Consider the following 57,671-nt stretch of genomic DNA (forward strand, 5'->3'; position numbering starts at 1 on the left):
GTGAATGGTCCGGTTCCGCTCGCTGTTGTGGTAAACGTTGCACTTGCACCTGGACAAAGATTCAACGGTGTTAAATCTGTTGTACTGGTTGCGGTCTTCACTTCAAGTGTTGCACTTTCGGTAGAAGTGTTACATGCTCCTGTTACTTCAACGCTGTACGTTCCTGCATCACCTGCAGCCACACTTGGAATATTGTAAGAGTTTGTTGTTGCTCCTACGATCACTACTCCATTCTTCTTCCATACATAGGTGAATGGTCCGGTTCCGCTGGCTGTTGTGGTAAACGTTGCACTTGCACCCGGACACAGATTTAACGGTGTTAGATCTGTTGTACTGGTATTAGGATTCACAGTTACAGTAGCAGGATCGGAATTACTACATCCCGTCTGCGGATCTGTATAACTATAAGTTACTACATATTGACCAGGTGCCAGACCGGTTGCATTGAAAAGTCCGCTTGCATTTACATGAGCTCCACTCCATGTACCACCAGCAGGTGTTGCAGTGAGTTGAACTGTTGAACCCACACAAACAGAATTATCATTTGCAGTTACGGTTGGCAAGGGTATTGACGTTACATTTACTTCATTACTGGTAGAAGTACAAGCAGGAATGGAACCTACTCCAATAACATAATACCCGGTTCCAACTGGAAGATTTGTCCATGTTAAACCTGAACCCGTACCATTCTTGGGAGAGCCAACCGGCTGGTCAGCGCTGTTATAAAGTTGATAAGAAGCCCCTGATTGTGAAGTGGTAGAAGTAATAGTACCTGTGCCCGGCGCAGATACACAAATTGAACTACCAGTTAATATCAAAGCAGGCGGCGTTACATTGAATGCGCCACCGGCAAAGTCATCAAGAGAGGCAGTAATTGATTGAGAAGATCTTGTTTCAAGAATAAAACTTGTGTTACACAAATTCAAAACGCCCAGTCCTGTGAGGTTAACTGTTCCCTCAAAGAACATGTTATAATCATAAGTCGGTTGAATAAACGACCATCCTGTTGGAATCGGATACTGGTTGTCATTGTTTTCCGCAACAGTTCCAACCAGGTTTGTTGTTCTTAAATTGTTGTTCGTATTTGGAACAATTGTTTGCCCGGCAGGAGCAACACCATCATCATCCCACTGATAAATGGTTACAGTTGCGGTACGACCACCGCCGGTAAAATCGGCAAGTACTAATACATCTCCGTCAACATGTGGTGGACTAAAGATATTATTACCACCAACAGTAACGGGACCAGTTCCATTTAAGTAAAGCCAGAAACCAATCTGGGCATCTCCATTATTGGAAGTACGATCGCCCGCAAAATACAAAATACCATCTTTAATGATGGCGGCAGCATTTGCAATGTCGTTCTTTGCCTTTGTTTGACTGATTGACCAGACCAACTGATTGGCAAAAAAGAAATCTTTTGAGCCTTCCGTAAACTGGTTATCCACAACACCATTACCAAAAGCATCGCTTTCGTACTGTTTTATTGTGAATAGGTTAAAATTTGCAGAATTCCAGTCGATAGGATTACCATCGATCACGGGATTCACTTGCGTTAGTCCCGTTGGACTAAACGCAGAGAGAAACACAAGGAGAAAAAGCATCTGTCGCCAAAGCCAATTCCTACTGTGCTCGTTTTTCTCACCTTTTGAGGTGCGTAGCAGTTTGTTCATCATTGTCGAATTTTTTAAGTGAAAAATTTCTAACATTCCACAGGAGGCTATTGAGAGGATCTTAAAGACAGGACAACAGTTTACACCGAACACAAAAAGTTACCTATACCTCTTTCTATGAAGTATAATCATGCGTTCAGATAAAACAATAAAACGAGTGGACAGTACTAAGGATTACTGAAAGTTAAAGCAAGGATTCATTGGCATTAAAGCAATTCAAAGGGGAGCAGAAAGCAACTTAATAAAAATAACATAGAAACGGTGTTTGCTTTCGTTGGGGCTGGAATGTGTTTTTTGCGTTGGTAAACGTAGATACATTTTTTTTAAAATGCAATACCCTAATTAGGGTATTGATATATATATTTTTTTATTATCCAATTTTGATCACTTTTCCGCTTTAGGAAAATAATCGTTTTGCCAATACCAGCTCCATTTCATTCACATGATTTTCACAAAGGTATAAATGGCTTTTACTTATTTTTGGCGCATGTTGAAACAAATAAATTACAACCTATTCTTTGGTTTGTTCCTTTTAATTTCATGCGGGAATGATCCCGAAACTGATGAAACAACCACTAACTTACCAAGCATACCAGCGCCAACAGGTATAAATTATAAACTTGTAAAAGATTACCCACATGACAGTTCGTCTTTCACACAGGGTTTGATCTTTTATAAAGGAACTATGTATGAAAGCACGGGCAATCCAGGTAATGCGCTCAACAATGGATCATGGGTTGGCCCTGTTGATCTTACTACTGGTAAGCAAACAAAAAAAGTAACACTACCAGCCGATATTTTTGGCGAAGGCATTACTATCTTAAATGATAAAGTGTACCAGATCACATGGGAAAACAGGAAAGGCTATGTGTATGATCTTGCAACATTTAAAAAACTAAAAGAGTTCAATTATAATCATGATGGCTGGGGTATTACCAACAATGGCAAAGAATTAATTGTTAGCGATGGCAGCAGCAATCTTTATTTCTGGGATCCGGAAACGTTGAAAGAAATAAGACGCATCAGCATACAGGATAATAACGGGCTGCGCAACAACATTAATGAACTGGAGTTTATTAATGGCGCTGTTTATGCCAATGTTTGGCAATCGAATGAAATACTTAAGATAGATCCTGTAACAGGAAATGTAACCGGAAAACTTGATATGAGCAGTTTGAAACAATCCTATCCCGAATTAGTTGGTGCAAACGATAGTGAAAAGGTACTCAATGGCATTGCATGGGACAGTAGCGCAAGCAAATTATTTGTTACAGGAAAAAATTGGAGTAAATTATTTGAATTGAAACTGCTCAATTAAGTCAGGTACGCTCCAGTAATTTCATCGCCTTTCAGTTCTACGTATATATGTTCTTCCAATGTGGTGGCAATAGATAAGCCCACATAATCGGGTTGTACCGGGAAGGTTTTATGTGTGCGTTCAACCAATACAAGGGTTTGAATTTTCTTTGGCTGAAAACTGAGAAAAGGCTTTAAGGCGTACAGCATAGTTTTACCACTGTTGGCCACATCATCTATTAATAAAACAGATTGATTATTGAACCCGATCTCACGGTCAAGAAATACTTCCACAGGATATTTTTTATCAAGCGTTACTTCCACCAGTTCCACGTGAATATTACTGATGCTCATCACCTCTTCTGCCAATGTTTTTGCGACGATCGATCCATTTTGCCTGATGCCGGCAAAAAACATTTGCTGCTCATCGTGATTGCGCTCCACAATTTCAAAAGCCAGTCGTTTTAATTTACGATTGGTGCTATCCTTATCTAATATGTATTTCTTTTCCATAGTTGAGAAATTAAAGATGCGAAGAAATAGGGAAAGAAAAAAAAGCAGAAAGGAGAATGTTGTAAGCAAAAGATTTAAAGAATTTAAATAACTCACACCTTACGGCAATACCTTTCACCATGCGTCTTATACCTTTAACTCTTATCTTAGCAATACAAATAACGTTTGTATGCAGATCGTTCAACAGGTTTTGTTTGCCCTTTGTTTTGTAGGAGCTGTTTGGTTCTTCAGCAAAAAAGTAAAGGAGATCCGGAGGAATATTTTTCTTGGTTTTGATGAAGACCTGACGGATAACCCCGGTGTACGATGGAAGAATATGCTGCTGTTGGCCTTTGGTCAAAAGAAGATGTTTAAAAACCCGCTGGTTGCAGTGTTACACCTCTTTGTTTATCTAGGTTTTGTTATCATTAATATAGAAGTGCTCGAAATTGTGCTGGATGGACTACTTGGCACACATCGCCTGTTCTATCCACTACTAGGTTCTTTCTATTCATTCCTCATCAATTCATTTGAAGTATTAGCATTATTGGTATTGGTTTCCTGTGTCATCTTTCTTGTGCGCAGAAATGTTTTGAAATTAAAACGTTTCCTAAGTAATGATCTCAACGGCTGGCCACGCAGCGATGCAAACTATATCCTCATTACTGAAATTGTATTGATGTCGTTGTTCCTGCTGATGAATGCAACCGACCGTGCTTTACAATTGAATGGCGCAGATCACTACCATGATACCGGCAATTTTGTGATCTCCGGTTTATTTGCTTCTTCATTAGCTGGTTTATCTGAAACATCATTGATAGCAATTGAACGAAGCGCATGGTGGCTGCATATACTTGGCATTCTTGCATTCCTCAATTATTTACCCTGGAGCAAACATCTTCATATTTTACTTGCATTCCCCAATGCATGGTATGCACGCCTGACCAACACCGGTGAAATGACAAATATGACTTCTGTTCAAAATGAAGTGAAGTATATGATGCAGCCCGAACTTGCACCAACAGATGCAACTCCTCCATCAAAATTCGGAGCGAAAGATGTATTTGATCTCAGCTGGAAAAGTTTATTGGATGCATATAGCTGTACAGAGTGTGGTCGTTGCAGTGCAGCCTGTCCTGCTAACACAACAGGAAAATTATTGAGTCCACGAAAAATTATGATGAGTACACGTGACCGTTTGGAAGAAGTGGGTCGCAACATCAATGCAAACAAAGAATTTGTTGCCGACAATAAAACATTGTTAAACGATTATATCACGGTTGAAGAGTTACGTGCCTGCACTACCTGTAATGCATGTGTGGAGGAATGTCCTGTAAGCATCAACCCGCTTAGTATCATTCTTGAATTACGCCGCTCCTTAATTATGGAAGACAGTAATGCACCTGGCGAATGGAATGCAATGTTCAGCAACGTTGAGAATAATTTTGCGCCCTGGAAATTCAGTCCTGATGAGAGAGATAAATGGGCTGAGGAAATGGAGCAGAGTTGAGTGCATTTAAATCCGAAATCATAATTCACTCTTCCTGAATATCAATGAATATTTTTCTCCAACCCACCTGTTACTTCTTCGGGATGTTCTAATTGATGGATCGCATCTTTTTTACGGAAGATCCGGTAGAGTTGAAATAAGGCAGTAAATAAGAATACGCCCCCTATGATCCAGTTGAGCAAATGTTGACTTGCATTTAAACGGTCAACCAATAGTCTTCCCCCAAAAATAAAAATACAGTTACCCGCAAAGGTGCCGATGCCAATGCCGATGATGTAAAAATTATAATTTCCAGTCTCGGGTTTCAATATTTTTTTAGTGAACAGCACTGTACTCCATCCAAACCAGAAAGGAATCTGCACCGGGTTAATAAGACTCATGGTAAATCCGAGCAAACCACGATGCATGCCGCTTGACAAGATCACATTCTCGCCTACCGATGGATGTGCAGCAGCCCAAAAACTAGACATAGCAAGTGCCAAAACAATGATGAACGTAACCCATTCGAGTGCCTTCAATAATTTTTCCTGCTTGCGTACCCAGTCCATGGCTACAAGTGAAAGACGTACATAAATAATTTCAGCAGTTAATGAACCGGCAGAAAACCAAAGCGCAGGAGAAATGCCATCGGTAATACCGATCTGCATTGCTGCAATATTAAGTGTTCCAAGAGGCAATGAACCTAAAAAGCTGATGATAAAGCCCCACATTAGAATTTTTGCAAACTGTGGCATAAAACAAATATAAAGGCTTGAAGCAAATGAGCGATCATAATTTTGGAGCAATTGCATCTAATGAGGCTACGTGCAGGTTATTACTACGGAACATTTCCCTGGCTTCCTTTAATGACATGTATGAATGGCCTTTCGCATGATTCTGTTTACTGATGCGGTACAAAATAAACCAATGCCTGATAATTTCTTTCCAGGCAAAGAACAACGAATGCTTGGGATCGTACATGTGTGTTGGATCACTTCCTGCGCCGTTAAGTTCAATGATGTGAAAGTTTTTTCCTTGCCGCAGATCATCCCAGTCGTTATACATCACATCTAAACGGCCGTAATGAAATCCATTGATCTGCGTGCAAACTGCATCAATATTTTTAATGAATTCAGCATCGGCTTTATGCGTCCAGTCAACAAACTTCGAACCTCGTGCATGGTTTCCATATGGCGCAAGAATCAATTCTTTTCCTTTGGGTAACACCTGCAGAATATCCTTTCCAAATATCTGTTTTAATGCATCTATCTGCAGAATATAGCGAGGCTCCTCTAAAATAAGTTGATACAACGTTGAAACGCCATCACCAAAAACCGTCATTGGTTCTTTTGCTACAATACCTGTAACAGTTCCTGTACTTTCATTGGGCATGCGATGATAAAAAACTCCCACCTCATGTTTATATGGTGAAAGTTCCTGCACCATGTAATCAACAGTACAAACCTCTGCATAATGTTTCAGTTCTTCAACCGAGTTCACTTTCTTCACTGCTTTTCCCTGCATGCCAATTACCGGTTTTGCAATAAGCGGAAATTTGAACTGATGTGTTTCTATTTGTTGCTGAATATTATCGATAGATGTTCCTGCAGGTACAAAAAAGAAAGCCGGATAATATTGCTTAGGTATGAGCGGATAAATATCCTGTTTGGGTTCCATTAAAAAACCACCGTGCTTGATGGTTGGGTTAGCAGCAGTAAAAAAAAACTTGCCTCCTGCTCTTATACAAAGCATGGCAAAGATGGGATAGATCCATCCATACACTGTGTTGAAGCTCCAGTATTCCCAATGAAACAGGCGAATAAAAAACGGGTGATGCGTAAACAGTTTAGACAGACGCATGCAACGATGAAATAGAATGATTGAATTGCTGAGTGGAGATTTGTTCACTAACTAAATCATGATAATGCATGTGCGATAGATCTTTTTGGCGATGCAGTTGGGTAATACTTACAGTAAACAATTCATTACCTCTGTTCATTAATACATCATTTTGCTCATCGCCATCGCCGGCGAAGCGATGAAAATGCAAAATTTCTTTACTTCCAATTGATGAATATTCTTTCAGGAAAATTTCGAACCAACTTTTTCTTTTTGCAATGACGTCATCAGTATATAAAGTAGCAGATGACCAGATATAAGCAGACTCTGCATTTAATTCCCTGATTGTTTTTTCCTGCCCATCCCACCTCGTTTCAAATAATTGATTTGCCTGGCGAATAACGAGTGTGAACGGTTCAATCTTGTGCAGGTGAATTTGTTCAAATGCAGAAACAGGTTGTGGATGATCGAACACATCCAAAAAAATTAATCCCCTGCTTTTGCGGTAAGGTGGATTGTAATGGTGATTAACAATCCCTCCGTTCAATAACACCATTGCATTTCCATTTTCATGCAATGCCATCCAAGTGCCGCCGGCATTACCATCTTTTGGGAATAACAAATTACCACTGGCAAATTTGTACCACTCCGGTTGCTCTGCTTTTAAACGTACTTTTTTTTCATCCCTGTTTGATGTCAGGAAAAAAGAATCGTTGTTGGGTATATAAGTTACTGTGCACATTGTTCACGGTGACGGATAGTGGAAGAAGCAATGCCGAAATGCTCTCCCACCGGTTCTGTTTTTAATTCTTTTAATCCCACACGGATCAAGGCCATGTGGTGTACTGTATGTTCAAGATTATAAAGTAATTCACGGTTATAGTTGGTTGTAAGATGAAGTTGTTCTGTTGATGTTTCATCATATACGCCAGCAAGCTGCAACTCTATATTTTCATGTTCAATAGACGATGCAATATCTGCCAACAGTTGCTTTGCAAACAAAGGATCGGTTTCAATACGCACATCCCGTTTACGATCATCATAACAAACAGTTCCGTTTGCATAACCTGCCAGCAAACATTGAAATAATTCAATGATATGACGTGTATGCTGGCCAACAGAAGAACCTGATAAATTCTCTGAAGGAGTTTGATATTGCTCAACGGTTAAATGATCAATCACTTCATTCAACTGTTGAAAAGATGTTCTGATAGCGCTGTATAGCTGCATAGATAGTTTGTTGCTTTTTAAAAATAGTTATTTTTTAGTGAGTACGTTCAATTTCACTTTTAAATCGTTGGAAATTGTATTTTTTCCCCCTACCCCAAAATCACGACGCTTAATATTGAATTCCCCTTTAAAGCGGTAAGCGCCTCCTTCCTGTGTAACTGTAAAAGGGAAACTGATGTCTTTCGTTGTTTCTTTAATGGTGAGCCTTGCAAAAACTACGTAGTATCCGTTTGTAGCAGATTTAGCCAGCTTTACTGATTGTATCCTGATCTGTGGATAAGTTTTCACATTAAAGTAATCATCACCACGCAAATGTTTATCTCGTGTGCTATTATCGGTATCAATAGTGGCTGCATTTACTGTAACGGCAAAGGAGGAAGCCGACAGATTTTTTTCATCAAACAACACTGTTCCTTTTAAACCATTGAGTTTGCCGGTAACATCAAACCCAAGATTGCTGATCACAAATTCAACTGTTGAACCTTGGTCAACAGGCATTAATTGTTGGGCTTTTGCAACAAACGTTAATAACAACGCCATAGCTGCAAACAGGTATTTTCCTTTTTCCATATTTATACTTACGATTTTTTTGGCAACACGGAGCTGAGCAATACTCTTATCTGCGATTGATAAACAAATAACAATATTGCAGAGCTTATAAAAACAAGCAACGAATAAATGAACAACAGTCCGCCATCGCCTTTTACTTCAATTCCGAGTGTGGCAAGATGAAAGAATATGGCTCCGCTCATTAAACCGATGGCGAGTAAAGCACCAAATGCAGTTGTACGTGGAATCAAAATAAGTATTGCTGCGACCAGTTCCATTACACCTGTACCAATACGCCCCCATGGTTCCATACCGATTGTTGAAAAAATATAAACTGATTCTTCGCTGGCGGAGAATTTAAAGAAGAGTGTTTGCAACATAATAACAGCAGCAAGCAAACGTAATACCCAAAGAACAATAGTTAATGGCTTCATGATTGACATATAAATGATGTGGTTGAAAAGATCAATGAAAAAGTTTGCCCCAATTTGCATCAGCTTTTGCTTTCAAAGACTGCTCGTCTTTATTCCAGGTTTTGAGCGTGTTGTTAAACCTTTTGTTATAGAAGAGATAGAGTTTGCCATTTAAAATCTTAAACGTTTCCGGATCGATCTCTACTTTCTCTCCGTTAGCGCCCATTGCATAGGCGCACCATCCGCCGTATTGCGGTTCATATTTGCCCGGGTTCTTTTTAAACTCTTCCTTGTTGACAGTAGATGAAAAATGATACCGGATTCCCTGATGAATAACTGCAAGTGACGATTCTCCTTTTATTGCCTGTCCACTGAAATAAGCAACAACATCATAACCCTGCACAGCCAATCCTTTTTCGAGATTAAATGCTTGAGTGCGTTTTTGATCCTGTGCTGAAGTAACAAAAACTGCTGAAAAGAAAACCATGAATAAAAAAACCTGCTTCATTGTGTTGATTTAATGAAACAAAAGTAAACTATGGTTGAAGCTGCCTATGTCGCTCAACTGACAGCTAAACTCTTTTGCAGATTTTTAACGGAAGGGATACTGATCATCTGTCGGGTAACAGTAAGGAAGCCTGCTGTTTCCAATTCGTTAAGCATGGTGGTTACTGTTTGCCGGCTGCTGCCAATAAGCTGTGCAATGTCCTCATGGGTAAGAAAATTCTGGATAGTGTATTCTTCCTCATTTGTGGTTTCACCTTCTTCACGTGCAAGCATCACTAAAAAATTAACCAGCCTCGTCTTTACATCCTTGTTCAAAAGATTCAATAACCTGCTTTCAAACTTGCGGAGTTTCTGACCAACCTGTTTTGTATAATGAAAACCGATGTTTGGTTTTGTTTTGAGTAAGCGTTCGAAATCTTCAATATTAAATGCGCAAAGTGATACATCAGCTTTGTAAGCCTGTGCAAATTCTCCGTTAAGATTATTACGTTCCAATGTAAACTGCCCGAACACTTCTCCTTCACGAATGATCTCTTTAATTACTTCTTTCCCTTCTTCATCAATGTACCCGATCTTGATAGTGCCGCCTTTCAGGAAATAAAGTTTGTTGTGATATTGCGAATCGAAATAAATATACTCGCCTTTATTAGCTTCAATAAAATGATGATCAAGGTGCAGTTCTTCATATTCCTCATCACTGATATGAGCAAACAAATCGTAGTTGCGTATCAGCAGAAACTTTTGATCGGTACTCATAAATTGAATTGAACTTGAAATTAATCATATTTCTGCAAGAGCTTAAAGTGCTGTTGCGATTGTTTCAAAAACCTGTAGCCTTTTTGAAAACTCCAGTAAGGGAACCCATTCCTGTTATTATGCTTGCTGATCTCGTACAACGCTTTCCAGTGTTTCAAAATTTCCCGGTAAGCTTCTCCCAAACTCATGTTACAATCATAAATGTGGTTGGGCTCAGCACCACAGCCATTATATTCAAGTATCATGAAATTTTTGCCTTGCTTCAGATCTTCAATACTCGTTGTTTTAATATCGTACCTGCCATAATAAAAATGTTTTGAATAATGACTCAACTCATCAAACACTTTATGCAGGTTTTCATCGATCTCATTCCGCAGGTTGGTGAAATGAGCCCCCCTGTTATGATTACCTGCATACGACAGATAAAAAATATGACCCTTTTCAATCACCCTGTCAAAACGATGAGCATGACGATGCTGCATTTCCAACATACGATGTTTTGCACGTGGATGGTTTGCAATTAATTGTTGTAACATGTCGGTACCGTTTCCAATTACATGCAACAGCTCTTTATGAATAAAACCACTTACTGTTCCTTTTTGTGCTGATGGGTGACGGAAATAAAACACGCTCACTTCAACAGGCAACTCCACCAAGTCCTGCACAATATATTCAACCGGGATACGCTCATGATATTTTTTCAATTGATCTTCGGTATCAATCTTGCGGAAGAGAATACCTTTCATACCCACATCAGGTTTTACAATAAAAGGATACGTGAACCCAGCCAATGCAAGTTTTTTCTTCACTTCATCAAAGGAAAGATCATGCATAATATAGATCGTACGTGGAACTGTATGGGCTGGTAACTGATCGTACATTTCTTTTTTTCCTTCGCCTTCAAAACCTCCGAATGCAATTGTTGGATTGGATGGAGTAAAAAACCAAAACGCCCTGCTCCGGATCATATACCATACCCACACAAAGCTGATGGGAAAATAGATCACCGCAAAAGGCCACAGTTCCCAATTCGTCAGTCGTTCAAAAAATTTCTTCAACATGAAATTCAAAGATAACCGCCGCAAAGAATATATGAACAAACAGCTGCCTGTAATTTCATCGCTTTCACTTAGTTTTGAAACAAATTGAATATGTATGCATGTACCATCAATGGCTGAAATGATGGCAAATAACGAAACACCCGAAGTACTTTTTTGGGTGGGTTGTGCCGGTAGTTTTGATCAACGTGCACAAAAGATCACAAAAGCATTTGCCACTATTTTAGAAAAAGCAGGAATAAAATTTGCCATTCTTGGGAAAGAAGAAATGTGTACGGGTGATCCTGCCCGCCGCTCCGGAAATGAATTCCTGTTTCAGATGATGGCCTATAATAATATACAGGTGTTGAATGGATATGGCATTAAAAAAATTGTAACAACCTGTCCGCATTGTTTCAATACACTCAAAAATGAATACCCTGCGTTAGGAGGTTCGTATGAAGTCATTCACCACACAACGTTATTACAACAGTTGATTGATGATGGAAAAATAAAACTGAAAGAAGGCGGATCATTCAAGGGCAAAAAAATTACTTACCACGACAGTTGTTACCTGGGCCGTGCAAATAATATTTACGAAGCACCACGCAAAGTCTTAGAAGCTTTAGATGCTGAATTAGTTGAAATGAAACGTTGCCGCAGCAATGGCTTGTGTTGTGGTGCCGGCGGTGCACAAATGTTTAAAGAAGAAGAAAAGGGTACAACACGAGTAAATTGGGAACGCTCAGGTGAAGCTGTTGCAACCGGCGCTTCGGTTATTGCCGCAGCTTGCCCGTTTTGCAATACGATGATGACGGATGGCGTTAAGGTTGCTGAAAAAGAAGACTCGATGCAGGTATTAGATGTGGCTGAATTGGTTGCTGCAAGTTTACAATAAGGCATTGTTGCAAATTAAATCGAATGAAAAACTTTCTGACCGGATTTAACTGGAAAAACTTCTTTCAACGAACAGCGTTGTTTTTCCTGATATTTCTTTTAATACGTGTGTTGGTTGATTGGTTTGAAGGAAAATTCTCTTTTAACAATATTTCACAACAGGATTTTATCCGCTATCTTATTCTTGGTCTGATTCTTGGCTTGCTCGACTCCGACACATGGTCAAAAACAAAGAGTATGGGTACAAAAGAGGAGCCATTGCAATTCCGCAGCTTTCGATCTGCTTTATTCCATTATATAGGCCTTGCATTTTTTATAGCGTTGCTGTGCGGAGTTATTTTCGCCGCATTACTTTCACTGGTTTGGGGCATTAGCCGAATTACCGGCGCAGAGGTAAAGGGGAGTTTTACAGAAGCCTGGAAAACCTACTTACTTATTATTGCCACTATTGGTATTTGTTTTTCAGTGTACGATGCCATCAGAAACTACATGCGTGTAAAACGACTGAAAAAAACGGGAAACGATTAGCCGGCTATAATCACTCGACTCCCATTAACTTTGCTGTATGAACCTTGAATACAAACATTTACTCCCGGCCGATTTTGCTCCCGACTCCCGTGTATGGATCTACCAAAGCAGCCGCATGTTCAGTTTAGGCGAGGCTATACAGATCGAAGACCTGCTCAATCACTTTGTTGAGAACTGGAAAAGCCATGGCACACCGGTAAAAGGTTTCGGGACTATGTTTTTCGGGCAGTTCATTGTTCTGATGGCCGATGAACAGGCGACCGGAGTAAGTGGCTGCAGTACTGATAGCAGCGTTCGGCTTATTAAAGAAATTGAGCAATTATATAAGGTTTCTATGTTCGACAGACAGAACCTGGCCTTTGTTCGTAAAGATAAAATTGAGCTTCTTCCCCTTGGTCAGTTACAATACGCAGTTGACAATGGTTTTCTTTATGGTGACACCATATATATTAACAACCTCGTTCAAACAAAAGAAGAACTGGAGCAAAACTGGCTAATTCCTGTTAAAGAAAGTTGGCTGGCAAAGCGCATTAAGCTGGAGAACAGCCAAAAAGCCTGAGGCTAAAACCGTTCATCCTACATCACATATTTGGGTTATACCACTTTAATCAGTGTTTTGCACCTTTCGTCATCCAATTTCCGCAGTTCATAAGTAGGCGTTTTGCGTTAACATTTCCTTCATGCCATCCATCCTCAATTCACTCCCTTTCCCCAAAAAAAGAAAAGAATTTTGTGCTGTTGATGTAACAAAACAGAACGTTTACCGTCACATCTATACAAGTTCTTTGAAGCAAAATTAAAAAGCGTGCGTTTGCAAAAACTCAAGGCACCATTGGTGAAATCTTGAAAAATTTGCAAAAAATACGCTTAAACCGAATGAAAAATACTAATGGAAAACACTAAACTGTCAGTAAGTATGTAATTTTCAAAAATTTTTGAAAATTTAGTTGGAAGATAGTTTAGCCTGTTGTAAATTTGCATCGTCAAACAAAAGGTACCCAAAGCTCCGGTTAATATAGAAACACCGCCTTTGACAGTTTACTTCGAAAAACATCCCTGTTAAACTGCACTATAAACAGGTACCAAACAAAAAACGAAAGCGAACAAACCAGAACAAATTGCCTTGATGACCGGTCATCCAAAAAAATTGACCATTCATCAGCTTAATAAGCCAAACAAGGTATTATGTATTGCAAAGTACCAGTTTAAAATAGTATCTTTGTTATACAATCGAAAGAAAGAAACCCCGAAAGGGATAAAATAAAAAGAACCTTAAACATCAAAAAACGAGATGACAACAAAATTAACAGTGAACTCCGAAACTAACGGAACACTTAAACAGAACAACAACAGTTTAGGCAGAAGAATGATGCGTTTTACCGCTACAGCTCTCTTCGCAGTTATTGCCTTTGCTTCAATGTCTTTTACCCAAGACGACACCACAAAACGTGTAAATGAAAATACAGCTGCCGTTACAGATAGCTGCTGCACAGTAACTTTTGTAAACGGTAACCATCAAATTGTGATCACAAATACAAACGCATTTACTGCTGAAGTGAGGATCAACAATATGGATATCAATACATGGGTAAACAGCTTGAAAGCTTATACTTATAAGAGGATCAACTTCAATTCAATTGGTTTAGCCGACAATAAAATGGATGCGTCCTTTACTGTTGCTGAACAAATGAACAGAAAGATGGCAGTTGCCTACAGCAAAAATCTGGAAACTGAAAGTGCCGTTGCTGATAACCAGATAAACAACAGTTTTACAGAAGCTGTAGCTGCTCCCCTCTTCAGCAAAATGCTCCAGGTGCAGGCTGCTGACACTGATGCCTCAGTTGATAATATGATCGCTGATGATGCTGAGAATAAAGCAAAAGCTTCAGCTTTCAGAAAAGCGGTAACTGCTGGTAACATTGAAGCTGATGAGCAAGTTGACCTTATGGTTTACGCTTCATCAATTGAAAACACCAAACAATTGAACACAACAGATGCAGACAGTAAAATGGATGCACTCATGAATAAATCATCTTTCAGCCCTGTTCGTCCATCAGCAGGTGGCGCAGCTGATCAGGCAATTGATGCCTTGCTGAAAAAGATGAACTAATTATGATTTTCTACATGCAGTTGGTTTAGGTTTCGGGGTTGATTTCCATCAACCCTTCTTTTTTTTGTTAACCTTTGCGTAATTACATGGTCGGTTGCACAATTTTACGAACTGCCTCGTAATTTAGCACCCTAAAATTCAGACGATGAAATTGATTGTTTTTGCCATTGCCACATTCTTCATGTTCGGCACAAGTACAGCCCAGCAAGTAGTTAACGAAGCGGTTATTCAAATGAAAACCGAGACCACTAATCCTAATGCAGATGGTGGACCTCCCGTAGCAAATGATGGCGAAGGCCGGGTAATGGTTCGAATAGGTGAGGGTGAGATTAGATCAAAAATGTTTTTCAAGAATGGCATGACCAAGATCGAAAGTGATATGGGAATGGGCACCAACCAGGTAATTATTGATAGTAAAGAAAAGAAAACCACTACCCTGTTTGAAGCAATGGGTCGTAAGATGGGTTTCTATACAACTGAAGCTGACATGCAACGGATGATGGCTAGTGCTGATTCTGGTCGTCCTCAACAGCAAAGAGTTCAACAATTTAATCCAGAAGTATTTATTGAATATTTAAGTGAAACAAAGAAGATCGCCGGTATGGAATGCAAAAAAGCACTCATCCGTTACAAGGACCGTCGTGGACAAGAAGTACAACAGGAAGTTTGGTATTCCCCAGAGTTTGTTTTTGGTGAAGGCTTCCGTATTCGTGATGTAATGCGTATGGCAAATGTTCCGGGATTAGAAAAACTAAAAGGTTTCCCTATGGAGTTTGAACTTACAAGACAAAACGGAGCAAAAGTTCATTACCAGGTAACCAAAGTTGATCTTACTGCAAAAGTGGATGATAAAACATTTATTATCCCAAAAGACTACGATATTAAACCCATGAGCGAAATGAACCAAGGCGGCGGCCGCAATGGTTTCCAATTCAGGGTAAATGGTGGCGGACAATAACTCTTTCAACTTATACTTTTAAAAACCTCCTCTTTCGGGAGGTTTTTTGTTTTCAATCTTCTTCACATCTCTTTCGCTTACAGCATTTCAGTTATTTTTGCGGCACAATTACAAAGAATGGCAATACAGCAACAGATACAACAGGCAGCAATCAACAGTCTGGAACAATTATATGGCAAAGCTTTTACTGCAAAAGACTTCCAGATCAACAAAACAAAACCTGAGTTTGAAGGTGATTATACCATTGTGCTGTTTTCATTGTTGAAACCATTAGGGAAAAGTCCGGATGCATTAGGAAATGAGTTGGGTAAATCTCTGACAGAAAATCACTCACTGCTTTTTACGGCTTACAATATCATTAAAGGATTTCTGAATCTTACCGTCGCTGATAATTACTGGACCAACATTTTAACTACGAACTACAATGATGTCGATTTTGGTAAAGCAGCACCGAAGCATCAAAAGGTGATGGTTGAATATTCGTCACCCAATACCAACAAGCCGTTGCACCTTGGTCACCTGCGTAATAATTTTTTAGGATGGAGTATTGCGGAGATCATTAGAGCAAATGGATATGATACAGTGAAGACCTGTATTGTAAATGATCGTGGTATTCATATTTGTAAAAGCATGATCGCATGGCAACTGTTTGGTAATGGTGCCACGCCGCAATCAACAAATACAAAGGGAGATCATTTTGTTGGTGATTACTATGTGATGTTTAATGATGAATACAAGAAGCAGGTTGAAGAATTGATTGCTGCTGGAATGAAAAAAGATGACGCTGAAAAAGAAGCACCGATCATGAAAGCCACCCAACAAATGCTTTTAGATTGGGAAGCTGGCAAACCGGAAGTAATGGAGTTGTGGAAAGAAATGAACAGTTGGGTATATGCCGGTTTTGATGAAACGTATAAACGTATTGGCAGTAATTTTGATAAGATCTATTACGAAAGCAATACCTACTTACTTGGAAAGAAAACTGTACAGGAAGGATTAGAGAAAAATGTGTTTATACAAAAAGAAGATGGTAGTGTGTGGATCGATCTTACTGCTGATGGGCTTGATGAAAAAATTGTACAACGGAAAGATGGCACTTCTGTTTACATTACACAGGATATTGGTTTGGCGCAGCAGAAATATGATGAGTACAAAATCGACCAGAGTATATATGTAATTGGTGATGAGCAGAACTATCACATGAAAGTGCTGCAACTCATTTGTAAAAAGCTGGGGCTTCCTTATGCTGATAGTATTTATCATTTGAGCTATGGCATGGTTGAACTGCCTACCGGTAAAATGAAAAGCCGTGAAGGAACTGTTGTTGACGCTGATGATCTGTTGAATGAAATGGAACAAGTGTCTCAGCAAAAAACAGAAGAACTTGGAAAAGTAAAAGACTTTACTGCAGAAGAATTAAAAGAATTATACAAGACCATCAGCATTGGAGCATTGAAATTTTACCTGTTACGTGTTGATCCGAAAAAGAAAATGATCTTCAATCCCGAAGAGTCAATTGATTTTCATGGTTACACAGGACCATTCATTCAATACACGCATGCACGCATCAAATCAATATTAAGAAAGGAAAAAGCACAAGGGAATAACTTACAAACAACAAACCTTCTGAAACTTGAAAAAGAATTACTGATCGACCTGGAAAATTATCCAACAGTAATTGAACAAGCAGGCAGTGAACATGATCCTTCACATCTTGCAAACTACGTTTACAATATTGCAAAGACATTCAATTCATTTTACACTGAACATTCTGTGATGAATGCGGAAAGCACGGAGAAGAAACAATTACGTTTACTTATTTGCGAATTAACTGCGAATGTTATTGCAAGTGGCATGCAGTTGCTGGGCATCAAAGTCCCGGAGAGAATGTAATTCTGGTCGGTACGGCCCTTGGCCGTCAGACCACAAATAGAAAAAGCGGCAGGATCACTCTTGCCGCTTTTTTAACTTCCCTATTTTCTGCTACTCAATATTCACTCTTATTCCTAAAAACATTCTTCTTCCACTCAACGGAGCATAGTTATATGAAGGATCGAAAGTATATCCGTTTGGATTATTCACCTGATCATTTACACGTTTATCAAACGGATCTTCTGGTCGCAGAATCGGATCATTGGGCATAAAGTTCAAAAGGTTCTTAACTCCGCCATACATTTCCACTTTCTTACCAATGCGTTGCGTCAGCTGCAGATTTGCCAAAGTAAACCATGGAGAATACTCAGGACGAAAATCATTCGGAACAACAGGCAAACGTTGCGGACCAAAAACTTTACCTGTAAGATCAACTGCCAGTTTCCATTTGGGGAAAGTATAACTCACTGCATAATTACCTGAAAATTTCGGAGCAAATAGTTGCTGTTGTTTTTCGACAACCCCATCACGATTTTCTTCCTTTGTAAATACATCCATTAATGTAATGCCTGCAATGATCTTAAGCCTGTTTTTAAAAGCAAAATCAGTATTGAGTGTAAACCCTTTTGATACTGCATAGCCGTCTATGTTTTTATAAATGATCTTCTGCGGATCAGTATCGTAATCAGGAATGATCTTGTTGGTGAAATAAGTATAAAACAATGTTGCATCTAATGTAATAAAACCAAACGATGGGGTAAACGTACCTGTGTAATTCACATTGCCATTCCAGCTACGCTCAGGATTCAATGATTCAGCGATCACCACTTCTCTTGCACCACTTAATGCTGCATGATCTTCTGTAAACAGGTTTACAATTCTAAAACCATTTCCTGCACTGAAACGAAATATCTGGTTTTGACCGTTGTTCCACTTCAATGCTAACCGTGGCGACACAATTCCACCTTGAACATTTGTTAATTCATAACGCACACCGGCAAGCATTGTCCAACGATCATTAAATTTTAATTCATCCTGCACAAATAAGCCTTGCAGTTTTTGAACAGATGGTTGTGTGGTTACACCATCGGGTTTTGCCGTTGCTACTGTATTATCATCGTACCAAATAAAACGGTAAGGTAAGCCGGCAGAAATATTATGTTTCCCAATTTCTTTATTCCAACGTAGTTGAGCAAACGCACTATGCTGTTTTGCCATGTATGGAATGGTTCCGTAGTAAGAATCCTGATGATGAAAATTATAGGAGTATTCTAACAGCAGTTGTTCCTTCCCTGCTTTAATACCATAGTTGCCGATCAGCTCCATGCGTTTGGTGTAAATACTTTCACCATACACGCTATCACTTCCTCTCCATGTTTTATTCCATTGCATTTCACCACCCCATCTGTCTTCCGTTAACAAACGAACAGCAAACTGGAAAGGAAGTTTATTTGTTCGATCAAAGCTCCATTTGTTAAAGAGTGATATACGCTTTTGCAAGGTTACATCTGTGAAATTATCCTGATTCACATCGTAACGTTTACCAAAGTTGAATATGTTTACTCCCAACAATGAATGTGCTTTACCGAGTTTGAACTTTGCGCTGATGTCGGCATTCACTTCATCATAAGATGTAGCATATACATCTGCATGAAACAAAGCAGCAGATCCCGGATCTTTTGTAATGATGTTGATCAAACCTGCTACTGCTTCGCTGCCATACAAAGTAGACGATGGACCTTTTACAATTTCGATCCGCTTGATCAGATTAGCAGGTATACCAGAAAAACCATACACCGTTGCAAGGTTGCTTACTACCGGCATACCATCGATCAACACCATCGTGTAAGGGCCTTCCATACCATTAATATGTATATCACCAGTGTTACACACATTGCAATTCAATTGAGGTTGCACACCATTTACAATTGACAATGCTTCAAATACGGTAGCACTTGCATTTTTCTTAAAGAATTTGGCGGAATAAGATTCAACTGCAATCGGGCTGTTTGATTTCCTGATCTCTCTTAATGTACCACTGATCACCACCTCTTCTAATGATCTCGTTGCCGGTTGCAATTGAACAGAGATCATTTTGGTTGATGCAGAAACAGCGACAGTATCGCTGAGATAACCAATAGCAGTAATTGTAATGGTATCACCCGGTGCAACCATAAGGGTAAACTCGCCACGATGATCGGTAAGTACAGATTGCTGCCTGTTTACGTTTTGCACAGTAGCATGTTTGATCCTTTCTTCCGACCGAAGGTCTACCACCTCCCCCTTAACAGAAAACTGCTGGCCATTTACTACAGCGCTGATTAACATCAATCCCACAAAAATTACACCCCTCATAATTATTTTTTAGACTTGCCTAAATTTATATTTAGACAAATTTAGAAAATCTTTTCATATAGTCAAATTAAAATAGCGGAAAAGCTACCGGGCGTGAGCGAAAACAAGAAAGCCTGCTCCAATGGAACAGGCTTTTAAACTTATCTGCAACAATTCTTTTTTCGGAATAAAGAAAGGAGAAACAGTAATATCGGTTTAATCAGTTTCATTTCAATGCATTTAAAAAGTAATGCTCAAGGCTGATGAACACAGAACGTTCGGCCATACGGTGAGCATTGCCTGTCAACTGGTAACGGGCACCCACATTAAAACGGGTACTGCTGTTAAAAATCAACTGAACAGCGGGGGCAATATCAATAAAGCCGGCTTTTATATCTGTGCTTTGCTGAGCAAGAAACTCACAGTATAAATTGATATTTGTTTGTTTATAATTTTCATATTTACGGGGAAACAACAAATAGCCCATCGACAAATTGTATTGTAGCGCCTGGTTTGAAAAAGGGATTCCTAAATCCAGTTTATCTGTTTTTTCCAACTGTCTTACAAAAGCTACGCCTGCTGATGCTGCAAATTTGTTTACGAGCTGTGTTGCCACCACGCCCAACTGAATACCACTATTATCACCTTCTAGGTTTAATTCCTGGTACACCAAAGGATTATTACTCCATGCACCAGAAGCATACACTGCAGCACGGAAATGTTTATGCACTTCATCGTTACTGTAAAAACGGTACTTGGTATACAGCCTTGCACTTTCAAATTGTTGTTTCGATTCAAAGAACATATTTGAAAAACTTACGCCGCCGGTAAGCATCCAGTTCTTTGTTAATCCTAATTGCAACTCAGGCATAAATCTGTACTCACGTTCATTGTTGTGATAAGAACGCATAGTTTTCATGCCAGCCTTTGCCACAATTGTTTTTGCAGGAATATTCGAAGCCGGGTTAGAAAAAATATATAACTCCTGTCCGTTTGCAATTGAATAGATCAACAGCAACGAGCTGACGAATAAAAAACGGTACATATCGTTTGAAAAAAGGGAAGCCATTGGCCTCCCGGATAATTTAAATTGTTACATGATAAACTCGCACACCATTTGCCTCGCCTGTTTTGAAACTTTCGGCTTTGGTTTGGCCTGCATATTTTTTATATTCTTTTGCCGGTAAAAAATTCTTATCAACAATGGTGATCACTTTCTCGCCACTTAACTGCTGATTTTTTACAGACAAAAAGTAAAGCTGCTTACCAGCAACAGTAACAGGTTGATCGTTCTGAACAGATACATTATTGAAATTGGCAACTATCTGTAATTTGGCAACTGAAAATCCTGCATCTTCCACCTTCTTACGCAACTGATCAAAATTAATATCAGCACCCTCTTTAAAATTGATAATGAAAGAGGATGTTTTAATATCAGATTCCACACTTGCAATAAACGAAAGTGTTTTCAATGATTTGTTGATGGCGTTACTGCACATGGCACAGGTTAAACCACTTGCCTGTAAAGTAGCCGATTTAAATTGCGCTGAAGCAGATAAGCCAATCAACACGCTTATAATGAACAAGAACTTTTTCATAGAAACTTATTTGATGCTTGAGTAAATAGCTGCTGAGAAATGTTTTCTCAGCAGCTCTATCATATTTTAGTGATGTGTGCATTTGCCATCTTTGCAGCAATCGGTCATGGCAACTGTACCTTCTTTCTTGCAACAATCGCCACCTTTTTCACATTTCATTCCTGCGCAGCAGCCGCCTTCTTTTGCACAAGTACCATTTGCGCAACAATCAGATTTGCCTTCCACTTTTTTGCAACATGCTTTATCACCAGTGCATTTACCATCTTTCATGCAACATGCAGCAGCTTCAGTTGCTTTTTTGTCTGCCACTTTACGATCGTACTTGCAGCACTCGTGTAAATTATTATAAACATCTTCAGGAGCTGTGTACTTTTCGTTATCGTAACCCGCATTAGCAATACCTTTTTGAATTTTTTCATCAGATGATTTTGCTGCAGCATATTTTACCGTGAGCATTTTGCTATCCTCATTCCATTCGGCAAATGTTGCACCGTTTGTTTTGGCAGCACCTTCAATCGTTTTCTTACACATACCACAGTTACCCCATACTTTAAATACAGAAGTTTTTACTGCAGCTTGTTTACCACTTGTTTTTGATTGAGCATTAAGGGTTGAAGTTCCTGCAAACAAAAAAATGAATGCAGCAATTATTTGGATTGATTTCATGATTTACTAAGTTATAGGTTGATTAAATAAATATACAGTTCTGTAAGTACAGAACATTTACAAAATATCAATCTAAACTAAATCAGGAAAGTACTTACATCCCGATAAACCTTGTTGAAGGCTTTGGGAGGAGGAGAAACGTAGGCATCAACCGGAAGAGCAGTTACACCTTGTTCGGAATCATTTAAATCGATCAACCTCACCGGCTGACCTGCACTAATGCTTGAAAGTTCAAAATCAATCGATGAGGTTAGATGTGCATCATTCAACTTTACTTCCGCCACTTCATCCTTGCAACAATGATTTTCAGTTTTGAGCATGCCACATTTATCGCAAGTGCCATCGTTGTGATCTTTTTCATGACCAAAGCTAATGGATGATATCTTATCCATACAATAATGCACGTTCAAAACCATTCCGCTGGTAGCAGACAGGTAGAACAAGGCAATCATTGATATGAATAACTTCTTCAACACGTTGACAAAGATAACTATTTGAGACCAAAGGGATATGCAGTGGATCAGTTAACAAAACCCCAATAAACACCAAAACGTACGAAAAAACCGGGGGTTGGGTTTAGTGGGGCGGCTAAATTATTGTTTAAGAACCCGTTGCTTACACCCAACTGAAAAGTATTGAGGTTTTCCGCCCTTAAGAACATGCTTAAACTTCTGATGCGAAATTGAACATAAGCAGCGATATCCGGGAGATTATTGATGGTAGTATCGTTCTGCAAAAAGAACTGGCCGAGTATGGGTGAAAACCCATCGCCTTTATAAGGGGTGTGATAACGTAACTCAACACCCGTACTCAGGTTAAGCGTTTTAAAGAACTTGCCTTCAAATGCAAAACGGTTCCGGGTAAACAACAAAGGCAGATTAACGGGGGCACCTGCTGTTGATTGCTGCGCATATGCTTCAATATACCAGTTCCAGTGACGGCCGATACGAAACTGTTTTTCCAATTGCAATTGAAGTACGTTGAATAAGGTAGCTTCCTGATCGGCCTGTGAATAATTTTTAAAGTAGATATAATTTGCTGCAAGAAAATACTTTGCTCCCAATTTTAATTTCTGCTGCGGCAATTCATACAAGGCTGATGCAACAGTAGTGTTTTCATTTCCAAAACTTGTATTACCAAGATTCAGTTTTTTGAAATTACTTAAATCGTCATGAATAAAAGATGGCTTGCGGTTTACGTTGTCAAAACCAAGTGTGAGATAACCAAGTTTTTGCCCGATCAAACGTTTTAATGAAGCGTGCACATTGTAATCACCGGCGTTAAACCCACCGATGTACAATGTACCCGCAAGTTCCATATCCCATTTTTTATTCTTTGTTTTATTACGATACTCACCATTCAAAAAAAGGTTGGAGAAGGAAGGTTCTGCTGTTCCAAAATCTGCTGTGAGCTGTTGATAACCTGCTGCCGCTTTAATGAACTGCTGTTGGTTTTTAATATCAGGGAAAGAATAAATAGCTACTTCGTTTGTGAATGTTTGCCAGTAATCTTTTATGCCCAACGTGTCGGGAAGATTATTTAAACCATACAATAAATTGTAACCGGCGGTATCAACTTTTGAATCAACAAATTCAAACTTATAACGATTCAACTGCACTGTATGTTGAAAACGAAATCGTGGATAATACAAATAAACAGTGGTTGTATCATTTACTACAAGTGAATCCCTTTTACCAATATCATAATGATGACGGACTAAGAAATTTGATACAGTATAACGATTGCCCGTTGTAATGGCATTACTCAAAAAACTATTCTGAATCGCTTCAGCGCCACCAATATTGGTTGGTATGCTGAAACGCTCTGCAAAAAAGGGTAAACTGTCGAGGAACTTTGTACTTTTTATACCGCCATTCTCTGTTGCGCCGATCTTGTTGTTTGCCGCAATAAAGTAAACAGTATATCTTCTGTTTGGCGTGGTATACCAGGTATTAAAATTTAGATTCGTGTGATTATTCTTTGTGTTCCTGAAAATACCCGGTGCATTAATGAGTTTAAAATTAAAAGCGAAGTTCCAGTTGTAACGGATGTTTTGTGTATGCAGCACACCAATATTCTGTTCAACCTTTGCACCAAGAATATAATCAAGTTGTGTGTACGGTCTTGTTGTGTTGTAAAACTTTGTTTCTTCCAGCCTTGGTATGTATGCATCATAAGCATGAAATCCATGATCCCAACCTGGTTTCATATTCGGACTGAACAATAAACTGCGGGATGCACTACCTGTGTTGCCCAAAAAAATATGCGTCCATGGAAGATGCCATTTCTTGCTGAAATCATTCACCGTTGAATCGAGAAAATAAAACCGAGCCGTGTCTAAATAACGAAATGCAACGGTAATCGAATCTTCAAAGCCGGTACGGTGTAACAACGAATCTTTAAACGGACCACCGCCGCCGCCCCCGCCGCCACCAATTCTGTTTCCGCCCAATAAACCGGCACCCGGCAAACGTTGCAAAGGGTTCTGCGCCTGCAAAACATAGGATGAAATGAACAAGAAAAATAACAGCAGTAACCGGGTCATATAAGAAAAATGGGCTGTTAAAGCCCGTGCAAAAATAAATGAATTGAAATTGGCAGATGACAATTGATTCTTAAAATATGGTTCAATTCAGGTTTTATCACTTTTTAAATACAATATTCTCCGATTCACTTTGTAATGAGGCTACATAGGCATTCACATCATCCAATTTTTTAACCGACCCGTCTTCTGTAATAGCAAATGCTGTAAACCCTGATTGCTGTAATAAAGTCACCGCTTTCTGGTGTGGCTCATTTTTTCTTGCTTCGCTTAAATACTCCATGATCAGCACACAATTGTTTGCGGCAATATAATTTACAAGACCATTTATTACATTGAGCTCCCCTCCCTCTACATCTATCTTGATCATGGAAGGTTTGTATCGCCTTTCTTCAATTAATTGATCCAAAACAATGGAAGACACTTTTTTTATCTCTGGCTGATATTTCGATAACCACGCTTCTTCTTCAAATTGGTCAATATCGGTTGTATTGAACTCAGAAAACAAAACCGGAAATTCATAAAATAACAGCTCTTCAGTTGTATCAGAAACGGCTGCATTGTAAAGGTGAATATTTCTTTTGCTTGCTGCGTTTTGCTGCAATAGTTTAAAATTCGTTGATGATGGTTCGAATGAACAAACCACTCCTGATTCACCCACAAGTTTTACTGCTAACAATGTATAATATCCGAAATGAGCACCAACATCGAAGAAACAGGCAGCTTCACTTAAATTCTGGATCATGAATTTTGCCAGTCTTATTTCTGATGGATCGGCTTTGCCGCCTGTTAAATAAATATCGGTAGCTGCAGGAAGCATCAAATGCATTTCTGAATCAAAAAAAGTAGTTGCTTTTACAGGCATTCCTTTTTTAATCCATGGATATACAATGGTGCGATACCCAACTGCAAGCACATATTTCATGGGATGATGCAAAAGGCGCCTTAGCTTACTCAGCTTTGCAAGCATTTCAACTTGTGCTAATTTATTACCCAGGCTTTGCATGATGGGTTACTACAATTGAAACTTAAAGTTCAATGATGAGTTGTTTCACAATGGCTGTCATCTTTGGCTCTGCTTCCTTTGCAGCTTGTAAGACTTCTTCGTGTGTAATAATATTTTCTTCTTCACGAATACCAATATCGGTGATTACACTCATTGCAAAAACAGGAATACCCATGTGAATAGCTGCAATTACTTCAGCAACGGTGCTCATGCCCACTGCATCGCCACCAAGCATATGGATCATTTTATATTCACTGCGTGTTTCAAATGTAGGACCTGTTACACCGCAATACACTCCTTCTTTCACATCAATGTTCATGTTGGCCGCAATGGCCTTTGCTTTTTTGATGAAGTCTTTTTTGTACGGCTCACTCATATCGGGAAAACGTGGACCAAGTTCACTCATATTTTTACCGATAAGTGGGTTGGGTGTAAGCTGACTGATATGATCTTTGATGATCATAAGATCACCAACTTTAAATGATGTATTAACACCCCCTGCCGCATTACTGATAACAAATGATTGCACACCTAAATACTTCATTACACGGATGGGATACACTACATCACCTATTGAATAACCTTCATAGTAATGAAAACGACCGGCCATTACCACTACGCTCTTGTTTCCAAGTTTACCAAATACCAGCTTCCCTTTATGTCCTTCAACTGTTGATACAGGGAAGTGCGGTATATCGTTATAGCTGATCTCTTTTTCTATCTGCAATTCATCGGTAAAATGACCAAGGCCACTACCTAAAACTACACCCACTGTTGATTCCTGAGCATACTGGCTGCGGATGTAAGCAACCGTTTGGTTGATCTTATTCAGTAATTCTCCCATTGCTTCGATTTATGTAAGGCGGCAAATATAAGAAGAAGCAAGGCACAAGGACCAAGGAACAAGATGCAAAGACGAAGGAAGTCAACAAAACAAAAGTGACAGCTTTACCTTACTTCTGTTAGCTTAGTTTGGCGTTCACTCCATTTGTTCTTTCCTTATCTTCGCCGAAATTTTTGCAATATGAACCTCCACGAATATCAAGCCAAGGAATTATTGAAGAAATACAATGTTCCGGTGCAGGAAGGATTTGCCTGCAGTACAGTACATGAAGCCGAAGAAGCTTATCGCCAGATCAAGAACCAAAGCGGCAGCAGCTTTGCAGTTGTGAAAGCTCAAATTCATGCGGGTGGCCGTGGTAAGGGTACAGTGAAAGAAACAGGTATCAATGGTGTGAAAGTTGCAAAAAATATTGACCAGATCACTGAGTTTGCAAAAGGTATTTTGGGTGGCACATTGGTGACCATTCAAACAGGACCTGCAGGTAAAGTAGTAAACAAGATCCTTGTTGCACAGGATATGTATTACGATGGACCAACAGAGCGTAAAGAATTTTATCTCTCTATTCTCCTCGATCGTACAAAAAAACAAAATGTGATCATGTACAGTACCGAAGGTGGTATGAACATTGAAGATGTTGCACATGACACTCCTGAAAAAATATTTAAAGAGTGGGTTAACCCTGGCGGACCATTACAAGCGTTCCAGGCAAGAAAGATCGCTTTCAATCTTGGTTTGAGTGGTGAAGCGTTTAAGAACTGTGTGAAGTTTGTAACGAATCTTTACAATGCATATGTTGGATTGGATTGTGGTATGTTGGAAATTAATCCGCTGTTTAAAGCAGCCGATAACAAGATCATTGCGGTGGATTGCAAAATGAACATTGATGATAATGCATTGATGCGTCATCCTGATGTTGCCAACATGCGTGATACAACTGAAGAAGATCCTACAGAAGTAGAAGCAGGAAATCATAACCTCAACTTTATTAAACTTGATGGTAACGTAGGTTGTATGGTGAACGGTGCGGGTTTGGCAATGGCAACCATGGATATGATCCAGTTGAGTGGTGGTCAACCGGCAAACTTCCTCGACGTAGGTGGTACAGCCAATGCACAAACAGTTGAAGCAGGTTTCAAGATCATTTTAAAAGATCCGAACGTAAAAGCAATTCTCATCAACATCTTTGGTGGTATTGTTCGTTGCGATCGTGTTGCTGCAGGTGTAATTGAAGCATACAAAACAATTGGTAATATTCCTGTTCCTATCATCGTACGTTTACAAGGTACAAATGCTGAAGAAGCAAAGAAACTGATCGATGAAAGCGGATTGAAAGTACAAAGTGCAATTCAATTGAGCGAAGCAGCTGCATTGGTAAAACAAGCAGTAGCATAAGCTGAACTAAAAATAAACTGACGGTGCCATACGATTTTCGTATGGCATTCGTTTTTATACCTTGTGAATAGTTTAACCATTCACTTTGCCTGGTCGGCGTACTTTTTGAACCGATCCTGCAATTATAAACCATCAACCAATTATCACATGAAAGGACTACTCCGTAACAGTTTTGTTTTACTCGTTTGTTTAATTACCATTCAGTCAGCTTCTGCACAACTTAGTTTTGAAACACAACATCATTTTAAACCATTTGAAGTTTTATTAGATGCTGGCTACGCTCGTCCGGCAGGTAAAGGTGCTAAGGCCGGTGTGTTACTTGCGCTGGAACCACGTTTTAACGCATTGGATCGTGTAACATTTGGATTGCGCATGGAAGCAACGGCTATGGCTCGTGGCTTTGCTGGATTTGACGGAACAGATCCTAATGCAAATGGTGAAGCAGGTGTAGGCATTTCATTTGTACCTACGGCTGAGTATTATTTTGCTAATCGCACAGTACGCCCCTTCATTGGCGGTGGCGCAGGTGTTTATAATTTCCTGAGTATTGAAGCCAATAGTGAAAACGGAGGTAGTGTTACTGTGCCAGCTTCAACTAAGTTTGGCGGTATGGCAAGAGTTGGTGTGGAGATATGGCATATACGTGCAGCGGTTGAATATAACTTCGTTGCCAAAACCGGTGAGATCAACAATAACTATCTCGGCATAAAGCTCGGTATCATCTTAGGTGGTGGACAGTATTCGTTAGAAGATACCTATTAATATCTTACTACAGAGATGTAAGTCTCTAAGCTCTCAAAGGAAGAAAAGAAGTTTACTTTTCTTCCTTTGTGTTTTGGTGACTTCGTGGCCAACCTCTTTCCCTTTTTTGAAATAATAAATTTCCCTTTAGCTTTGAAGCATGTCTTCAACTGTTCATATTCGTCCCATACAACAAAGTGACAATGCAGCCCTCGCTGTGATCGTTCGTACTTCGCTTGCAGAGTTTGGTGCAAATAAACCCGGCACTGTTTTTTACGATCCCACAACTGATGCATTGTATGAACTGTTTCAAGCCAAAGGCAGTTTCTATTTTGTTGCAGAAGAAGATGGAAAACTGTTAGGTGGCGGCGGTATTTATCCAACCGAAGGTTTACCAGCTAAAACATGTGAGTTGGTAAAGATGTACCTCCACAAAGATGCACGTGGAAAAGGCTTGGGCAAACGGATGATCGAACATTGTCTTAGCTGGGCAAAAGATAACGGCTATGAACAAGTGTATTTAGAAACGATGCCGGAGTTGAAACAAGCATTGAAAGTATATGAACTCTTCGGCTTTGAATATTTAGATGGACCAATGGGTAACAGTGGGCATTTTGGATGTGATCGATGGATGTTGAAGAAGCTTTGAAAAAAAGTTCTGGAGTTCTAAGTTAGTAAGTTGAACTAAAAACTCTGAACTTAAAACTAAGAACTCATCAACTCCACCTCATACACCCCACTAAACAAATACACCGCCCCACTCTTCACATCAATTGCTTTATGGCGTTTGCGTAACTTTTCTTTTTTCTGAAACACACGACCGTCTTTTGTTTTAAATAGCTGATCATGTTGCAATTCCTCCACCAACACTTCACCATTCTTACGCACATCATAATTTTTCAACACACGCATCAAGTGTTCTTCACCGCAACTGGTAGCTGATGGGTTTTGTAATGACTTCATCAACGCCTTTTCAATATCAGCCGGGAAAATTTTCTTCAATAAAAACTGGGCGAGTATTTTTCCATATTCATGCTTCCACTCTTTACCGTGTGCAGCAATACGAAAACCAAAATTCTCAAATGCCAGCAGGTGAGCGATCTCATGTAACAACGTTACAAGGAAAGCATATTTATTTAGATTACCATTTACACTGATGCGGTGATTCTTTTGATTAATCGCATGGCGGTAATCACCAAGTATACTGTTACGTTCCCTGGTAATAGTTAAATGAATTTTGTAATGATGGAGATACTGCAACACCGGTTCAACCGAACCTTCGGGCAAATAAGCAGCCAATGCATGTAATGGAACTTCCTTCTTACTCATTATTCTCTTTCTTCTGCTTCAACAGGCGAAACACCATCCGCACTTCCATAAATGAATAAACAAAATACAAAGCCATACAAATGTACAATGCAGGTTTATTGATGTTGGGTTTTGCAACCATTGCATAAACGATCACTGCTGCAGCACAAACAAACATCTTGATCATGAGTGCGCCATACACGCTGCGGAAAAACACCTGGATGTTTTTATGCAGAAATCCTTTTACATGAAAATAAAGCGAAGCAATGGTTACTGCAAACAAGATGATGTTACCGATAATCAGTACATCCTGGCTCATACCATATTTGGTAAGCCAGCTTTTAGCAGTAATGAATAAGGCATTTAAAACAATAAACAAGATAACAATGGGAACAAAAAGCTGACGTGTTTCTTTCTTCATTTCATGATTTCTTAGACGTGTCTTTGAGTATGCGGTAAAACATGGCCAGTAAAACAACTAATGGCAAGAGCCATCCCAATAAAGGAAAGTTGAGTTGTAACCAGCCATCCGCTTTCAGCCCCAAAAATACAGCTAAGCCCAATGCCACGAGCAGTTGCGTAGCCAGGCCGGCATACTGCATCAGGTATTGCTTATTTGTTTTTGTTTCCCCTTTTTGCTTATTGGTCGTTGGCTGCGGCATTTAACGATTCTTTGCTGATCTCCAGCACGCTGGCCAAAGGTGCACTTGATACAGCAGCAGCGCCCATATGACATTCGCCATTGAACGAAGCAGTAGCATCAACCTGCAACTGACCGGCATAAATATTACCGTTTATCTGGCAACTGCCTTTCAGGTAAAGCAATTCGGTTACTTTAATGGTGCCGTTGATCTGCCCAAGCACATCGGCTTGTTGCGCAACCACATCACCGTAAATTTTACCCGATGGACCCACCAGCACTTTTGAGGAAGTGGTGAGGTTGCCATGAAGGGTGCCATCCACCCGGATGTCGCCCTTGCTTTCAATATTTCCTTTGATTTCGGTACCGGAGGCAACGATTGTTGCGAGGCCTGTTGAGGAATCTTTTTCCTGGGAACTGGATTTACTGTTGAACATATGCAGTGGTTTTTATTGTGTCGAACGTTCTACTTCAGGTACTTTCAGGGTATTTGTATCCAACACATTGGTTTTTACATCGCCTGACAATACCTTTTTCAGGTTATCAAGATACTGGTCTTTATACAACATTGATCTTTCCAGCGAATCGATCTTCGTTTTATAGAAGATCAGTTCTTTACGCTGACTTTGTGAACCATAGCCCGGTAAATAATATTTCAGGTTGGTAAACGTGATCAGCGCTACTGTAAGCCCCACCAATAATACAAAAATGGTGCTAAGAGTAACATAAACGCTCAATCTGGATAATTTAAATGTTACCACTTCTTCATAGGTATCATCGTTCATCACCACCAAACGGTAGCGGTTGCGCAAGCGCTTCAGTGTACTTTCTGCGTCAATTCGTTTTGCCATACTGTAAATGAGGACTAAATTTACTGTTTAACAGGTGGAAATAAAGAAATTCTTCCTGATTTTACCTTGAATTAAAATATTTTTGGTCGTATTGAGTTAATTAAGAAAAACGACCCAACGCCTGCATGCAGCCAATTATTGTACCTAAATTGAATCTCATCCTGATCGTTCTCCTGCTGGGCTGCTTTTCTGCATCGGCACAACCCGACTTTACCTTACCGCTGGTAAAACCGAAAAAATACGAGAACAAAACACTGGGTTCGGAAAAAACAGACGATAAGAAATTTACCCTCCCCCGCCGTATTTACCAGAGCATGGTTACGCATTATAACTTTCATTACAATGCCACCACCAAGATCAATGCTATTGTGGAAAAAGCGAAACTGAGCCACCAGGATGATTACACTCAACTCCTTCCCTTTTATAATTATTCAACTGACCGTACTGCTGCTGATTCACTTGAACTCGATTCGGTGATCTTTAAAGCTACAGCAGGCATTGTGCTGCACGATTTACGCAATAATTATATTGATAACATGTACCTGCTCATCGGGCAGAGTTATTTTTATTGGCAGAAGTATGATTCGGCTTACCGCATCTTCCAGTTTATCAATTACAATTTCTTCCCGAAAGGAAAAGATGAATACATTATTGTTGTTGGATCGAATGATCGTTCAACAAAAGGCGATCTGAATATTGCCACCAAAGAAAAGACCGACTTGATGCATAAAGCATTTTCGCATGAGCCCAGTCGTAACGATGCACTCATTTGGTTGACTCGCACCTACGCAGAAGATAATTTATACCCCGAAGCATATAGCCTCGTCAACCTATTACGGAAAGACCCAACCTTTCCTAAACGATTACATGGCAAACTGAACGAAGTACAGGCCTATACTTTTTATAAGCAGGAACAATGGGATAGTACTGCTTTTTATTTAAAAGATGCATTGGGTGAAGCTGCTGATAAAACGGAGTTGGCCCGTTGGGAATATTTGCTGGCGCAGTTGTATGCAAAAACAAATCAACCTGAGCTTGCTTCTTCTTATTTCAACAAAGCAAAATCACATACTACTGATCCGGTGCTTTACATTCATGCACGTATTTATGAAGCACAGCTCGTGAAAAAAGAAGGTGGCGATGCAGTGACTGAAACATTAGCAGATCTCTTGAAGCTTTCAAAGAAAGAACGTTTTGACGGCTATGAAGATGTCTTGTTCTATGCTGCAGCTGGTATGGCCTTGGAAAAAGGTGATACTACGCAAGCAATGACCTTATTGAAACGCAGCGTTTCTTACATGCCTGAAAATCCATCAACAAAAAATAAAGCATTTGTAAAACTTTCTGACCTGGCATATGCACGCAGAGATTATACGCTTGCATCAAACTCACTTGATAGTGTGAACATGCAAGACCCAGCTCTTGCAGACATGACCGCACAACTGCAAATAAAACAGCAAATGCTGAAGCAATTGGTGAATCTTATTACAATTGTAAAACAGCAAGACAGTTTGCAGGCTGTTGCCAAAATGCCGGAAAAGGAAATGGAAGCTTACCTGAAATCACTTGCACGCAAGCTTCGCAAGCAACGTGGCTTAAAAGAAGAAGCAGCCTACACGCCAACGTTAGCTGTAAACAATGGAACAGTCGATAACACACCCATTTTCACCAATGCAGGTAGTGGTAATAGTTGGTATTTTTATAATGCTGCACAAAAGTCGAGAGGCTTCAGCGAGTTTAAATCAAAATGGGGCAGCCGTCCGAATGTAGATAACTGGCGCAGGCAGGATGCAGTAGATGCAGCCAAACCAGAACAACAGGCACCACAATATGATCATAACAGCGGAGAAGATGTAAGTATTGAAGCAGATAAAATTCCTGAAGATGAGTTAACAGCTGAAGGTTTGAAAAGCCGTTTGCCTCTTACCGAAGAGAAGATGCTTGCGTCGAACAGGAAGATTGCAGAATCATTATTTGAGCAAGGGCAGATCTATAAAAACCAGCTCGAAGATTACGAGCAGGCAGCCATTGTATTTGAAGAGATATGGAAGCGTTTTGGCAATTATGAAAGAGAACAGGATGTATTATTTGAGTTGTATTACTGCTACACCAAAATTGGTGATAAAGAAAAAGCAGCTTACTTCCAGGATCAATTGAATAAGAAATATCCGAATGGCGACCTGGTGCAAAAAATAAATGCATCAAAAAATCCTGTGGTTATTTCGAAAGATGCAAAAACAATTGCTTACGAAAATATTTACAACCTGTTTATCTCCGGAAAATTTGACGAAGCACAACAGGAGAAAAAACTGGCTGATTCATTGTACGGAAATTCTTATTGGACCCCACAGTTGTTATACATTGAATCGTTGTATCACATCAAACAAAAAAATGATAGTGTAGCCATTGTTACATTAACCAACCTTGAACGCAATTTCCCTGGCACTCCAATGGCTGAGAAAGCAGCCGTGATGAAAGATGTGGTGAGCCGCCGTGCCGAAATTGAAGATTATCTCACACGCACCAACATTGTTCGTCAAACAGAAGATAGTGTGGTATTGCCATTTGATGAAGGCACAAAAGTGAATAAGGTTGTTCAGGAAATAAAGAAAGACTCAAGCAATCAGATTAAGCCAATCAATCTGCCCGGTCAGAACAATGCGAACATTCAAAGACCTGTGGCGCCAATTGAAAAAACGGATGTAAATAAAACAGATCGCAACAATGCAGGCAAACCGGTTATTGGCAACAAGCCCGGCATGGATACAACAACCATCAAGCCGTTGAAAGAAGGCAAAATTGAAATGGCTTATGTATACAACGCAACCGATCCTTATACTGTGCTGATGTATTTTGATGAAGTAGATCCGGTTTATTTAACAGAAGCCAGAACTGCTTATCAACGTTATAACTCATCATCATTTGGTGGTCAGAATATTCCTCTGAAAATTTATGAGGGCGACAAAGACAACACATGGATGGAAATGGGTCTGTTTGCCGACGTAACAACAGCACTTGGGTACATGGAAGAATGGAAAAAGAATGCCCGACAGATCGTTCCATGGCTGCCTGAACTGAAATACAATTTTGTCATTATTTCCGATCGTAACCTGGAAATGTTAAAAACCAGGAAGAATATGGAAGAATACAGGACCTTTTTACGTCAATACATCAAGGATAAATTTTAGGAATTCTTCTTCCTTTTGCCTCCCTGAATTGTTATAGATTTGTCTGGTATTGAATTTGCATATAATTGCATCTCACATTCTCATCTTATGCGTAAACCAATCAAGTATTTATGGCGTGCCTTTTTCATCGGTATGGGATTGTTTATCCTGCTGGTGATCGGTGCAAATTTCGGCCTGCTCGGTAAAATGCCTTCCCTCGAAGAACTGGAAAATCCATCTGCTTCTCTTGCCAGCGAGGTTATTGCCTCAGATGGTACCATGATGGGTAAGTTTTACCTGGAAGATCGTACTAATGTAGAGTACAAAGACATTTCCAAAAACATAGTAAATGCCTTGATCGCTGCTGAAGATGAGCGTTTTTATGAACATTCCGGCATTGATGGTCGTGCCCTTGCACGAGCCATTGCAAAACTTGGTAGCGACGGTGGTGGCAGTACTATTACTCAACAGCTGGCACTGAATCTTTTCCGTGAACGTGCAAGAAATAAATTCCGTCGTGTATTTCAGAAAATACAGGAATGGATCATTGCTGTAAAACTCGAACGCAATTTCACCAAAGAAGAGATCATTGCATTATACCTCAACACAGTCGAGTACAGCGATAATGTGTTTGGTATCCGTAATGCATCAAAAACATTTTTTCAGAAAGAGCCATCACTAGTTACCGTTGATGAAGCCGCTTTATTAATCGGGATGGTGAATGCACCTTACGCTTACAATCCACGTTTGTTTCCACCAAGAGCAATGCAAAAAAGAAATGCGGTGATCAACGATATGGTGCGTAACAATTTTGTAAGCGAAGCAGATGCAGAGAAATTAAAAAACAAACCTATCAATCTCAAGTATAAAAAACTTGATGAAAGTGCAGGTCTTGCTCCCTACTTCCGTGATGTGTTGCGTGATCAGATGAAGAAGTGGGCAAAAGAAAATAAAAAACCAAATGGTGAGAGTTATAATATTTACAGGGATGGTTTAAAGATCTATACCACCATCAACCCCCGGATGCAGTTATATGCAGAAGAAGCAGTATCGAAGCACATGAGCGCATTGCAAAAAAATTACTGGACACTGCCTTGGGTGAAAGATAACAGCATCTGGAAAGGTCATGAAAATATTCTTGAGCGTGGTATGAAAGACAGCGACCGCTGGAAGAAGATGGAAGCTGCCGGTATTGATGAAGCAGAAATTCGCAAAGTATTCAAAACAAAAACAAAAATGAAGGTGTTTGCCTGGAATGCCAAGCGTGAAACAGACACCATCATGTCACCTTATGATTCTGTTCGTTATCATAAGATGATCATACAGACAGGTTTTATGGTGATGGATCCTTTTACCGGTGAAGTAAAAGCATGGGTTGGTGGTGTGAACTTTAAAAACTTCAAGTTCGATCACGTAAACATGAACACTAAGCGCCAGGTTGGTTCAACATTTAAACCTATTCTTTATGCATATGCTGTGGAGAATGGTTATACACCTGAAACCCCATTACCAAGTGGCCCGATCAATTTAGGTGGCAAGATGATTACCGGTGGCGGTGGCCCAATGGCTATTTGTCTTGCATTTTCTAAAAACCCGGGAGCAGCCTATTTAATGAATCAATTCGGAGTAAAGAGTGTCATCAATTTTGCACAGAGCACCGGCATAAAAAGCGACATGCCGCCCTACCCATCTATTGCATTGGGTAGTGCCGACATCAGTGTATACGAAATGCTGCAGAGCTATACCATGTTCCCAACCAATGGTATGAGCACGCAACCGATTTATGTAACACGTATTGAAGACAGGAACGGAAATATTCTGCAAACATATGCTCCAGAACAAAAAGTGGTGATGAGTGAAGCCGCTGCTTACACCATGGTAAAGATGATGCAGGGTGTAGTTGATATTGGTACCGGCCGACGTTTACGTGGTATGGGATTAACAGGTGATATCGCCGGTAAAACAGGAACAACAAACGGAAATACAGATACATGGTTTATAGGCTACAATCCTCAATTATTAGCCGGTGGCTGGGTTGGTTGCGACGATCCATTTCTGAAAATGGTAGGTGAAGGTAACCGCACTGCACTACCTATCTGGGGTTACTTCTTCGATAAAGTATTTAATGATAAAACACTTGCTATTTCAAATGAAGCAAAGTTTGTGCAGCCTGAAAGTATGAAGATGGAAACATTTATGGATTACGAAAACTTTGCTGATAAATACCGCAATGAACCTGATGCTGAGAACCCCGATGCAGGTAATGGTACATCTTCTGATTACAATGATCTGAAGTTAACACCTGATCCAACCCTTGGTCCTGAGTCACAGATCAGTGAAGAACAGAAAGTATTACAGGAAGCGAAGAAACAAGCCGATAAAAATCCTGAACAGAAAAAAGATCAAACAAAACCTGTTGCTACCGATCCAAAGAAAGACAGCACTAAAAAGAAATGGTGGCCTTTCCGGAAAAAGAATAATTAATAAAAAAATCCCCGCAGCTATAGCCACGGGGATTTTTTATACACGCTGTCCTTTAAAAGGGAATAATGAATTTCATAGACCTTCGATAAATAGTAGTATAACTAAGTTGTCATTACGACAATGATGTACTCCAGGCAAGTTTGTAAATGCCATCGTCTCCTTTTACACAAGTGAACAAAAAGTTTGTAATAAACGGAATGTTCATTTGTTCAGTGCCTTCTGTTAATGCAACAGTTCCACTGAGATAAATGGAAGAAGAAGATGTTTCTAACGCTTCGCTGTCAACAGGTACCTTCTGGTGGCCAAAACCGAGATCATAGCGACGGTAAGCCAACTGTTCAATCATGTTTTCAAGCAGATCGGGCTGGTCGAGCGTAGCGGCAATGTGAATTAAGTTGTTCATGATCCTTTCTTTTGTGTAGATCAACCAATCGCCTCATTTGTTACCAAACTCTCATTCAATAGATGCAGTAACCGCTATTCTGATTAATAAAGAAATGTGAAAGCTTCAAAAAGCTGCACCTGTGAATAAACTCTCAGGCAGGTAATATTTCCGCTGAACACTTAATCATATTTCTGCATCTTTGTAAAGTAAACAAACTACTGATTATCATGTGTGGAATCGTTGGCTATATAGGGTCAAGGGAGGCCTATCCCGTTGTATTAAAAGGACTGAAACGACTTGAATACCGTGGCTACGACAGTGCCGGAGTGGCGCTGCTCAATCACGGAATGAAAGTGTACAAGAAAAAAGGTAAAGTTGCCCAGCTCGAAGAAGAAGTTATTGGCAAAGACGTTCAATCAAACATCGGAATTGGTCATACACGCTGGGCTACACATGGTGAGCCAAGTGATCGTAATGCCCACCCCCATCTTTCCAACAACGGAAAGCTGGCCATGATCCATAACGGTATCATTGAAAACTATGTATCCATTAAAAATGAATTGCTGAAAAAAGGCTACACATTCAAAAGCGATACCGATACTGAAGTACTCCTCAACTTTATTGAAGATATCAAGACCAACAACGAGTGCTCGTTGGAAGAAGCAGTGCGTATTGCGTTGAAACGTGTAGTTGGTGCTTATGTTATTTTATTGATCGATGAAGACACGCCCGATACCATTATAGCAGCCCGTAAAGGAAGTCCGCTCGTAATTGGTATTGGTAAGAATGAACATTTTCTTGCCAGTGATGCGTCACCAATCATTGAGTACACCAAAGAAGTAGTGTATGTAAATGATTATGAGTTGGCGATTGTAAAAGCCGATGAATTGATCTTAAAAAATCTCGGTAACGAAAAAATAACGCCATACGTTCAGAAACTTGATCTTGAACTGGCAGCCATTGAAAAAGGTGGCTACGATCATTTCATGATCAAAGAGATCAATGAACAACCGCATACTATTTATGATTGCTTACGTGGCCGTTTAGATCCTGTAGCAGGAACGATTACCATGGCCGGTGTACAAAACAATATCGAGCAATTAAAAAATGCACAACGTATTGTGATGATCGCCTGCGGCACAAGCTGGCATGCCGGACTTGTGGCAGAATATGTGTTTGAAGAACTATGCCGTATTCCTGTAGAAGTTGAATATGCATCGGAGTTCCGTTACCGCAATCCTGTAATTAATAAAGGTGATGTGATCATTGCTATTTCTCAAAGTGGTGAAACAGCTGACACCATTGTTGCCATTGATAAGGCAAAAGAGCAAGGTGCATTTATTTTTGGTGTTGTGAATGTGGTAGGTAGTTCCATTGCACGCTTATCACATGCAGGTGCTTACACACATGCCGGACCTGAAATAGGCGTGGCAAGTACAAAAGCATTCACTGCTCAGTTAGCGGTGTTAACAATGGTGGCATTGAAGATCGCATTAGAAAAAGGAACGATCACGCATGAACGTTATATGCATTTGCTGAATGAACTGCATGAAATTCCGGATAAAGTAAAACTGTTACTGGAAGATGCAGAGAATGTAAAAGCAATCGGATTGAAATATAAAGATGCACGTGATTTTCTTTATCTCGGCCGTGGTTATAATTTCCCGGTGGCATTGGAAGGAGCATTGAAGTTGAAAGAAATTTCCTACATCCATGCAGAAGGTTATCCTGCAGCAGAAATGAAGCATGGACCTATTGCATTGGTTGACGAAAAACTACCTGTTGTGTTTGTTGCAACTAAAGATGCGTACTATGATAAAATTGTAAGCAATATTCAGGAGATCAAAGCAAGGAAAGGACAAGTGATCGCCGTGATAACAGAGAATGATGAAACCATTCCAACCATGAGTAACGACATCATGTTTGTACCGGAAGCAGATGAAATTGTTGCACCGATGTTGAGCGTAATTCCGCTGCAGCTACTCTCCTATTATATTGGCGTGGCAAAAGGCTTGGACGTAGATAAACCGAGAAACTTAGCAAAGAGTGTAACTGTTGAATAAATCCTGAGCGAAATAGAAGTATGCGAAGTCATGTTGAAGTAAGCTGAAACATGGCTTTGTTGTTTTACTGAGATTAAAGTAAATTGAGCATAGTCATGAATCAGATTACAAAACAACCAATCTCCGATATTGGTTACAATTTTATACCGGCTGCTTATCTTCCAAAAGGAAAGGATGAGTATTATCTCCGCAATAAACAGAACCGCAGCGGCATCAATTACCGAAAGTTGACCGCTTTGGAAATTGAAGTGTTAGTGCGTAACAGAAATGCATCAGATAACTGGAACAATATTCTTGTATCAGATGCTTTCAACCCGGAGCTTGTAAAGAACTGTAAGTTTTTTGGATTGGTACGTATTGGAAAATTAGAACCGTACTATTTAGAATTTCATTCAATTAAATTACAGGTTGGTTTATACAACAGCACCATCATCAGTTGTGACCTGGGTGATAATGTAGTGATCGATAGTGTTCACTATTTATCCCACTACATTATCGGCAATGAAGTGGTTATTACCAATGTGCATGAAATGGGCACCACCAACTATGCAAAATTTGGTAATGGTATTTTAAAACAGGGCGAAGAAGAACGTATCCGCATCTGGATGGAAGTGTGTAATGAAAACGCAGGCAGAAAAATTATTCCGTTCAATGGAATGCTACCCGGCGATGCATGGTTATGGAGCCGCAACAGAGACAATCAACAACTGCAACAAAAGCTGAAAGAATTTACTGAACTGAAGTTTGATAAGCTTCGTGGTTATTATGGCAAAGTTGGCGATCGTACCGTTATTAAAAGCTGTTCGATTATTAAAGATGTATGGATCGGCAGTGATGCTTATCTCAAAGGAGCAAACAAATTAAAAAATCTCACCATCAACTCATCACTGGAAGCCAGCTCACAGGTTGGTGAAGGTTGCGAACTGGTGAACGGTATTATGAGTGAAGGTTGTAAAGCTTTCTATGGTGTAAAGGCAGTGCGTTTTTACATGGCATCACATTCACAATTGAAATATGGCGCAAGGCTTATCAACTCTTACCTTGGCAACAATGCCACTATCTCCTGTTGTGAAGTTTTGAACTCACTCATTTTTCCTGCACATGAACAACATCATAACAATTCCTTCTTATGTGCTGCAACAGTGATGGGACAAAGCAATATTGCAGCCGGTGCAACATTAGGAAGTAATCACAACAGCCGTAGTGCGGATGGTGAATTGATCGCCGGTCGTGGTTTTTGGCCGGGCCTATGTGTGAGCATTAAACACAATACAAGATTTGCTTCTTATACTTTGCTGGCAAAAGGTGATTACCCTGCTGAATTGGATATCCCTCTGCCTTTTTCATTGGTGAGTACAGATACCGCACGTGATCAGTTAGTTGTTATGCCCGGCTATTGGTTCATGTATAATATGTATGCACTTGCACGCAACGCATGGAAATACATTGACCGTGATCATCGCATTGACAAAACACAATACCTCGAGTATGATTTCCTTGCACCTGACAGCATCAATGAAGTGATTGACGCTTTGCAGTTATTGGAAAAATTTACCGGCAAAGCATTGCTGAAACAAAGCAAAGACAAAAAACTTACAGACACAGACTACATTAAGGCCGGTAAAAAAGCTTTGCTTAATAATGAAATTCCTGATGATTTAGAAATAACGGCAGATGGTTTTGAAAACAGTAAACGAAAAGTGTTGTTGCTGAAAGTGAAAAAAAGTTATATCCTGTTTAAAGAACTTGTTGATTATTATGCGGCAGAACAAGTATTGCAGTTTATTGCAGCAAATAAATTAAAATCAACTGACGATCTTTTTACAAAGCTTCCTAAAAAACAAAAAAGAGCTACATGGGTTAATGTTGGTGGTCAACTGATCCCTGCTGCAGAGTTGGAGAAATTAAAGCAACGCATCAGCACCGGTAAAATTAAAAACTGGGATGCAGTTCATGATTTTTATAAAACACAGGCCGAACAATACCCGCAACAAAAATTAACACATGCCCTTTCTGCTTTTTATGAAGTCACAGGTTTGTCGAAACTGGATAAGGGCAATTTAAAAGACCTCCTGCAAAATTATCTCTACACAAAAACATGGATGGTAGATGGTATTGCATCATCAAGAGCAAAGGATTATACCAATCCATTCCGTAAGATGGTTTATGAAACAGAAGCAGAGATGGAGGCTGTAACGGGAAAGCTGAAAGAGAATTCATTCATCCTTCAACAGCAGGTAGAATTAGAAACAACCAAAGCAACCGTGCAGAAAGTAATCAAACAATTTAAACTCTGATCATACCATTTGACCGATGAACCGCCTCGTTGATGAATACATCGAAAGTCTGCCTGATGAAAAAAGGGGAATTGCTGAACATCTCCGTGAGATGATCTTATCCCTCATTCCGCATGTGCAGGAAAAACTAAGTTTTAAAATTCCTTTTTATCACTATCATGGTATGTTCTGTTATATCAATGAAGTGAAAGATGGAATTGATCTGGGCTTATGTCGTGGTAAAGATCTGGTTGATGTATTACCACAACTGGAACAAGGCAACCGTGTAATGGTGGCATCGGTTATCATACGCACGAAAAAAGAAATTCAAACAAAAAATATACAGGATGTATTGCTTACTGCTGCTAACTGGCAGGAAGAAGCAAAGCGTTTGAAGATATCAATGATCAATACAAAGAAAAAAGCCGCTTCAAAAAAGAAGCGGCTTTAGTATGATCACTGTTGCAAATTAATCGCCCCAGATATTATCTTTTCCGTCGATCCATTTTTTCACCAGGTCGGTGGTAACAGATTTCGGACGTTCTAACGGGAAGCCCAATGCTCTGTCCCAGATAAGACTTGCCATTACACCCAATGCACGGCTTACGGCAAACAACACGGTGTAAAATTCATATTCCACCATACCGTAATGCACCAGTAATGCACCGCTATGCGCATCAACATTCGGCCATGGGTTTTTTACTTTACCTAGTGATTGCAAAATTGGCGGCACAACTTCATAAATATTCCAAACAGTATTTACCAATTTATCATCAGGCATATACTTTTTGCCAAATTCCATTTGCGCCGTAAAGCGAGGGTCAGTTTTACGCAATACAGCATGGCCATAACCCGGAACAACTTTACCCGAGCTTAATGTTTGCGCAACATATTCAGCGATCTGTTCTTTGCTGGGTTCATCAGTACCCAATGCTTCCTGCATTTCAAAGATCCACTTGATCACTTCCTGGTTAGCCAAACCATGTAAAGGTCCAGCCAAACCATTCATACCTGCTGCATAACTCAAATAAGGATCACTCAATGCAGACCCAACGAGGTGCGTCGTGTGTGCAGATACGTTACCACCTTCATGATCGGCATGAATGGTCATGTACAAACGCATCAACTCCATAAAACCTTTGTCTTCGTAACCAAGCATGTGTGCAAGGTTACCTGACCAATCGAGCAAACCATTCGGGTGAATATGTTCGCTATTTTTATATTTACGGCGATAGATATAAGCTGCAATACGTGGCAAGCGTGCAATGAGCGTCATCGCATCATCAAATACCGGTTCCCAGTAATCTTTTTTATTAATGCCTTCACCATATTGTTTTGCGAAAATACTTTCCGTTTGCAAAGCCATTACACCCACCACAAACATTGTCATGGGGTGCGTATGAAGGGGCAATGCATCAATAGCATCAAACACGTGATTGGGCACGTGGCTTCTGCGCATCCAGTTATCAGTAACTGAGTTGGCCATTTCAGCATCAGGAAAATCTCCGGTGAGCATCAGGTAAAACAAACCTTCAGGCAAAGGTTGCTCGCCACCATTCGGAAACCTTGGTAATTTTTGTTGCAATTCAGGAATTGTAAAACCACGAAAACGAATACCTTCCTGCGAATCGAGCAAAGAAGTTTCGGTTACTAAACCTGTAATACCACGCATACCCTGGTATATCTGTGCAAGAGTAACTTCGCCCGCCACTTTATTACCATGTTCCTTCAGCAAATCTTTGATTTCAGCACTGGCCGCATCAGCCTTCGACTTAAACCGTTCTTTCATGATGCCTGTTTTGTTTGTTTATTTTGAAATGAATCGTTGTAACCGTGATTTTTTTCGAATCTGCCAAAGTTAACCAATCCGAGGTTTCACAACAATTTACTTGAACGAAAAGTTCGTAAAACGAACGCTATTTAGGTGCACGCTTATACAGACGGTAAGCAACAATAGCAAAAAGAACGTTCGGTATCCATGCCGCAATAATTGGAGGAAGGTTACCCTTAGTGGAGAATACCATCGAGAATTTATCGATCACAATAAAGAAAACGCCAATGATAAATGCCAATGCAAGGTGAAACCCGCTACCACCCCTTATCTTTCTGCAGGCAAGAATTGCTGCGATCATCGTCATAATGATTACAGAAATAGCATATGCATCACGACGGTAACGTTCAAATTCAATTGCATTCACGCCTTCTGAACCACGAATTTTTTCCTGTTTGATAAAGCGGTCCAATGCAGGTGTTTTCAACTTGTCTTTCTTAAAATCATCCTCCGAAATATCGGTGGGCAGATAGCCAATCTTTAAATAGTAATTCGTAAGTATTTTCACTTCTTCATGCAGTCCATCGATCTTGCGCTCAACAGCACTTTCTAATTTCCAATGTTTTTTTGCTGTATCCCAGATAATCGTTTCTGAGCGAAGATTATAATACACCTGATTATTTTTTACTTTCTCCAGGAAAAATCCATTTCCGATCTTGGCTGTGGTATCATAGTTGCGCATGCCTGCATATGTGTATGTATCAACACGGAAATGAATGTTATTGAGATACTGCCGCTGCTGTTTGGCAATATTACCCATATCCACATACTTATTCTCGAAGTTGGTACGGATAACATTGGCAACAGGAATTAAAAAGTGATTAGATAAACCGAGCAACAATGCCAGAAAAATACCGCCTACCCAATACGGACGAAGAATCCTGTTTAAACTCATACCCACACTCAGCATGGCCACAATTTCACTACGCAATGCCAGTTTTGAAGTAAAGAATACCACGGCAATTAATACAAATACCGGGAACAGCAAGCCGATGATATGTGGAAGGAAACCATAGTAATACTTGGTAACAATGTCACTAAATCCCAATCCGCTGCGTACAAAGTCTTCGCTCTTTTCACTGGCATCAATAGCTAACGTGATCATCGAAAAGATAACCAGCAGAAAAAAGAAGGTTTTCAGGAACGATTTTAATATGTACCAATCGAGGGTTTTCATCAATGGCTGCAAAGTAAGGACAGAAATTGGAAAAGAAACTGTTAGAATTGCAAACAGGCAGTTTTAAAACCAGTTTGAAAGCGTAAACTGCAAATGAAAACGGCAGCATTGGCGAATTTTACAAATTGATGCTCCCCTTCTTTTGTTATTTTTATCTCTGACAATCTGCCGCAAAACCCAAAGTTATCTACCATGATCTCTACTGCTGATATTGAAAAAGTTGAGCGCCTGATACATCTCAGTGAAACTAACCCGGTTTTGCCCGATGAATTTATTCCCTGGCATATGCAGGAAAAAGATGAGCTACTGCTTCCAAAGGAACTTGTGTCGTTAGAAGGGCATCCTCTATACGATACATTAACTGAAACACAGAAACGGGAACTTGGCAGGCATGAAGTAGTACAGGTCATGTACTCTTACGCATGGGCCGAAGGGTTAGCCTGTTTTATTTTCAATAAGCGGTTATTAAAGATTCCACCTGATTCTGTAGAGTATCGATATCTCGTAAAAGAGTTGATTGAAGAATTCCGTCACCAGGATATGTTTGCAAGAGCCATTCGTTTACTCAACGGCAGAAAAATAAAGTTGTCGAAGTTTCACCAATTTGTTGGTCGGTTTCACAGTCGCTATATGCCGGCCTCTTATCAGTTTATTTCGGTGCTGGCTGTTGAACTGGTGACCGATATTTATGGAAAGATGATTCGCAAATCGCCGGCAGTTTTTGAACCAATCAGAAAAGTATCAGAACTACATCATATAGAAGAAGGCCGTCATATCCACTATACAAAAATGTGGATGAAACACTATACAGACAAAGCTGGATTTTTCAAACGCAGTGCTTTCAGTATTGTGGTGTTGTTGAATATCTGGTACATGCGTTCCTTGTATGTAACAAAAGAAAACTTTGAAGCAATTGGGATTGATGACCCTGCTGCATATGCAAAAGTTGCACGCAAACATCTCAAACAAAAATTCGGAACATTTTATCTTGATGAGATCATTGAGTTTGTAAATGAATTTAATGGCTTCAACTTTATTACCAAACCATTGTGGAGAAGCATTCTTGCTGCCAAAATATGAAGCGTGTTTTCATTGAACATATTGAATCGTACTTACCCTATGAACGTATTTGTAACGATCAGGTAGAGCAACGCATACGTATCGGTGGTTTTGATATACAGGCCGGGCTGTTAGAAAAAATGATCGGTAGTGAGATCCGTTATTATGCAAAAGACGACGAGCAGGTGTCGGACCTGGCAGTTGCTGCTGCAAAAAAGATCATAGAGAAATTTCCAGACCGACCTATTGACCTGTTGATCTTTGCTGCAGCATCAGGCGATTTAATTGAACCTGCTACTGTAAATATTGTGCAGCAGAAATTAGGATTAACCTGTCCGGGCTTTGATTTAAAAAACGCCTGCAACAGTGTTACCAATGCCATTGAAATTGCAAGCGCCTTGTTACTAAACGGCAGTTATAAAAATATTCTTATTGTAAGCGGTGAAAAAACCAGCGACAGTATCAAGTACACCAAAATAGAAAAAGAAACCATCAAAGATCATTTTGCAGCTTATTCATTTGGAGATGCAGGTGTTGCCTTGTTATTAACCACCACAACAGAAGATAAGGGTCTCTTTTTTCAGCGCCACAAAACATTTGGAGAGCATTGGAATCTTTGCCGTATTGAAGGCGGTGGGTCTATGCATCCGCATGATGCCAGCAAACTCGTTTTCAGTGGCGATACATTTGGCTTAAAAAATGTGATCTATGAAATTGCTCCACCATTTGTGAAAGATTGTATTCAAGAAGCCGGGCTGTCAGTAAATGATATTGATCTCATCTGTACACACCAGGTATCAAAAGATACTTACCGCATGGTTGCAGAAACACTTTCGTACGATGTAAACAAGATCATGCAAACATTTCATCTTTATGGAAACACTGCAGCCACGTCTGTTCCTATTGCTTACCAACAGGCATTGCTCGATGGAAGATTACAAAAAGGAAATATTGTGATGCTGTTGGGTATGGCGGCGGGTATTAATATTTCTGTACAGTTAATGAAAGTGTAGCATGTTGTATCAATCACCTTTTTTACAACTGCTGCAACAATTGCCACCAGATTATGCGGTGTGTATTTACGACAATAAAACACTAACCGTAGCAGCATTAATTGAGCAAAGTAAAAACCTTGCAGCTAATCTCTCAGCAAAAGGAATAAAGAAAGGTGATCATGTGTTGCTTGCCTGCGATGTAGGTATTGAGTTCCTTATTTTATTTATGGCGCTTATTCACCTGCGAACAAAAACTGCATTGGTCGATCCGCATATGGGCAACCAGCGGTATGCATCAAAACTTCAACAGTTTCAACCCAAATGGGCTTTTATCGACAGCAGGTTATTGTTGTTGCAGGAGCATCCTCTGATCAGGTTTATCTATCGAAGAAAAAAACCTGCTGCGTTTTATATTCCTTACTCAAACAAGTACACTGTATTTGCAACAGGCATGTGGTTGCCCATAATACAAAAGCATCATCGTTTAAAATTCACAGCAAATACAACAACAGATTTTATGCCATCGCAGGAAGATGATGAACTACTTGTTGTTTATACATCCGGCACATTAGCCGAACCCAAAGCTGTTGTGCATACCATGAACAGTTTGTATGAAAGTCTGAAAGCTGTTGCTTCTTTGTTTGAACAAAACAAACATGCTTCAATGGTTACTCATTTACCACAGTTTGCATTGATTGGCATGATGACTGGTTACAAAACTTTCTTCTGGAAAGAAACTACTCCACCCGATCAACGTATTACATTCATCAAACAACATCATATCACGACCTTGTTTGGACCACCTGCTGAATATAGAGATTTGATGAATTATTGCAAACAAACCAATCAGGCCTTTCCCGAAAGTTTGAAAAATCTTATTCTTGGTTCTGCACCGGTGTTGAAATCATTACTGGTTGAGTTGAGGCAATTCAGCAAAGGAAAAATTACCTGCTTGTATGGAATGACCGAGCACCTGGTTGTTGCAAGCATAGATGGGGATGAAAAAATAAATTATGATGGAAGAGGTGATGTGCTTGGAAAGCCATTGGACACGATGCAATATAAATTTGCTGATGATGGTGAATTACTCATTCATTCACCTCTTTTATTTAAACGCTATTTTCATTTACAGGAAGCAGATGAATTTCATGCAACTGGCGATTTAGTTGAAACAGATGCTAAAGGAAGATTGATCATGAAAGGAAGAAAAAAGAATATGATCATCAGGGCAAATAAAAATATTTACCCCGGTTTGTATGAAACAACCATTGCGCAGATCAAAGGCGTAAAGGATGTTTGTATGATCGGATTTTATGATGAAGCTATTCATGACGAGCGGGTGATCCTTGTTGTTGATACTGACGGTTCTTTAACAGAAAAAGAGTTGATAAAAGAATTAAGAACTGGCAAACATGCAATTGATTCCGATGCATTGCCCGATCATATTATTTTCCAGTCAATACCAAAATCAGGTCGCCAACAGAAAACAGATCAGCAAACATTACTTGAACAAATAAAACAACAACTGCCATTACTTACGACATCATCATAACCGGAGCAACCGGCTTTATTGGCGCAGCCTATACCCGTTACTTCTCAGCATTGGGTTATAAAGTGTTGGCATTGGCAAGAAGTAAAGAACCTCCTGTAAACTTGCTTCAATACGCCGGCTATCAATCGGTGGATATTGCCGAAGCTGTTCCAAAATTAGAAGCGGCTGTTTGCATTCACTGTGCAGGGTTGGCATCCGATAAAGAATCACATAATAATTTGATTCGTGTAAATACAGACGGCACCAAAAATGTATTCAGCAATATTAAAGCCGGGCATTTTATTTATATCTCGTCTGCATCTGTTTATCCGCCCAATGGATTACTGCACAAAGAAGATGAACTGATTGATGAAAATGAATTATCGGCTTATGGCTATTCAAAATTAAAAGCAGAACAATGGCTGCAACAACAGGCTTCAGATGGATCAAAAATCACCGTCATTCGACCACGTGCTGTATATGGTGCCGGTGATAGAATACTGATGCCACGTATTCTACGACTGAAAAAAGGACCTTTTCTTGTAACGCCTGCCAAATTAGATTATACCATTTCACTTACGAATATTGAAAATTTATTACTGGCTACTAAGGCGATCATACAATCAGAAAAGGAATATGAATACGAAGTTTACAATGTCACAGATGATCCTACCCATCAATTTGGAGAAGTGATTGAACGCATTTGGGAAATACTGGCAACAGAAAAGAATATATCTGTGAAAGTGCCGCAGCCGGTTTTAGAGTTTGCAGCAAAGTTGTTACCTCTCTCCGATCTCAATGCAAATACGTTGAAGTATTACCTCTGCCACCATCAACTGTTGAATGAAAAAGTAAAATCAACATTTGGTATTCAGCTGCCACATAATTTCAATAACTATATTCCTGTATTGGAAAAATGGATCAACTCAACTCCATTAGCTGATCTGCAAAAAGGTGCTGCTGATCTCCCTTGGAGAAAAGAAACCTTATAACCTCGTCTTCATTACATCCACCATTTCTTTTTTCCAGCTTACAAAATCACCGGCAATGATATGTTCACGTGCCTGCTTCACCAACCATAAATAGAATGCAAGATTGTGCACACTTGCCAAAGTAAGACCAGTAATTTCTTTTGCTTTAATGAGATGACGCAGGTAAGCTTTGCTGTAATAATTACTAATGTGGCAATCGATTCCATCATCCAATGGAGAAAAATCTTTTTCCCATTTTTTATTGTCAATATTGATCACGCCTTTACTTGTAAAGAGCATGGCATTACGTCCGTTACGGGTGGGCATTACACAGTCAAACATATCAACACCTAAAGAAATACATTCTAAAATATTCCACGGCGTGCCAACGCCCATTAAGTAACGTGGTTTTTGTACCGGCAATTCATCACAACACAATTCAGTGAATTCATACATCATCTCTTCGGGCTCACCCACACTTAAACCACCAATGGCACAACCTGTAAGATTTGCATTGGCCATAAACTGAGACGATGCTGTACGCAGGTCTTTATAGGTACTGCCTTGTACAATCGGAAAAAGGTTTTGTGTATATCCGTATTTATCGGGTGTGTTATTAAAATGCTTGATACAACGATCTAACCAACGATGTGTTAACTCCATCGACTTTTTTGCATAGTTGTAATCGCTTGGATATGGAGGACATTCATCAAACGCCATTACAATATCAGCACCAATGCTTCTTTGAATATCCATTACACTTTCCGGCGTAAACAAATGTCTGCTTCCATCAATATGACTTTGAAAAACAACTCCCTCTTCTTTGATCTTACGGGTGCCCGCCAATGAAAATACCTGGTAGCCGCCACTGTCGGTCAAAATCGGTTTATCCCATCCATTGAACTTGTGCAAACCACCGGCTGCTTCCAGCACTTCCGTTCCCGGGCGCAGGTATAAATGATAAGTATTCCCGAGGATGATCTCAGCCTTCACCTCAGTTTTTAATTGCTCAACCGTGAGCGATTTTACGCTTCCGACTGTTCCCACGGGCATGAAGATGGGTGTTTGAATAGTACCATGATCAGTAGTGATCTCACCTGCCCTTGCTTTCGATTGTGGATTGGTATGTTGTAATTGAAACTGTAAAGCTGCCATAAGGGCGCAAAGATAGCCGATAGCTATTAGTCATTAGCCAAAAGTGGGTTTGAAGAAGATCAAAGCTGCACACTAACGGCTACCAATTATCGGCTTCCACACATCTGAATAACATTCCCTTAGCTGTTTCAACGCAATGCAATATTTTCGCAGCTGCTTATGAGTGTGCATTGGCCCGAAATCTTATTTGCTGCTTTCTGTGCAACAGCAGCCATCCAGGTATTTTACTACCTGTACTTTTTTACCCGTTTGGCATTTTACAAAAAGCCGAAAATGGAAAGCTCTATGCAGCATGCCGTTTCGGTGGTGGTTTGTGCAAGGGATGAAGCGCAAAATCTTGCTGACAATTTACCCGAAATTCTGCAACAGGAGTACCGTTCAACCTTTGAGGTAATAGCTGTGAACGACAATTCGTTTGACGACAGCAAGTATGTGCTGGAATACCTGTCGAAACCATTCCGTAACCTTCGCCCAATTGAATTGAAACAAGAGGCAAGATTGATCAATGGGAAAAAATTTCCTTTGTCAATTGGCATTAAAGAAGCAAAGTATGAATTGCTTTTGCTTACTGATGCTGACTGCAAACCCGCAAGTGGCAAATGGATCGAGTTAATGCAGGGTGCATTCAATAATGGAAAAGAAATTGCATTGGGTTATGGCGCTTATTATAAAAAACCCGGCTTGCTGAATAAGCTTATTCGTTTCGAAACATTTTTATCGGCACTGCAGTATTTCTCTTACGCATTAGCAGGCATGCCTTATATGGGTGTGGGTCGTAATCTTGCTTATAAAAAAGAATTATTTTTTCGTAACAAAGGCTTCTCTTCTCACAACCAATTACCTGGTGGAGACGATGATCTTTTTATTAACCAGGTAGCAACAAAAAAGAATACGGCTGTTGTGTTAGATGAAGATGCTTTCACTTTATCTGAACCAAAAACAAGATGGAGCACATGGCGCAGCCAGAAAGCAAGACATTATACAACCAGTAATCATTACAAAGGCATTCATAAGTTTTCACTGGGACTGTTTGCATTTTCACATTTCCTGTTCTATCCACTGCTTGCCGCATCCATTATTTTCTTTAACTGGTGGATGGCATTGGCAGTGTTTGGTTTCAGGTTACTCGTGCAGGGGATCATCTACTACAAGAGCATGAGTAAGCTTAAGGAAAAAGATCTTTTCTGGCTTTATCCCATTCTCGATATCTGGCAATGGTTTTATTATCTTTTATTTGCAAATAGTTTATTTAAAAAACCAAGAGCCAATTGGAAGTAGTACTTAAATATTTTTCTGATTTTACGCCCGCACAGTTGCAGCAATTTCAGCAACTCGAAGCTGTTTACAAGGAATGGAATGAAAAGATCAATGTGATCTCCCGTAAAGATATCGACAGTCTTTATGAGAAGCATGTGCTTCATTCATTAGCCATTGCTGCAGTATTCAACTTTCAACCCGGCACACAAATATGCGATCTGGGTACAGGTGGTGGATTCCCCGGTATTCCGTTGGCCATCTTTTTTCCTGAAGTACAATTTCATTTAACCGACAGCATCAACAAAAAATTAAAAGTGGTGAACGAAGTGGCTTCAGCCATTGGTTTAAAGAATGTAACCACTCAACATACTCGCACCGAGCAGATCGTTAACCGCAAATTTGATTTTGTTGTGAGCCGTGCCGTTGCTCCGTTAAAAGACCTCTGGCAATGGAGTGTTCCCATTCTTAAAGCAAAAGGACAAGGCAAACCTGCCACCGCATTTGATGAGCCTTTTTATGGCGGGCTTATTTGTTTGAAAGGAGGCGATCTTGCCGAAGAAGTGAAAGAAAGCGGCCTGTCTCCCACCGTCTGGCAAATTGACGAACTGTTTACCGAAGATTTTTTCAAGGAAAAGTTTGTGATGGCTGTAAAACGCTGATGGTGAAGGATTAAACAACAAAGCTTGGCTTCTACAGCCACTCTTCAACCCATTTTTACCGTTAAAAACATGAGCTGTATTACCACTTAGTGGTATTTCTTATGTTGCACGAAAGATTCAACTTTGCAGTATGAATAAAATATCCGTTTGTATAGTTGAAGATGTAACAGATATCCGTCAGGCACTGGAGCAGATCATTGAATTAAGTGAGAATTGCAGTTTGGCCGGATCTTTTTCATCTGGTGAAGAAGCGTTGGTAAAAATTCCTTTGATTAAACCAGATGTTGTGTTGATGGACATTGGCTTGGGTTCAACCAATGGTATTGATCTCGTTAAGGAATTAAAGCCTCAACATCCTGAGATTTTGTACATGATGTGTACAGTATATGAAGAAGATGAAAAGATCTTTGATGCATTACGTGCAGGTGCAAGTGGTTATATTCTCAAAAAATCATCGCCTGCAAAATTGCTGGATGCAATTGGAGAATTGGTAGATGGTGGTGCCCCAATGAGCAGCCAGATTGCATTGAAAGTAGTGAATGCTTTTAAAGATATGCCTGTACAGGAAACAATTGCATTGACTCCTGACAATGCCGATACTACAGTATTGACCCGCCGTGAAAAAATGATCTTAGAGAAACTGGCGCAGGGAAAAATTTACAAAGAGATCGGAAAAGAATTAGACATCAGTCCTGAAACTGTACGTAAACATGTATATCATATTTACGAGAAACTGCACGTGAACAATCGTGTAGAAGCAGTCAATAAATTTTACGGAAGATAATTGAACTTTAATGATAAAAGAAAAGCCGTTGTACCAATACAACGGCTTTTCTTTTTATTCAAACGGAAGTGTTTACCACTTCAATTCCAGTCTATTATTCTTCCTGTCAACATCAGCCATACGATACGATGGGTCAATTTCTGCAACAGTTAAATCCCTGAGTGGTTTATCAAACTCAATTACATAAGTAGGATGTGTCCATTTCCAAGCTGGATAAACTGTTCTTGCTATATTATTCTCAGCAGGTTTTTCTCCAAACATGAGATAACCGGGAACGTAATGTAATTGTTGTGTGCCGTCTTTAAATGTCAGTACAAGATCAATGGGCATGGGCATTTCATTCACACGCCTCAATCGAATTTTTGATTTGCCTCCTTCTTCCCACAAACTATCAATACCGTAGTCGATCGTTTTTGTACTGTTTACCCAATATTCTTTGTACCAGTCTAATTGCAGGCCACTCACTTTTTCAGCAATACGCATAAAATCATTTACGTTGGGATGTTTAAAACGCCATTGCTTATAATACTCCAGTAAAATTTTGTCTCTTACTGTATCACCGGTGATATAACCTAACTGTGAAAGAAACACTGCGCCTTTTGAATAAGAAGCAATACTGTATGCAAAGTTGGTATTGAAATGATCAGCATGGGTTGTCATGGGTTCTTCCAAACGGCTTTTCACCAGGCTAAAATAACTGCTGTAATTATCTGCATGATACTTTGGCAATTTATCATCTTCATGCTTTGTTCCGCTACGCTTTGCCATCTCGCTGAAATAATAATTTGCAACAAGATCAGTTGCATAATCAGTAAAACCTTCATCCATCCATGCATATAAACTTTCATTGGTGCCCATCAACATCTGGTACCAGGTGTGCATCCATTCATGAAATACTGTACCGAGCCCGGGGCCATTCAGCAATGTTGCCATAGGGTATTCCATACCACCATCACCACCTTGAATAAATGAATATTGTTTGTAAGGATATGCACCGAAGTTTTTTGCAATGAACGGATAAACAATCTCAGCAGCATCAGCCACCTTCATCCATGCTTCATCATTCTTAGGATTGTTAGGTTGATAATTATAAAACACATGAAGTGTTGGACCATTCTTCACCTGCCGAACAATATGTTTGTATTCAGCATCAGCTGCCCAAACAAAATCGTGCACATTAGGCGCAGTAAACTTCCACGTTAGTTTATCACCTGCAGGACGAACAACTTTTGCTCCCGCAGCTTCATACCCATGTCCTATTTGGTTTGCATTGATTAGATAACCCGTGCCACCAATAATGAAATTTTTATCGATGGTAATGTTTACATCAAAATCGCCCCACACGCCATAAAACTCACGGGCAACATATGGGTTAGGATGCCAGCCATCCGCATCATACTCACATAACTTGGGATACCATTGCGACATTGAAAATTTTACACCATTTGCTGCATCTCTTCCACTACGACGAACCTGCAAAGGAACCTGCGCATCCCACTCCATTTCAAGCATTACTTTTTGCTTTGGCAAAACAGGCTTGCTGAGTTTTACTTCAAGAATGGTCTCATGTTCGGTTATTGTTTGTGCAACTCCATTCAATTTCAGCGATTTTATTTTCTGGTAACCGATCTCATTCTCTTTTAAGTTAAGAATGCGATCCCTTACACGTGCATCCCAATCGGGCCGGCCGCCAACTTTTGCTTTGCCTAATTCCCTGCTGCGGGCATCCATCATACTGTTTGGCTGAAACGCATTCCAGTAAACATGATAAAACAATTTATCTAGCGTATCAGGAGAGTTATTTGTGTATTCAAGTTTCTGTTTACCAGTGTAACGATTAGTGGTTACATCCATATCAATATCCATCACGTATTTCACCCGTTGTTGCCAACGATTGGGCTGGGCATATAGTTCAAATGTGGTACAGACAATAGCTACGATCAAAACAATATTCTTCATGCTCAAAATTTTGAGCCGTAAATATCCTGAAAAATACTGTTCAGAAAAGCTTAAATGATGAGCGGAGCAACTAAGCCGACTTTTCTTCTTTCATCAGCTCTTTACGAATACCATCCAGCAGATCCGCCTGCTGCAGCTCAGTTGTATTGCGGGCATAGCATTGCAAAACGGCAAATTGCACAGCGTTGAGGATGGAAGCGCCAGTGAGCTCATATTTATCAGCCAATTGATACAGATCCACAGAACCATTTGAAGTGAGACTATCAGGCAACGATTTTTGCCAAAGCACATAACGTTCATGAGCATTCGGGATGGGAAAATGAATAACCGCATGAAACCTTCTTACAAATGCATCATCAAGATTATGCCTGAAATTAGATGCGAGGATCATCAAACCGGGATAATCTTCCACACGTTGCAACAGATAAGATATTTCCTGGTTGGCATACTTATCATGTGATGACTGCACATTGGTGCGTTTGCCAAACAAAGCATCTGCTTCATCAAAAAATAAGATCCAGTCTTTGCTTTCTGCCCGTTTGAAAACACTCTCCAGGTTTTTTTCTGTTTCGCCAATGTATTTTGATACCACTTGCGAAAGATCGATACGATACACTTCTTTCTCAAACTGCTTCCCGATTAAACCAGCCGTTAATGTTTTACCTGTTCCTGATGGACCATAAAACAACACCCGGTAACCGGGTTTTATTTTCCGTTTTAGATTTTCATCGGCCGATATTTTGTGATGATGTTTTAACCATGTAACGATATCTGCTACCTGTTGCGAAGTTTTGTTAGGTAACACAAGATCGTTCCAGTTCATTTGTGTAGTGATACGTTTGGCAGGAAAGTCTAATCCAAAGCGTGGCGCTGATTCCCGACCCAACAATATTTTATCAACTACATCCTGCGCAAGAATAATGCGGCCACTCATAACCGGCTCACCTTCTTTCACAGGTTCTAACCACAGAATACTTTCACGGAAAAAGAAATGATCTTCTGAAAAATAGAATTGTACTTTTAAACGATCTTCAACTGAAGTGCCTGCAAGAACAAACTGTACAGTTTCACCCGTTGGTAACATACTCCTGTGATTGGTTGCTTTAACACCGCCAAACTCTGCAAAATCGCCACCACCCGGTAATTGTTCCTGTATGATGCTTTCAAAAAAATTAGGGCTTACATGTGGTACTAATGCAAGCATCAGGATGATCCACTCATCCGGGTGTTGCAAGTGCGGAATATGTTTCCCGATCTCTTCGTTATACAACTCACCATTAAACTGTTGCGCCAACCATTGATGAAAAGGAAACAACTGCTCATTAAAATGCGCTTGTATGCGTTGCGAAATAATGATCCTGAGATCGGAAAGTGCAGAATCAAGCGATGAAGTGTGGATGTTTTTATGTAAGGTGTAAAGCATTCTTAAAGATAATTAATTTACTCAAGGAGTCATAGGTGTGCCCACCATATCTGTATGCGTTTCGCTATGCGAACTCATATCAGCATAATAAGTACTTACATCGCTGTTAAATGTACGCATGGCAGCATTGTATTGCCTGATGGTTGCTGGCACTTCAAGTGTAAATTGTGGTAATGGGTTTTGTGCAATATAATCCTGGTAGTCCTGCCCATGACTTCCTTCATGAAAACCCAGTGTTGTATTGCCGGCTGCAATATCTGCCGCAGTTGTGCCTCTGCCATAAGCAGAGGTATCAGAGGAAGAAGCCCTTGTTCCATAAAATGTTTTGATGTATAATGTATACGAAAGTGTTACCGAGGTAACACGCCTGCTTCTTCCTCTCCCTGTGTAAGTTGGTATTACCCTTGGCCGCAAACTAGCGGCTGTTACTGCACCTGTTCTGTTTACTCTGATACGCCGACCATGAAATGTAACCGTTGTGCCTCTTCTTAATGTTTGATCCGGCTCAACCACCAGGTTTACACTGTTCACTGTAAATGTTGCAATGTCTGTACGAGGATCAACAACAGCAGTTGCAGGTACGGGTGTAGAACGTTGCGGCTGAATGTAACCATCAGCAACAGTACCCTGCTTACTTTGCATGACATGTGCTAACTCATGTGCCAGTAATTTTTTCCCTTCAAAAGAATGCGGATTGTATTCATTCCTGTTGAAGACAATACTGTTGCCAACAGTATATGCTTTTGCATCAAGATCATTTGCAGATACTTCCGCTTCTGTACCGGTATGAATTTTTACATCCGAGAAGTCATAACCGAAACGGGCTTTGAAGAAATGATTTGAATCATGTGATAAGCTTGATGCATTTGTGCTTTTGAAAAATGCTGTTGCTTGGCCCACATCTTCTGAACTTTTGTTTGCTGATTG

54 protein-coding genes (1 of these 54 running past the window's edge) are annotated in these 57,671 nt (G+C 39.9%); 23 read left to right on the forward strand and 31 right to left on the reverse strand.

Annotation, left to right across the window (positions count from 1 at the left end):
* A partial coding sequence (locus tag WG954_RS00005; RefSeq protein WP_445298445.1) for a hypothetical protein occupies positions 1–1,676 on the reverse strand: 1,676 nt, incomplete at its 3' end.
* Between the two features lie 484 nt (positions 1,677–2,160).
* On the opposite strand from WG954_RS00005, the gene WG954_RS00010 reads away from it, so the two are divergent.
* On the forward strand, positions 2,161–2,991 hold the full coding sequence (locus WG954_RS00010; protein ID WP_340432351.1) for a glutaminyl-peptide cyclotransferase: 831 nt from the start codon (positions 2,161–2,163) through the stop codon (positions 2,989–2,991).
* Here the strand turns inward: WG954_RS00010 and WG954_RS00015 are convergent.
* Positions 2,988–3,482, reverse strand: coding sequence for a phosphoribosyltransferase family protein (locus WG954_RS00015; protein ID WP_340432354.1), 495 nt, complete (start codon positions 3,480–3,482; stop codon positions 2,988–2,990). The two genes, WG954_RS00010 and WG954_RS00015, sit on opposite strands and share 4 nt — an antisense overlap.
* A gap of 169 nt (positions 3,483–3,651) precedes the next feature.
* On the opposite strand from WG954_RS00015, the gene WG954_RS00020 reads away from it, so the two are divergent.
* Positions 3,652–4,971, forward strand: coding sequence for a 4Fe-4S dicluster domain-containing protein (locus WG954_RS00020; RefSeq protein ID WP_340432356.1), 1,320 nt, complete (start codon positions 3,652–3,654; stop codon positions 4,969–4,971).
* Between the two features lie 41 nt (positions 4,972–5,012).
* Here WG954_RS00020 and WG954_RS00025 read toward each other — a convergent pair whose 3' ends face one another.
* The 9 genes from WG954_RS00025 to WG954_RS00065 are packed head-to-tail and all read right to left on the reverse strand — an operon-like array spanning position 5,013 to position 11,305.
* Positions 5,013–5,705 (reverse strand): LysE family translocator, encoded by a 693-nt coding sequence (locus tag WG954_RS00025; protein ID WP_340432357.1) that lies wholly within the window; start codon positions 5,703–5,705, stop codon positions 5,013–5,015.
* Between the two features lie 34 nt (positions 5,706–5,739).
* Positions 5,740–6,810: an ATP-grasp domain-containing protein gene (locus tag WG954_RS00030; RefSeq protein ID WP_340432358.1), complete on the reverse strand. Its 1,071-nt coding sequence runs from the start codon at positions 6,808–6,810 to the stop codon at positions 5,740–5,742.
* Positions 6,797–7,531, reverse strand: coding sequence for an NRDE family protein (locus WG954_RS00035; protein WP_340432359.1), 735 nt, complete (start codon positions 7,529–7,531; stop codon positions 6,797–6,799). Before WG954_RS00035 ends, WG954_RS00030 begins: the two co-directional genes overlap by 14 nt.
* On the reverse strand, positions 7,519–8,019 hold the full coding sequence (locus tag WG954_RS00040; protein ID WP_340432361.1) for a hypothetical protein: 501 nt from the start codon (positions 8,017–8,019) through the stop codon (positions 7,519–7,521). The genes WG954_RS00035 and WG954_RS00040 overlap by 13 nt, the downstream gene beginning before the upstream one ends.
* A gap of 27 nt (positions 8,020–8,046) precedes the next feature.
* A complete protein-coding gene (locus tag WG954_RS00045) occupies positions 8,047–8,589 on the reverse strand; it encodes a YceI family protein (RefSeq protein WP_340432363.1) in 543 nt (180 codons plus the stop codon).
* An 8-nt stretch (positions 8,590–8,597) separates the two neighbouring features.
* Complete coding sequence (locus tag WG954_RS00050; RefSeq protein WP_340432364.1) at positions 8,598–9,002, reverse strand: DoxX family protein; 405 nt, start codon at positions 9,000–9,002, stop codon at positions 8,598–8,600.
* A 31-nt stretch (positions 9,003–9,033) separates the two neighbouring features.
* On the reverse strand, positions 9,034–9,489 hold the full coding sequence (locus WG954_RS00055) for a YHS domain-containing (seleno)protein (protein WP_340432365.1): 456 nt from the start codon (positions 9,487–9,489) through the stop codon (positions 9,034–9,036).
* A 53-nt stretch (positions 9,490–9,542) separates the two neighbouring features.
* Positions 9,543–10,244 (reverse strand): Crp/Fnr family transcriptional regulator, encoded by a 702-nt coding sequence (locus WG954_RS00060; RefSeq protein WP_340432366.1) that lies wholly within the window; start codon positions 10,242–10,244, stop codon positions 9,543–9,545.
* A gap of 20 nt (positions 10,245–10,264) precedes the next feature.
* Positions 10,265–11,305 carry an ATP-grasp domain-containing protein gene (locus WG954_RS00065; RefSeq protein ID WP_340432368.1) on the reverse strand — a complete coding sequence of 347 codons (1,041 nt, stop codon included), beginning with the start codon at positions 11,303–11,305 and terminating at the stop codon, positions 10,265–10,267.
* Between the two features lie 94 nt (positions 11,306–11,399).
* Between WG954_RS00065 and WG954_RS00070 the strand changes: the two genes are divergently transcribed.
* The 6 genes from WG954_RS00070 (at position 11,400) to argS (ending at position 17,667) form a co-directional block, all read left to right on the forward strand.
* Positions 11,400–12,179, forward strand: a complete 780-nt coding sequence (locus WG954_RS00070) for a (Fe-S)-binding protein (RefSeq protein ID WP_340432370.1) — start codon at positions 11,400–11,402, stop codon at positions 12,177–12,179.
* A 23-nt stretch (positions 12,180–12,202) separates the two neighbouring features.
* Positions 12,203–12,706, forward strand: a complete 504-nt coding sequence (locus tag WG954_RS00075) for a hypothetical protein (protein ID WP_340432372.1) — start codon at positions 12,203–12,205, stop codon at positions 12,704–12,706.
* A 37-nt stretch (positions 12,707–12,743) separates the two neighbouring features.
* Entirely contained in the window at positions 12,744–13,265 is a 522-nt protein-coding gene (locus WG954_RS00080) for a hypothetical protein (protein ID WP_340432374.1), read from the forward strand.
* A 732-nt stretch (positions 13,266–13,997) separates the two neighbouring features.
* Entirely contained in the window at positions 13,998–14,816 is an 819-nt protein-coding gene (locus WG954_RS00085; protein WP_340432376.1) for a hypothetical protein, read from the forward strand.
* Positions 14,817–14,961: 145 nt separating this feature from the next.
* Positions 14,962–15,774: a hypothetical protein gene (locus WG954_RS00090; protein ID WP_340432377.1), complete on the forward strand. Its 813-nt coding sequence runs from the start codon at positions 14,962–14,964 to the stop codon at positions 15,772–15,774.
* Between the two features lie 117 nt (positions 15,775–15,891).
* Entirely contained in the window at positions 15,892–17,667 is a 1,776-nt protein-coding gene (gene argS, locus WG954_RS00095; protein WP_340432378.1) for an arginine--tRNA ligase, read from the forward strand.
* A 90-nt stretch (positions 17,668–17,757) separates the two neighbouring features.
* On the opposite strand, the gene WG954_RS00100 is transcribed toward argS, so the two are convergent.
* From WG954_RS00100 to WG954_RS00135, 8 genes are all read right to left on the reverse strand, one after another.
* Complete coding sequence (locus tag WG954_RS00100) at positions 17,758–20,001, reverse strand: TonB-dependent receptor (RefSeq protein ID WP_340432380.1); 2,244 nt, start codon at positions 19,999–20,001, stop codon at positions 17,758–17,760.
* A gap of 205 nt (positions 20,002–20,206) precedes the next feature.
* Entirely contained in the window at positions 20,207–21,049 is an 843-nt protein-coding gene (locus WG954_RS00105) for a hypothetical protein (RefSeq protein WP_340432382.1), read from the reverse strand.
* A 16-nt stretch (positions 21,050–21,065) separates the two neighbouring features.
* Positions 21,066–21,578 (reverse strand): heavy-metal-associated domain-containing protein, encoded by a 513-nt coding sequence (locus WG954_RS00110; RefSeq protein WP_340432384.1) that lies wholly within the window; start codon positions 21,576–21,578, stop codon positions 21,066–21,068.
* 66 nt (positions 21,579–21,644) lie between these two features.
* Positions 21,645–22,244: a heavy-metal-associated domain-containing protein gene (locus WG954_RS00115; protein ID WP_340432386.1), complete on the reverse strand. Its 600-nt coding sequence runs from the start codon at positions 22,242–22,244 to the stop codon at positions 21,645–21,647.
* A gap of 77 nt (positions 22,245–22,321) precedes the next feature.
* Positions 22,322–22,720 carry an HYC_CC_PP family protein gene (locus tag WG954_RS00120; RefSeq protein WP_445298446.1) on the reverse strand — a complete coding sequence of 133 codons (399 nt, stop codon included), beginning with the start codon at positions 22,718–22,720 and terminating at the stop codon, positions 22,322–22,324.
* Between the two features lie 44 nt (positions 22,721–22,764).
* Positions 22,765–24,789 (reverse strand): putative porin, encoded by a 2,025-nt coding sequence (locus tag WG954_RS00125; protein ID WP_340432390.1) that lies wholly within the window; start codon positions 24,787–24,789, stop codon positions 22,765–22,767.
* 97 nt (positions 24,790–24,886) lie between these two features.
* On the reverse strand, positions 24,887–25,792 hold the full coding sequence (locus tag WG954_RS00130) for an FkbM family methyltransferase (protein WP_340432392.1): 906 nt from the start codon (positions 25,790–25,792) through the stop codon (positions 24,887–24,889).
* A gap of 22 nt (positions 25,793–25,814) precedes the next feature.
* Complete coding sequence (locus WG954_RS00135) at positions 25,815–26,636, reverse strand: purine-nucleoside phosphorylase (RefSeq protein ID WP_340432394.1); 822 nt, start codon at positions 26,634–26,636, stop codon at positions 25,815–25,817.
* Between the two features lie 180 nt (positions 26,637–26,816).
* Here WG954_RS00135 and sucC point away from each other — a divergent pair, with 180 nt between their 5' ends.
* The 3 genes from sucC to WG954_RS00150 all read left to right on the forward strand — a co-directional run bounded on the left by sucC (position 26,817) and on the right by WG954_RS00150 (position 29,418).
* Positions 26,817–28,028: an ADP-forming succinate--CoA ligase subunit beta gene (sucC, locus tag WG954_RS00140; RefSeq protein WP_182801874.1), complete on the forward strand. Its 1,212-nt coding sequence runs from the start codon at positions 26,817–26,819 to the stop codon at positions 28,026–28,028.
* A 147-nt stretch (positions 28,029–28,175) separates the two neighbouring features.
* Entirely contained in the window at positions 28,176–28,790 is a 615-nt protein-coding gene (locus WG954_RS00145; RefSeq protein ID WP_340432397.1) for a hypothetical protein, read from the forward strand.
* A gap of 139 nt (positions 28,791–28,929) precedes the next feature.
* Entirely contained in the window at positions 28,930–29,418 is a 489-nt protein-coding gene (locus WG954_RS00150; protein ID WP_340432399.1) for a GNAT family N-acetyltransferase, read from the forward strand.
* Positions 29,419–29,474: 56 nt separating this feature from the next.
* Here WG954_RS00150 and WG954_RS00155 read toward each other — a convergent pair whose 3' ends face one another.
* The 5 genes from WG954_RS00155 to WG954_RS00175 are packed head-to-tail and all read right to left on the reverse strand — an operon-like array spanning position 29,475 to position 31,568.
* Positions 29,475–30,098, reverse strand: a complete 624-nt coding sequence (locus tag WG954_RS00155; protein WP_340432401.1) for a SprT-like domain-containing protein — start codon at positions 30,096–30,098, stop codon at positions 29,475–29,477.
* Positions 30,091–30,498: a hypothetical protein gene (locus WG954_RS00160; RefSeq protein WP_340432403.1), complete on the reverse strand. Its 408-nt coding sequence runs from the start codon at positions 30,496–30,498 to the stop codon at positions 30,091–30,093. The genes WG954_RS00155 and WG954_RS00160 overlap by 8 nt, the downstream gene beginning before the upstream one ends.
* A gap of 1 nt (position 30,499) precedes the next feature.
* Positions 30,500–30,739, reverse strand: coding sequence for a hypothetical protein (locus WG954_RS00165; RefSeq protein WP_340432404.1), 240 nt, complete (start codon positions 30,737–30,739; stop codon positions 30,500–30,502).
* On the reverse strand, positions 30,717–31,154 hold the full coding sequence (locus WG954_RS00170; protein ID WP_340432405.1) for a bactofilin family protein: 438 nt from the start codon (positions 31,152–31,154) through the stop codon (positions 30,717–30,719). The genes WG954_RS00165 and WG954_RS00170 overlap by 23 nt, the downstream gene beginning before the upstream one ends.
* Positions 31,155–31,166: 12 nt before the next feature.
* Positions 31,167–31,568, reverse strand: coding sequence for a hypothetical protein (locus tag WG954_RS00175; protein ID WP_340432407.1), 402 nt, complete (start codon positions 31,566–31,568; stop codon positions 31,167–31,169).
* A gap of 125 nt (positions 31,569–31,693) precedes the next feature.
* On the opposite strand from WG954_RS00175, the gene porW reads away from it, so the two are divergent.
* Entirely contained in the window at positions 31,694–34,756 is a 3,063-nt protein-coding gene (gene porW / locus WG954_RS00180; protein ID WP_340432408.1) for a type IX secretion system periplasmic lipoprotein PorW/SprE, read from the forward strand.
* An 87-nt stretch (positions 34,757–34,843) separates the two neighbouring features.
* Positions 34,844–37,219, forward strand: coding sequence for a transglycosylase domain-containing protein (locus WG954_RS00185; RefSeq protein WP_340432409.1), 2,376 nt, complete (start codon positions 34,844–34,846; stop codon positions 37,217–37,219).
* Between the two features lie 112 nt (positions 37,220–37,331).
* Here WG954_RS00185 and WG954_RS00190 read toward each other — a convergent pair whose 3' ends face one another.
* The gene (locus WG954_RS00190; RefSeq protein ID WP_340432411.1) at positions 37,332–37,622 is read right to left on the reverse strand and encodes a hypothetical protein; all 291 of its coding nucleotides are present in this window, start codon (positions 37,620–37,622) and stop codon (positions 37,332–37,334) included.
* Positions 37,623–37,831: 209 nt separating this feature from the next.
* Here WG954_RS00190 and glmS point away from each other — a divergent pair, with 209 nt between their 5' ends.
* The 3 genes from glmS to WG954_RS00205 all read left to right on the forward strand — a co-directional run bounded on the left by glmS (position 37,832) and on the right by WG954_RS00205 (position 42,394).
* A complete protein-coding gene (glmS, locus tag WG954_RS00195) occupies positions 37,832–39,667 on the forward strand; it encodes a glutamine--fructose-6-phosphate transaminase (isomerizing) (RefSeq protein WP_340432413.1) in 1,836 nt (611 codons plus the stop codon).
* Positions 39,668–39,762: 95 nt separating this feature from the next.
* A complete protein-coding gene (locus tag WG954_RS00200; protein WP_340432415.1) occupies positions 39,763–41,964 on the forward strand; it encodes a DUF4954 family protein in 2,202 nt (733 codons plus the stop codon).
* Positions 41,965–41,980: 16 nt separating this feature from the next.
* The gene (locus WG954_RS00205; protein ID WP_340432417.1) at positions 41,981–42,394 is read left to right on the forward strand and encodes a DUF1801 domain-containing protein; all 414 of its coding nucleotides are present in this window, start codon (positions 41,981–41,983) and stop codon (positions 42,392–42,394) included.
* A gap of 18 nt (positions 42,395–42,412) precedes the next feature.
* On the opposite strand, the gene WG954_RS00210 is transcribed toward WG954_RS00205, so the two are convergent.
* Entirely contained in the window at positions 42,413–43,732 is a 1,320-nt protein-coding gene (locus WG954_RS00210; protein WP_340432420.1) for a citrate (Si)-synthase, eukaryotic, read from the reverse strand.
* A 127-nt stretch (positions 43,733–43,859) separates the two neighbouring features.
* Positions 43,860–44,951, reverse strand: a complete 1,092-nt coding sequence (locus WG954_RS00215) for an LptF/LptG family permease (RefSeq protein WP_340432423.1) — start codon at positions 44,949–44,951, stop codon at positions 43,860–43,862.
* A gap of 192 nt (positions 44,952–45,143) precedes the next feature.
* On the opposite strand from WG954_RS00215, the gene WG954_RS00220 reads away from it, so the two are divergent.
* The 4 genes from WG954_RS00220 to WG954_RS00235 are packed head-to-tail and all read left to right on the forward strand — an operon-like array spanning position 45,144 to position 49,528.
* On the forward strand, positions 45,144–46,031 hold the full coding sequence (locus WG954_RS00220; protein WP_340432425.1) for a diiron oxygenase: 888 nt from the start codon (positions 45,144–45,146) through the stop codon (positions 46,029–46,031).
* Complete coding sequence (locus WG954_RS00225) at positions 46,028–47,023, forward strand: 3-oxoacyl-ACP synthase III family protein (protein ID WP_340432427.1); 996 nt, start codon at positions 46,028–46,030, stop codon at positions 47,021–47,023. Before WG954_RS00220 ends, WG954_RS00225 begins: the two co-directional genes overlap by 4 nt.
* A 1-nt stretch (position 47,024) precedes the next feature.
* The gene (locus tag WG954_RS00230; RefSeq protein WP_340432429.1) at positions 47,025–48,557 is read left to right on the forward strand and encodes a class I adenylate-forming enzyme family protein; all 1,533 of its coding nucleotides are present in this window, start codon (positions 47,025–47,027) and stop codon (positions 48,555–48,557) included.
* A 50-nt stretch (positions 48,558–48,607) separates the two neighbouring features.
* Positions 48,608–49,528, forward strand: a complete 921-nt coding sequence (locus tag WG954_RS00235; RefSeq protein WP_340432431.1) for an NAD-dependent epimerase/dehydratase family protein — start codon at positions 48,608–48,610, stop codon at positions 49,526–49,528.
* Here WG954_RS00235 and tgt read toward each other — a convergent pair.
* On the reverse strand, positions 49,523–50,662 hold the full coding sequence (gene tgt, locus WG954_RS00240; RefSeq protein WP_340432433.1) for a tRNA guanosine(34) transglycosylase Tgt: 1,140 nt from the start codon (positions 50,660–50,662) through the stop codon (positions 49,523–49,525). The genes WG954_RS00235 and tgt overlap by 6 nt on opposite strands.
* A gap of 159 nt (positions 50,663–50,821) precedes the next feature.
* Between tgt and WG954_RS00245 the strand changes: the two genes are divergently transcribed.
* The 3 genes from WG954_RS00245 to WG954_RS00255 all read left to right on the forward strand — a co-directional run bounded on the left by WG954_RS00245 (position 50,822) and on the right by WG954_RS00255 (position 53,362).
* Entirely contained in the window at positions 50,822–51,940 is a 1,119-nt protein-coding gene (locus WG954_RS00245) for a glycosyltransferase (RefSeq protein WP_510182577.1), read from the forward strand.
* Positions 51,931–52,578 (forward strand): 16S rRNA (guanine(527)-N(7))-methyltransferase RsmG, encoded by a 648-nt coding sequence (rsmG, locus tag WG954_RS00250; RefSeq protein ID WP_340432438.1) that lies wholly within the window; start codon positions 51,931–51,933, stop codon positions 52,576–52,578. The genes WG954_RS00245 and rsmG overlap by 10 nt, the downstream gene beginning before the upstream one ends.
* Positions 52,579–52,708: 130 nt before the next feature.
* Entirely contained in the window at positions 52,709–53,362 is a 654-nt protein-coding gene (locus tag WG954_RS00255) for a response regulator (protein WP_340432439.1), read from the forward strand.
* A 72-nt stretch (positions 53,363–53,434) separates the two neighbouring features.
* Here the strand turns inward: WG954_RS00255 and WG954_RS00260 are convergent, their stop codons facing one another.
* The 3 genes from WG954_RS00260 to WG954_RS00270 form a co-directional block, all read right to left on the reverse strand.
* The gene (locus tag WG954_RS00260; protein ID WP_340432442.1) at positions 53,435–55,321 is read right to left on the reverse strand and encodes a M1 family metallopeptidase; all 1,887 of its coding nucleotides are present in this window, start codon (positions 55,319–55,321) and stop codon (positions 53,435–53,437) included.
* A 70-nt stretch (positions 55,322–55,391) separates the two neighbouring features.
* Positions 55,392–56,744 carry an ATP-binding protein gene (locus WG954_RS00265; protein WP_340432444.1) on the reverse strand — a complete coding sequence of 451 codons (1,353 nt, stop codon included), beginning with the start codon at positions 56,742–56,744 and terminating at the stop codon, positions 55,392–55,394.
* A gap of 21 nt (positions 56,745–56,765) precedes the next feature.
* A protein-coding gene (locus tag WG954_RS00270) for an eCIS core domain-containing protein (RefSeq protein WP_340432446.1) crosses the window boundary here: on the reverse strand, positions 56,766–57,671 show its 3' portion. Its footprint extends 63 nt past the window's final position; only the last 906 of its 969 coding nucleotides appear in the window; its start codon lies beyond the right edge, outside the window; the stop codon is at positions 56,766–56,768.

It is taken from the genome of Lacibacter sp. H375 (assembly GCF_037892425.1).
Classification (GTDB): domain Bacteria; phylum Bacteroidota; class Bacteroidia; order Chitinophagales; family Chitinophagaceae; genus Lacibacter.

What these genes read in the sequence shown, in the direction of transcription:
- WG954_RS00010 (WP_340432351.1), top strand. Translation starts at nt 2,161, where the DNA reads ATGTTGAAACAAATAAATTACAACCTATTCTTTGGTTTGTTCCTTTTA.
- WG954_RS00015 (WP_340432354.1), bottom strand. Translation starts at nt 3,482, where the DNA reads ATGGAAAAGAAATACATATTAGATAAGGATAGCACCAATCGTAAATTA.
- WG954_RS00020 (WP_340432356.1), top strand. Translation starts at nt 3,652, where the DNA reads ATGCAGATCGTTCAACAGGTTTTGTTTGCCCTTTGTTTTGTAGGAGCT.
- WG954_RS00025 (WP_340432357.1), bottom strand. Translation starts at nt 5,705, where the DNA reads ATGCCACAGTTTGCAAAAATTCTAATGTGGGGCTTTATCATCAGCTTT.
- WG954_RS00030 (WP_340432358.1), bottom strand. Translation starts at nt 6,810, where the DNA reads ATGCGTCTGTCTAAACTGTTTACGCATCACCCGTTTTTTATTCGCCTG.
- WG954_RS00035 (WP_340432359.1), bottom strand. Translation starts at nt 7,531, where the DNA reads ATGTGCACAGTAACTTATATACCCAACAACGATTCTTTTTTCCTGACA.
- WG954_RS00040 (WP_340432361.1), bottom strand. Translation starts at nt 8,019, where the DNA reads ATGCAGCTATACAGCGCTATCAGAACATCTTTTCAACAGTTGAATGAA.
- WG954_RS00045 (WP_340432363.1), bottom strand. Translation starts at nt 8,589, where the DNA reads ATGGAAAAAGGAAAATACCTGTTTGCAGCTATGGCGTTGTTATTAACG.
- WG954_RS00050 (WP_340432364.1), bottom strand. Translation starts at nt 9,002, where the DNA reads ATGAAGCCATTAACTATTGTTCTTTGGGTATTACGTTTGCTTGCTGCT.
- WG954_RS00055 (WP_340432365.1), bottom strand. Translation starts at nt 9,489, where the DNA reads ATGAAGCAGGTTTTTTTATTCATGGTTTTCTTTTCAGCAGTTTTTGTT.
- WG954_RS00060 (WP_340432366.1), bottom strand. Translation starts at nt 10,244, where the DNA reads ATGAGTACCGATCAAAAGTTTCTGCTGATACGCAACTACGATTTGTTT.
- WG954_RS00065 (WP_340432368.1), bottom strand. Translation starts at nt 11,305, where the DNA reads ATGTTGAAGAAATTTTTTGAACGACTGACGAATTGGGAACTGTGGCCT.
- WG954_RS00070 (WP_340432370.1), top strand. Translation starts at nt 11,400, where the DNA reads ATGCATGTACCATCAATGGCTGAAATGATGGCAAATAACGAAACACCC.
- WG954_RS00075 (WP_340432372.1), top strand. Translation starts at nt 12,203, where the DNA reads ATGAAAAACTTTCTGACCGGATTTAACTGGAAAAACTTCTTTCAACGA.
- WG954_RS00080 (WP_340432374.1), top strand. Translation starts at nt 12,744, where the DNA reads ATGAACCTTGAATACAAACATTTACTCCCGGCCGATTTTGCTCCCGAC.
- WG954_RS00085 (WP_340432376.1), top strand. Translation starts at nt 13,998, where the DNA reads ATGACAACAAAATTAACAGTGAACTCCGAAACTAACGGAACACTTAAA.
- WG954_RS00090 (WP_340432377.1), top strand. Translation starts at nt 14,962, where the DNA reads ATGAAATTGATTGTTTTTGCCATTGCCACATTCTTCATGTTCGGCACA.
- argS (WP_340432378.1), top strand. Translation starts at nt 15,892, where the DNA reads ATGGCAATACAGCAACAGATACAACAGGCAGCAATCAACAGTCTGGAA.
- WG954_RS00100 (WP_340432380.1), bottom strand. Translation starts at nt 20,001, where the DNA reads ATGAGGGGTGTAATTTTTGTGGGATTGATGTTAATCAGCGCTGTAGTA.
- WG954_RS00105 (WP_340432382.1), bottom strand. Translation starts at nt 21,049, where the DNA reads ATGGCTTCCCTTTTTTCAAACGATATGTACCGTTTTTTATTCGTCAGC.
- WG954_RS00110 (WP_340432384.1), bottom strand. Translation starts at nt 21,578, where the DNA reads ATGAAAAAGTTCTTGTTCATTATAAGCGTGTTGATTGGCTTATCTGCT.
- WG954_RS00115 (WP_340432386.1), bottom strand. Translation starts at nt 22,244, where the DNA reads ATGAAATCAATCCAAATAATTGCTGCATTCATTTTTTTGTTTGCAGGA.
- WG954_RS00125 (WP_340432390.1), bottom strand. Translation starts at nt 24,789, where the DNA reads ATGACCCGGTTACTGCTGTTATTTTTCTTGTTCATTTCATCCTATGTT.
- WG954_RS00130 (WP_340432392.1), bottom strand. Translation starts at nt 25,792, where the DNA reads ATGCAAAGCCTGGGTAATAAATTAGCACAAGTTGAAATGCTTGCAAAG.
- WG954_RS00135 (WP_340432394.1), bottom strand. Translation starts at nt 26,636, where the DNA reads ATGGGAGAATTACTGAATAAGATCAACCAAACGGTTGCTTACATCCGC.
- sucC (WP_182801874.1), top strand. Translation starts at nt 26,817, where the DNA reads ATGAACCTCCACGAATATCAAGCCAAGGAATTATTGAAGAAATACAAT.
- WG954_RS00145 (WP_340432397.1), top strand. Translation starts at nt 28,176, where the DNA reads ATGAAAGGACTACTCCGTAACAGTTTTGTTTTACTCGTTTGTTTAATT.
- WG954_RS00150 (WP_340432399.1), top strand. Translation starts at nt 28,930, where the DNA reads ATGTCTTCAACTGTTCATATTCGTCCCATACAACAAAGTGACAATGCA.
- WG954_RS00155 (WP_340432401.1), bottom strand. Translation starts at nt 30,098, where the DNA reads ATGAGTAAGAAGGAAGTTCCATTACATGCATTGGCTGCTTATTTGCCC.
- WG954_RS00160 (WP_340432403.1), bottom strand. Translation starts at nt 30,498, where the DNA reads ATGAAGAAAGAAACACGTCAGCTTTTTGTTCCCATTGTTATCTTGTTT.
- WG954_RS00165 (WP_340432404.1), bottom strand. Translation starts at nt 30,739, where the DNA reads ATGCCGCAGCCAACGACCAATAAGCAAAAAGGGGAAACAAAAACAAAT.
- WG954_RS00170 (WP_340432405.1), bottom strand. Translation starts at nt 31,154, where the DNA reads ATGTTCAACAGTAAATCCAGTTCCCAGGAAAAAGATTCCTCAACAGGC.
- WG954_RS00175 (WP_340432407.1), bottom strand. Translation starts at nt 31,568, where the DNA reads ATGGCAAAACGAATTGACGCAGAAAGTACACTGAAGCGCTTGCGCAAC.
- porW (WP_340432408.1), top strand. Translation starts at nt 31,694, where the DNA reads ATGCAGCCAATTATTGTACCTAAATTGAATCTCATCCTGATCGTTCTC.
- WG954_RS00185 (WP_340432409.1), top strand. Translation starts at nt 34,844, where the DNA reads ATGCGTAAACCAATCAAGTATTTATGGCGTGCCTTTTTCATCGGTATG.
- WG954_RS00190 (WP_340432411.1), bottom strand. Translation starts at nt 37,622, where the DNA reads ATGAACAACTTAATTCACATTGCCGCTACGCTCGACCAGCCCGATCTG.
- glmS (WP_340432413.1), top strand. Translation starts at nt 37,832, where the DNA reads ATGTGTGGAATCGTTGGCTATATAGGGTCAAGGGAGGCCTATCCCGTT.
- WG954_RS00200 (WP_340432415.1), top strand. Translation starts at nt 39,763, where the DNA reads ATGAATCAGATTACAAAACAACCAATCTCCGATATTGGTTACAATTTT.
- WG954_RS00205 (WP_340432417.1), top strand. Translation starts at nt 41,981, where the DNA reads ATGAACCGCCTCGTTGATGAATACATCGAAAGTCTGCCTGATGAAAAA.
- WG954_RS00210 (WP_340432420.1), bottom strand. Translation starts at nt 43,732, where the DNA reads ATGAAAGAACGGTTTAAGTCGAAGGCTGATGCGGCCAGTGCTGAAATC.
- WG954_RS00215 (WP_340432423.1), bottom strand. Translation starts at nt 44,951, where the DNA reads ATGAAAACCCTCGATTGGTACATATTAAAATCGTTCCTGAAAACCTTC.
- WG954_RS00220 (WP_340432425.1), top strand. Translation starts at nt 45,144, where the DNA reads ATGATCTCTACTGCTGATATTGAAAAAGTTGAGCGCCTGATACATCTC.
- WG954_RS00225 (WP_340432427.1), top strand. Translation starts at nt 46,028, where the DNA reads ATGAAGCGTGTTTTCATTGAACATATTGAATCGTACTTACCCTATGAA.
- WG954_RS00230 (WP_340432429.1), top strand. Translation starts at nt 47,025, where the DNA reads ATGTTGTATCAATCACCTTTTTTACAACTGCTGCAACAATTGCCACCA.
- tgt (WP_340432433.1), bottom strand. Translation starts at nt 50,662, where the DNA reads ATGGCAGCTTTACAGTTTCAATTACAACATACCAATCCACAATCGAAA.
- WG954_RS00245 (WP_510182577.1), top strand. Translation starts at nt 50,822, where the DNA reads ATGAGTGTGCATTGGCCCGAAATCTTATTTGCTGCTTTCTGTGCAACA.
- WG954_RS00255 (WP_340432439.1), top strand. Translation starts at nt 52,709, where the DNA reads ATGAATAAAATATCCGTTTGTATAGTTGAAGATGTAACAGATATCCGT.
- WG954_RS00260 (WP_340432442.1), bottom strand. Translation starts at nt 55,321, where the DNA reads ATGAAGAATATTGTTTTGATCGTAGCTATTGTCTGTACCACATTTGAA.
- WG954_RS00265 (WP_340432444.1), bottom strand. Translation starts at nt 56,744, where the DNA reads ATGCTTTACACCTTACATAAAAACATCCACACTTCATCGCTTGATTCT.